Source organism: Blastopirellula sediminis (genome assembly GCF_020966755.1).
Classification (GTDB): domain Bacteria; phylum Planctomycetota; class Planctomycetia; order Pirellulales; family Pirellulaceae; genus Blastopirellula; species Blastopirellula sediminis.
Window position 1 is genome coordinate 3,973,192 of sequence record NZ_JAJKFT010000010.1, and the last position, 57,671, is coordinate 4,030,862.

Here is a 57,671-nt window from a genome sequence, read left to right on the forward strand (position 1 = left end):
ATCGTCTTTGGGGGGTCGAGGACGAAGCGCGTCCGTTGGCCGTGCAGATGTGGGACAACGATCCTGACACGATGGCCCGCGTCGGCGAGCGTTTGGTCAGCGAGTTCCAGGTCAGCGTCGTCGACATCAACTTCGGCTGCCCGGTCAAGCAAGTGACGCAGTCGGCCCACAGCGGATCGTATCTGCTCCGCTGGCCCGAGAAGATGTTCTCGATCATCCAACGCGTCGTACAGGCGTGCGCTCCGACGCCGGTCACCGCCAAGATCCGGCTCGGCTGTAGCCGCGAATGCATCAACGCGATCGAGATCGCCCAGGTGGTCGAATCGGCCGGCGCCGCCGCACTGACCGTACATGGCCGGACCGCCGCCGACTTCTTTAAGGGAAGCGCCGACTGGGAAAAGATCTCCGAGATCAAACCGTATCTGAAGAAGATCCCGCTGATCGGTAACGGCGATCTCGACTCGGCCGCCAAGGTGGTCGAAGCGTTTCGTCGTTATAACGTCGACGGGGTGATGATCGCCCGGGCTTGTCTGGGGCGACCATGGCTCTTTGCGCAGGCGGCCGCCGCGCTGAAGGGAGAGCCGGTTCCGGCCGATCCGACCCTGACCGAGCAGCGGGCTTGTCTGCTGCGGCACTACGACCTGGTGGTGAAGCGGTTTGGCGTCGAAAAGGGAACGATGCTGATGCGGAAGTTCGCCTGCTGCTACGCGCAGGGAATGTACGGCGCTCGGGCGTTTCGTACCGCCGCGGCGAAAGTATCGTCGCAGGCCGAGTTCTATGACATCGTCGAGAATCTCTTCCCCCGCGATCCGGAAACGGACGCGAATGATTCCGCGGCGGTTGAATCGGCCAGCGCTACGTAAAACATCCTGGTGCCATGCTTTTGCGGCGTCTTCGCGGCATAAGCATGTCTTCAATGCGTCCCACCAGGGCAAAGACATGCTCATCCGGCGAAGACGCCGCAAGAGCATGGCACCAGGTATTCTGCGTTTATTCCGCTTCGACCAACTCTTCCTCCGCCGCCGCTTCTGGCGAGAGAATCTGGCAGAAGGCGAAGAAGCCGGGGAAGAAGTTCTTGTTCGACACTGGTTCGTGGATGACCGATTTGTCGCTTCCGCGCTGCCAGAGGTGGAACGTCCCTTCCTGGATGTCGAAGTTCACGATTTGATTCCACGGGACCTGGACCGGCGTCTTTTTGCCGCCGAAGAACGAGGTCGGCACGAACTCAAGGTGGTCGTTATGAAAGGTGATCGCCGGCGTCCAGGCGACCGGACGTCCGTCAGCGATCTCACGCAACATTCGTGATCCGATGACCTGGGAGACATGGTTGCGCAGCACGTCGAGGTCGTCGTCGGCGCCGCGGATGTTGGCGCTGTAGTTGATCCTTGAAGCGCCGGAGCCGGGAAGTGGATCAAACGTCATCTGCGTTTGCGTGCCGGTATAGGCGCCGTTGTAGTACATACGAGTCGCCGAATAGGTGAACGACTCGACATCTTCGTACCGGATTTTCTGGTGCCCGGTCATTCCTGATTGGAAGACGCCCTGGTCATGGCAGCGGAACGAGGTGCGTTCGCAATAGAAGTAGATCAAAACGCTGAAGGCGATCACCACCAGCGGCGCCGCGAGTCCGAGCAGCGGGTGAACGACGAACAGCAGTAACGAGAGGATCGTCACGATAATCGCCAGAACCCAGCCGACCGCATTGAAACGGGTAGCGCGTTCAAACAGGACGCGTCCCAAGCCATTGGCCGGCGCGGCGTTGGCGTTTTGTTCCGGAATCATTTTGCCGAGCAAGCGGATCAGCAGGTAAGAGTTGCGTCCCTTGATGGGGAATTTGATCGACGCATGTTCGTCATCGACGCGCCAGATGCAGACCTGGTCGCCATAGACGTCGACCGCTTGGAGCTTATCGAACGGGATCAGGCTGTCTTGGGAAGTGCCTACTGCGAGTGCGCTCTTACTGATCGCCCACCCTTCGCCGGCGGCATGTTCGCCCCGGTCGAGCGCCTCGGTCGCGCGATGTTCCAGCATGTCGAGCAAGCGATTGTGAAGACTCACCACTCCGTCCGGACGATCATCCTTAATTCGGTAGTTCATCACGATCGGCTTGTCCCGATCGATCACCCAGTAGCGGACGTCGCGTTGGATGCCGGCCGCGTTGCCGTTGTTGAAGATCTTTTTGTCCCACAGCGACATCGCCAGGACGTCGGCATCGGCGAAGGTGTGATCTTCGCCCAGCTCGGTGATGGCGAATCCATGGCCCAGGTCGGTGCACCAGACCCGCGAACGGCGTTTAAAAAAGGCGATCGTTTCCATGATGCCGGTAACGATAAGGCCGCCGTAGAAGAAAAAGTCGTCGAGCCCGTCGTTGACTTGAAAGCCGAGGATAATCCCGACCACGACCAAGATCGGGCCGATGGCTCGCAACAGGTGGAAGACCCAGGAGATTTCTCCACGAACGAGGACGCGCTCGGATTGTGCGTCTTGCATGACTTGCCTTTCATGCGTGAGAAGAGATGTTGCATGACGAGGTAATGAGTGTTCGATTTTTATAGCCGACGCCGGAGGGGATTGCAATTTTTCCCGAAACGGAACACTAGCCCGCAGCGCAAGCGAGGGAATTCGTTTCGCCCGTCGATACGAGCGTGCCCGAATTCTCCCCTGCTAATGCTCCGAGATGATCGCGACTTCATTACCGCGATCAACTTGCGACCGCATTCCCTCGCTTGCGCTGCGGGCTAGTGTTTGGCGTGGTGGGCGCAAAAAAAGAGGCCGATCCGTTTGGATCGGCCTCGGGTGACCTCGTGATTTTGGCGCTGACTAGCGGGTCGTCTTTTTGCCGCCGGCGATTTTCGCTTCCGGGGCGGCGCCCAGGAAGGTCATCAGGTCGGCGATTTCTTCCGCAGTCAGTTGATCGAGCAGGCCTTCCGGCATCACGCTGGTTGGGCTGCTGGCGATCTCGTCGATTTCGTTGGCGAGGATCGTTCGCTTCTGGCCGTCTTGGCCGGTCAGGATGACGTCCCCTTCGGTCGTGCGAGTCACGAGCCCGACGAAGATCTGGCCGTCCATCGTCAGAACCTTGCGAGCGGCGTACTGATCCGAAATCACATGCGACGGGAACAGGACCGACTCCAGGATCTGTCGCTTCTGGAAGCGACGCGCGACTTCGGTCAAGTCCGGACCGACCGCTTCGCCGAGCGAGCCGACGCGATGGCACGCGGCGCACTGGGCTTTCTTGAAGACCGCCTTGCCGTTGGCGTGATTGCCGCCGACGAACTCGTCGCCGGTCAGGTAATCGAGCAACTCGTCCAGGTTCCAGTTTCCTTTCGCCACGTCGAGCGGTTTGGCGGCCGGCATTTCGGGATGGTTCTCGGCGAACCAATCTTGCCACGCGACGACCCGTTCGGCCATCGGCGCGGTGTTGCTGGCCGGAAATTCGCCGGTCCATTTTTCGAGCAAGCGAATCGCGTTGATCCCCCCTTCATCCTGCAGTTGGTCGGCGAGGATGATCAGTTGGCGGATATGTTCCGGGTTGGTCGAGGTCGCCGGAGCGTTTCGCAGCTTGGCGAGGACCGCACTGGCGAACTCACCCTTCAAAATCGACAGGCTGTCGAGCAGCAAGGCGAAGTTTTCGCCGGTCGGCTGTTGGGCCAGGCCCATCGCGACCGAAGCGCGGCGTTCCGGATAGTCGCGATAGACTTCTCGCAGGTAGGACATCATCTGTTCGTCGTCGCTTTCGGCGAGGATCGCAACGATCCCCATCTGCAGGCGTTCGATCACGGCCCCTTCGCGGCCTTGCAACTTCTTGTCGACGCCGCAGAGGGTTTCGACGATGTAGGCCGGGCGCTGTTCCGGCAATTCAAACAAAGCCGCCAGGGTGGCGTTCGGCCAAACGTCGCCGACCGTCAACAAGAGGAGCTTTTCTTCCGGATCGAGATGTTTGACGAACTGCTTGGTCGACATTTCGACATAGCCTCGCAGCCCTTCCCCGCCATCGATCTCCAGACCTCGTTCGAGATGGCCGATCAGCTTCAGCTTCTCTTCGCGGCTCCAGCCGGTCGGAATGAAGGTCATCTGCATCGCCAGGAACAAGCGTTCGCTGTTGGGGATGTCGCTGTCGAGGTGAGCGATATAGCGATCGGTGATCGAACCTTCCTGGAGGAAGGCGAGCGTCTGGATTAGCTCGCGGTTCATCACGTGGTCGCCGGCCGGGAACTCGCGGGCGATCTGTTCGCCCAAGCGACCCAGTTCCGAATTTTGCATTTCGCCACGGAAGATGGCCACCTGAATGACGCGCATCGTGTCTTTAAAGTCCTGGTCGGACAAGTAGCTGTCGAGCAGCTCGCTCGCCCGGTTGCAGATCGCGACGGCACGTTCATGCGTCGGGTCGGCGATCATCGCCGCGACGGCGCCCATGTTGAACAGGTGAGCGTCTTTGGTCGCCAGGATTTCCGAGAACCACTCGTCAACCGGCTGGCGTTCGAGCAGCCGGCGGGCCGACCACGCTTCGCGGCGATCGCTGGAGGTCAGGATCGGTTGGATCAGGCTGAGCGGTACGCGAGTATCTTTGTAGGCGAGCGCTTCGCAGGCCGCGCGACGAATTTTCGGGCTCGCGTCCGAGAGCATGTCGGTGATCCGGTCGAGCGCTTCCGGTTCGCTGCGAAGGCTCAGCAGCTTCATCGTTTTCATCCGGACGTCGGCGTCCGGATCGTTCGACAGCTTCAGCAGGAATTCGATGCTGGGAGTCGGACCGTAGAGTTGCATCAGTTCCAAAGCGCGAACGCGGAACTGCGACGGATTCTTTTCGGCGATGGCGACCCCTTGGACTTGGGCGTCCCAGGTCGATCCCATCTCCTGTTGGATTTCGGCAATGTGCTGGCGGCCCCAGGCGCTGTGCGGCTGCGGTTGGCGAACCGCGGCGGCGATGCCGGTTTCGTCATCCTTCAGCTGGCCCGCCGGTTCGTCGCCTTTCCAGACGATGCGGTACAAGCCGCCGTCGGTTCCACGACCGCCGGTGCAGATGTAGAGCCAACCGTCCGGGCCGACGTCAATGTCGGTGGCGTTGAACTGCTTTCCTTCCAGGAAGGTTTCCTGTTGGGCGCGGTATCCGGCTCGATCGGTGATGAACTGCAGCGTGGTGATCCGGCCGTTCGACCAATCGCACGCGAACAGGCGATCTTGGAAGCGAGTCGGGAATTTCTGGTGATCGTAGAAGACCATGCCGGTCGGCGAAGCCGCTTTGGTTTCGAGCGTCGCCGGCAAGGCGTCGAGATAAAACGAAGGCCACTTCGCCCAGCCGCTGCGCCAACCGAATTCGGCGCCCGGGATGACTTGCATCACGCGAGGCGGCAAGTGCCAGACGAGACCTTCGTCCCATTCCATGTCAGAGTCGTAGGTGAAGAGTTCGCCGTCGCGGTTGAACGACAGGTCATAGGAGTTACGCAGACCGCCGGCGACCACTTCGACGAAGCTGCCGTCGACGTCGGTACGCAGGATCATGCCGCCCGGGGCTTTCACGCCGACCGCATGTCCGCCCGGATCTTCAAAACGTTTGACCAGGTCCCCTTCGTAGTAGTTGCGATGGGGGCTGGTTTCGGAGATCTTGCCGGCCAACTGGGTGTGGTTGCCGACCGTCAGGTAGATCAGGCCATCCGGGCCGAGCGCCATCTGGTGGGCGCCATGTTCGCCGAGCGGGCCGGTGAACTTGATCAGCGTTTCGGCGATCGACAGCGTACCATCCTGGTCTTCGTCCTTCAGGTGATACATCGCGGTTCCCTGCGGGCCCTCGCCGACGACATAGACGTCGCCATTGAGCGGCAGGATCCCTTGGACGTTTTTCACTTCGTCGCAGTAGACGCGGGCGCTGTCGACGACGCCATCTTTGTTCTCGTCGGTGAAGAGCATCAACGGGCCACCCTCTTGCGAGGCGACGATGCCGCCGAACTCGTTGAAGGCCATCGCGATCAGCGAACCGGTTTTGTCGGCCGAGATCACTTCCTGGATCGCGAAGCCCGGCATGATCTGGAAACGGGGCTCTTCTTGCGGCTGGACCGGAGTCGAGACGGTGGTCGCCGGAGTTTCCGGCGGAGGAGTCGGAATCGCTCCGTCGGCGAGCCAAGGAGCGGTGCTCCCTTGCGGGCCGAAGACCTGGACGGCCGACCATTGCGAATCGTTGTATTGCAGCGATTGCCACTGCGGAATAATGCGCGTGCTGGCGAGCCAGGTCGCGTCGGAGACGACGTCTTGGATGCGGCCGTTCTGGTCGGTGAATTCAATTCGAACCGCCAGGCCGGCGGTCGAGCCGGTCGTATTGGTGACCTGAACGCCGACGACGTTGCGCCCGGCGACGATGTGACGCGTGACGTCAATCGTGCGCATCTGCTGCCAGGAGTGTCCACTTACGACGCGAGCCCCGTTGATCCAGAGTTCGTAGGCGTCGTCAGCGGCGACCTGCAGAATAACGCGCTGCGACCCGCGGACGTTGATCGTCTTACGGAAGAAGCAGCTCGTTCGCGGAACGGCGTCCTTGGAATGCTGTGGGGCCCAGATCCAGTTAGCGGTCTCGGCCTCAGCGGCGCCTGCGGCAATCAGCAGGAGTCCGCAAGTTAGGAGCTGAGTCAGTCTTTTGGCGTTCATGGCTGGTTCGAGCATTCGGCTAATTTGCTTCGTTACGTTCTCTGCCCTGGGGGGTATGCCGGGATCCCACGACGCTGCGTCAAAGGAAGGGTAATGCGGCATCATTTCAAGAATCGGGCCTGACGATTCACAAAATCAGCAAAACTGTCACGTCCGGCATAATTATGAAAAATTGCCACGGTCAGCCGCGAAAAGGCGCCAGCAGTCTGGCGCATCCATTGCGAGAAAAGTAAGGGAAAAAAGTTACGCATTTACTTGTTATTGACCGTTACTGGGCGAACAGAATAGGATGCAAACACCCTGTCTATAGCGGGTGCAGTGTTTGTGAAAATTGCCTGCCTTGCCCTGCTTGACTCTATTCCTTGTTTTCCCACCGCGCGCGGCCTCGCTCCCTTCCGGCGACGCCGTGGAAAGGATAAGTGCTGATGAATTGGCGTCCTCTCCCAGGGTTTTTCATCTTTGCATTTCTGTTGCTAGCTGGGCTATCTGGATGCGGCGGATCTGGAGGCGAGACGACGACCACCGAGGAGCCGACCACCTCGGAGAGTGGATCAGCAGAAGAGAAGAAGGAAGAGCCGGCCGAAGAGGAAGTGCTGCTGGAGCCATTTGACGCTCCGCCGCTGGAAGAGATCGACGCGAAGGTGAAATGGGTCGATCAGCGGGTGGTCGATCCAATCGAACTGCTTCGCGAGCAACTTGCAAAAGAGCCGCCGCTGACCGATGCGAAGACCGCTCTCACGCTTCGCAACGACTACCCGAAAGACAAAGTTAATAACGAAAAGATCTTGTCGGCTCTCGGCCGTTTGCCGGCGTCGGAAGACGAAGTCGATTACGACTCGACCGTGGTTCGTCATGTTGGCGGCGACGCCAAGAGCACCAACCCGCTGATGGTCAGCTCGGTGACCGAGTTCGACGTGGTCGGGCTGATGGGGATCGAGGTGTTCGGTTTCGACTGGAACATGGATCCGCTGGCGAGCTCCGACTACGTCAAGAGCTGGCAGACGAGCGAAGACGGACTGTACGACAAGGTCGTCCTGCGTGACGACATCTATTGGTCGGATGGAAAGAAGGTGACCGCCCAGGACGTGATGTTCTCGTTCCAGGTGATCATGGATCCGGAGTCGCGCGTGCCGGCGGTGAAGCAAGGCACCGATCGGATTCGCTGGGTGCAAGCCTACGGCGACAACACGATCGTCTACTTCCACCGCGAATCGACGCCGGTCAACGTCTGGAACATCAACTTCCCGACGATTCCGAAGCACGTCTACGAAGAGACGATCAAAGAAGACCCGACGATGCGTTTCAGCAAGGCCCACTCCGACCTGGAAAAGAACCCGGTTTGCGGCGGACCTTACAAGCTGGTCAAGCATGATCGCGGTCAGGAAATCGTGCTGGAACGCCGTGACGATTTCTACATGGTCGACGGCAAGCAAGTTCGCCGTAAGCCGTACATCAAGACGATCCGCTTCCGCGTGATCGAAGATCCGAACACCGCCATGTTGGCGCTGAAGACCGGCTCGATCGACGAGATGGCGATCTCCGCCGATCTCTGGAAGACGCAAGCGAACGACGACAAGTTCTACGAGCACAATACGAAGGCGACCGATACCGAATGGGTCAGCTTCCATATTTGCTGGAACGTGAAGTCGCCGTTCTTCGAGGACAAGCGAGTCCGTCAGGCGATGTCGTACACCCTCGATCATGAGGAAATGCTCGACAAGGTGTTTGAGGGGTTGTACGAACCGGCCGCCGGTCCGTTTCACCCGACCGCTTGGATGGCGCCTAAGCCGTTCCCCGAATCTTACAAGCAAGATTTGGACAAAGCGGAAGAACTGCTCGACGAAGCCGGCTGGAGCGATACCGATCTGGACGGCATCCGCGATAAGAAAATCAAGGGCAAGACGGTCCGTTTTGAGTTTGCGATCATCTGCCCGCCGAACCCGCTGTCGGAACGCGTTTGTAAGCTGCTGAAGCGCGACCTGAGCAAGATCGGCGTCGCGTGCAACATCAAGATGGTCGAGTTCACCGCGCTGCAGCAGTTGAACCTGGACCATAACTTTGAAGCGTCGGTCAGCGGCTGGGGAACGAGCACCGACCCCTACTCGGTCGAAAACATCTTCGGCACCGGCGAGGGGCGTAACTACGGCCAGTACTCGAATGCGGAACTCGACAAGCTGTTTGAAGAAGGCTTGCGTGAGTTCGACAAGGAAAAGCGAGCCAAGATCTACGGCAAGGTGCACGAGATTTTGTATGACGATCAGGTCTATACCTGGCTCTTCTACCGCAACTCGTTCTACGGTTTCAACAAGAAGCTCCGCGGTTATCGCTTTAGCCCCCGCGGACCTTACAACTACAGCCCCGGCTTCAGCAGCATTTGGGTTGCCAAGCCGTAAGTTGTTTCCGGCCAGCGAAACCGAAGAAAACTAGCTTATGCTCACTTATATCGTTCGACGATTGATGATCAGCGTGTTGACGCTGATCATCATTACCGCCTTTGTCTACGGCCTCGTGCGTGCGATGCCGGGCTCGCCGCTAACGGCGATTATCGCTGGGGCCAACGAAAAGACCGACAAGTCGATCAGCGCCCAGCAGTATGACCGGATGAAGGAGCAGTTTGGTCTGAACAAGCATTGGACGCTTGGCTATGTCGATTGGTTGAGCGGCGTGGTTCGGGGAGACCTGCAGAACTCACTGACGCAGCCCAATACGGTCTCTTATCTGATCCGAGAACGCTTCAAAGCGACGCTATTGCTAACGACCACGTCGCTGGTTCTGGCCTATTTGCTGTCGATCCCGCTGGGGCTCTATTCGTCGGCGAGAAATGGGACGGTCGTGGAACGTGGAACGTCGATAACGCTCTACATGCTCTATTCCGTTCCGGTCTTCGTCGCGGCGCTCTATCTGCAGATTTTTCTGCACGTCAAAATGGGGTGGTTGCCGCTCGATCGGATCGTTAGTTCGGACTACAGCGAGCTGTCGACGTTTGGCAAGACGTGGGATCTGTTTCGGCATTCGCTGATGCCGGTGCTCTGTTTCACCTACACGTCGCTCGCTTATTACACGCGCTTTATCAAAGCGAACATGCAGGAAGTGGTGCAGCAAGACTACATTCGCACCGCGAAAGCGAAAGGGGTTGGCCCCTTTAAAATTCTGACGGTTCACGCGTTCCGCAACACGATGATTCCGTTCGTAACGCTGATCGGAATGACGTTGCCGGCGCTGCTCGGCGGCGCGATCATTATTGAGAAAATCTATAGTTGGCCTGGAATGGGCGCGCTCTTCCTGGAGGCGATCAGCCAACGCGACTATCCGCTCGTGATGGGGCTGGTCCTGATGTTTTCCAGCCTGACGTTGCTGGGGCAGTTGCTCGCCGACGTGTTGTACGGCGTGGTCGATCCGCGTATTTCTTATTCCTAAGCGTTACGAAAACATGACGAGCGATAAGCCCACTCCTGCAGCCAGCAAGCCGCGCGAATCTCGCGGATTCTGGGCCGAATCATGGCGCAATTTTCGGCGTCGGCCGCAAGCGATGATTGCTCTGACGTACGTCGTCTTCCTGTCGATCATCGCCTTGACGGCCCCGATGATCGTCGGCGTGCGACCGATCGTTTGCGAGTACAAGGGAGAGATTCACTTCCCCTGCACCTATTACTACTATCGGATTCTCGGCTTCAACAAGCAGGCGTATAAGACCGAGGCGGTCTTCATCAACGACAAGTTCCGCGGCGTCTACCCCGAGAACCTAAAGAAGAACGATCCCGACAGCTGGGCGATCTGGCCGCTGGTCTACCAAGATCCGTATCGGCCGATCGAAGGAGAGGAATGGCCGAATCAGCCGGCGAATCCTTACGGCGATGACGGTAAGCCGAATAAGTTTAACTTGTTGGGGACCGACAAAGACGGCGTCGACGTCTTCGCCCAGATGGTGCACGGAACGCAGATCTCGTTGTTGGTCGGTTTCGTGTCGATGGGGATCGCAGCGTCAATCGGCATCGTCGTCGGCGCACTGGCCGGCTATTACGGCGGTTGGATCGATACGATTCTTAGCCGCCTGATTGAAGTGATGATGTGTCTGCCGACGCTCGTGTTGATCCTGGCGGTGCGCTCGATTCTGGACGACATCACGATCTGGCACTTGATGGTGCTGATTGGAGTGACCGGCTGGACCGGCGTCGCCCGTTTGACTCGGGCCGAGTTCCTGAAGATCCGCGAAATCGAATATGTGTCGGCCGCTCGTTCGCTTGGCGCCGGGCAATTGCGACTGATGTTCGTCCACATTCTCCGCAACGCGCTGGCTCCGATCCTGGTGCCGATTTCGTTCGGCATCGCGTCGGCGATCTTGACCGAAGGGGCGCTTAGCTTCCTCGGTTTCGGCGCTCCTCCCCCAAATCCGAGTTGGGGAACGCTGCTCAGCGTCGGCCGCACGAAGATCGATTCGATGTGGTGGCTGGTCGTTTATCCCGGCTTGGCGATTTTCTCGACGGTGCTCGCCTACAACTTGATTGGCGAAGGGGTCCAGGAAGCGACCGATCCGCGGACGCGTGAAGGATAATAGGCAAATCAGCGAAGCGAATTGAAACATGACTGAAGCGCTCGTTAGGATTGACAATCTCAAGACCTATTTCCGGACCGAAGAGGGCCTGGTCAAGGCGGTCGACGACGTCTCGTTGCACATCGATCCCGGTACGACGATGGGGATCGTCGGCGAGTCGGGCTCGGGCAAAAGCGTGACGTCGCTGACGATCATGCAGCTGCTCGCCAAGTCGGCGCATATCGAGGGAGGTTCGATCTCGTTTCTAGGACGTGATCTGGTACAGCTGCCCGAACCCGAAATGCGCAAGGTTCGCGGCAAAGACATCGGCATGATCTTTCAAGAGCCGATGACCTCGCTCAACCCGGTCTTCACCGTCGGTTCGCAGGTGATGGAAGCGATCCTGCTGCATCAAAAGGTGACCAAAGAGCAAGCCCGGCAGCGGACGATCGAACTGTTCGAGGAAGTCGGCATCCCGAATCCAGAGCAGCGGGTCAATTCGTATCCGCATCAGATGTCGGGCGGGCAGAAGCAACGCGTGATGATCGCGATGGCCCTTTCCTGCAATCCGAAGTTGCTGATCGCCGACGAACCGACCACCGCACTCGACGTGACGATCCAGGCGCAGATCCTCGATATTCTCCGCCGCCTCCGCGATCAGCGCGGCATGGCGGTCTTGTTCATCACGCACGATCTCGGCGTGATCGCCGACATTGCCGACTATGTTACGGTGATGTACCGCGGCAAGATCGTCGAGCAAGGGGACGTCGTCTCGATCTTCGAGAACCCGCAGCATCCTTACACCAAAGGTTTGCTCGCGTGCCGTCCGCGACTTGATACGAAGTACAAACTGTTGCCGACGGTCGACGACTTCATGGAAGCGACGACCGAAGATGGCGAAGTGAAGATCACCGAGAAGTTTGTCGACGAAAAACGTCTCGGCGAATTGATGACGACCGGACGAGGACGCTTGCTCCATCCGAAGTCGGAACTTGCCGCGATGGGGCATCCGTGGGAAGAAGGTCATCACGCCGCTGATGCGAAGTCGGTCGCCGAAGGGGAAAAGCCGCTGCTTCAGGTTCGCGATCTCCATGTTCACTTTCCGATTCGCAAAGGGATCTTTCGGAGCGTCGCTGGTCATGTGAAGGCGGTCGACGGAGTCAGCTTCAACGTCTATCGCGGGCAAACGCTTGGCCTGGTGGGCGAGTCGGGCTGCGGCAAAACGACGACCGGGCGCGCGATTATCCAGCTGATTCGTCCGACCTCCGGCGAGATGTCGTTTGACGGGGTCGAACTCTCTGCGCTCAATCCTCCGCCGTCGATGGCGGATGTCCTCCCCTGGGCCGCTTACGATCACTGGGAACGAGCACGGCGACTACGCCAGATGCGCCGCCGGTTTCAGATCATCTTTCAAGATCCGTACGGCAGCTTGAATCCGCGCATGACGGTCGAAGCGGCGATCTGCGAGCCGATGGTGATCCAGAAAATCGGCAACAAGAAGGAACGCCGCGAACGGGCCGCCGCCCTGTTGGAAGAAGTCGGCCTGAACGCGTCGCATTTGCGACGTTATCCGCATGAGTTTTCCGGCGGCCAGCGACAGCGCATTTGCATCGCGCGCGCCCTGACGGTCGAGCCAGAGTTCCTGATCTGCGACGAGTCGGTCTCGGCCCTCGACGTTTCGGTTCAGGCCCAAGTGTTAAACCTGCTGAAAGATTTGCAGCTTCGTCGCGGGCTTACCTATTTGTTCATCAGTCACGACTTGAGCGTGGTCAAATTCATGTCGGACATGATCGCCGTCATGAATCAAGGAAAGATTGTCGAGTTTGGCCCGGCCGACAACATTTACGCCAATCCGCAGCAGGACTACACCAAGCGGCTGATCAGTGCGACGCCGCAGGACGACCTGGACCATATTCGGCAGCGACAGGCGGAGCGAAAAACTGCCCTAGCAGCCCGGATGGCAGGAGTTTAGAACGGCGATTCTTCATCGCAGCCAGCGGGGCTCAGGGCTGATATGGCGCCCGCTTTGTACGAATTATCCGAAATGGCGACGAATTTTCTGACCCCGTGAACCCACTGGGGACGATATCGCTCCTTTGGTAGTTCGGACGCGAATTATCTCCCCCCCTACCCTCATTCAGGTTGTCGCTATAATGTCGCTTTCCATTTCAACCGCCGCCCCCAGTGGCGCACTTTCAACCCCGGCAGATGGCATGTCGTCGCAGCAAATTTACATCAACGGTAAGTTCTACAGCAAAGAAGAAGCGGTCGTCAGCGTCTTCGATCACGGCTTGCTCTATGGCGACGGGGTGTTTGAAGGCTTGCGCGTCTACGAGGGGAAGGTGTTCCGGATGGAGCAGCACCTGAAACGCCTCTACGATTCGGCCAAGGCGATCTTGCTCGATATCCCGATGCCGATCGAAGCGATGGCCGAAGCGGTGGAAGAATCGGTCGAAAAGAACGGCCTGGCCAACTGCTATATCCGCCTGGTCATCACCCGCGGCGCCGGGACGTTGGGCTTGGGCCCGGAACGGACCTCGAATCCGCAAGTGATCATCATCGTCGACAAGATCTCGCTCTATCCGGAAGAGTTCTACCAGAACGGGCTCGAGATCGTCACCGCCAGCACGATTCGCAATCATCCGGGCGCCCTGAGCCCGCGAATCAAGTCGCTGAACTACCTGAACAACATCATGGCGAAGTGCGAAGCTTCGAAGGCGGGCTGCCTGGAAGCTTTGATGCTGAACCACAAAGGGGAAGTGTCGGAGTGCACCGCCGATAATATCTTCATCGTGAAGAACGGCCAGCTGATGACGCCGCCGACGGACGCCGGCATCCTGGAAGGGGTGACTCGCGAAGCGGTGCTTGAGATCGCCGTCAAAGCCGGCATCCCGACCGCCGAAAAGACGCTGACCCGTCACGACGTCTACGTCGCCGACGAATGCTTCATGACCGGAACCGCCGCCGAAGTGATCGCGGTCGTTCGGATCGACAGCCGCCCGATCGGCGACGGCCGCCCCGGCCCGATCACGGTGAAGCTGCAGGAGCTGTTCCACAAGCTGGCCCGTTCGTAAGCCGGATTCTTGGGTGCCATGCTTTCACGGCGTCTTCGCCGGGTAAGCATGTCTTCAATGCGTTTTATCCAGGGCGAAGACATGCTCATCCGGCGAAGACGCCGCAAGAGCATGGCGCCAACAGGTCGCAAGTCAAACAAGTAAGCCCGCAGGAAGAATGACTTTCGCGAAGTCACTCGTCCTGCGGGCTTCTTTCGTTCTTGCGTTTGTGGATGGGCGCCGCATTCCCTTGCTTGCGCTGCGGGCTAGTGGAAGAGCCTTACGCGCGGATGATCTTTTCGCGGCCTTTCGTCACGTTCTTCGTGGCGTTGCGCGTGTCGATCAATAGCTGCGAATGGTCGACGATTTGCTGGTAATCGTAGTCGTCGTGATCGGTGACGATCATCACCGCGTCGAACGACGCCAGGTTTTCCGGCGTCAGCGGAACGCTCTCCAGCGGCGGCAGATCGTAGTGCCGCATCGCGGGGAGTTTCGGGATGAAGGGATCGTTGTACGAGAGGACGGCGCCCCGCTCGGTCAGCAACTCCATGATCTTAAAGGTCGGGCTTTCGCGCGGATCGTCGACGTTCTTCTTGTACGCAGCGCCTAGGATCAGCACTTTGCTGCCGTTGGTCGGCTTGCGAACGTCGTTGAGCGCGTCGGACAGCTTCTGCACCACGTACTGCGGCATCGACGTGTTGATCTCGCCGGCCAATTCGATGAACCGCGTCGGCATCTCGTTCGCCCGCGCGAGCCAGCTGAGATAGAACGGGTCGATCGGGATGCAGTGTCCGCCGAGACCGGGGCCTGGATAAAACGCCTGAAAACCGAACGGCTTCGTCTTGGCCGCTTCGATCACTTCCCAGACGTCGATGTCGAGCCGATCGAAGAGGAGCTTCAGTTCGTTCACCAGCGCGATGTTCACCGCGCGGTAAGTGTTCTCCAAAATCTTGCAGGCTTCGGCCACTTCGCAGCTGCTGACCGGAATCGTTTTCACGACTGCCTGGGCGTAAAACGCGTCGGCCAGTTTCAGGCTGACCGGATCGTATCCGCCGACCACCTTCGGAATGCCACTGGCGGTGAAGTTCGGGTTGCCGGGATCTTCCCGCTCGGGACTGTAGGCCAGAAAGAAATCGACCCCCGGGGTCAGGCCCGACTTGGTCAGGATCGGAGCGACCACATCGCGGGTCGTGCCGGGATAGGTGGTGCTTTCGAGGACGACCAGCTGACCGGGGCGCAGGTTCTCGGCAATCATCTGCGCCGTCGACTCGACGTAGGTCAGGTCAGGATCGCGCGACGTATTGAGCGGAGTCGGCACGCAAATCAGCAGGACGTCCGCTTCGGACAGGCGCTGCGGATCGCTGGTCGCGGCGAAACGTCCGCTTTTGACCCAGTCGGCGATCCACTTCGAGTCGACATGCTTGATGTAGCTTTCGCCGCGCGAGAGAGCGTCGACCTTCTTTTGATCGACGTCAAAGCCAAGGGCCGAGAAGTCGCTGCCAATAAAGGCCTGGACCAGCGGCAGTCCGACATAGCCGAGGCCGATCACCCCCACTTTGGCCTCTTTGCCGAGGATCGCTTGGTGGAGCTGGGTCGCCAATTGGTCGGTGCTAGCGGGTTTGCTCATAATTTCCGTCGTCGAAAGCTACGCAGATGTTCCATCTTGAAATCGTAATTCTAGCACAGTCCTCTTCATCCTTATTTTGCGAACGTTTTTCCAGAATCTTTCGTCCTAGGACCTAAGGTGTCGGGCCGACTGCGATAAGTAACTGCGGGCGGGGAAGACCCGCTGGTCACAAATGCCTGTTGAGAAATGCCATCGTGGCATTTCTCAACCTCGCCAGGTTCAGAGCGGAGCTCTTTACGGCTCGCAAAATATCGACTTGCGTCGCTATTTTGGGATCGCATCCATGCGATCCAGCAGCCTGCCGAGAGAAATAACAGGCTGCAAACGCAGGAAGCAAAGGAATCGAGTCATGGCTAAGTATTACGTTGAATCGGGTTCGGTCCGTTTGGTCATTCAAGCTGCGGACGCTCGCCGCGCCGCTCTCTGGTCGGTCCATCGCGTGATGGAACAAGTCCTCCCGCTGGTCGATGAAGTTCCGGACGAAGCTGATCAGGAACCGGTCGGCGGCATGGTGCTGGGTGACGCGATCACGCTGAACGAACAAGGTTTCGACCGCCTTCCCGACACCCAATACGACACCCTGGAAGTGGTCGCCGAGTGGAGCCAACTGATGCTGGCCCTCGACAAGATCGAAAGTCTGGCCCGGGGCGTCTGCTAGGAAATATGACAACCTTGGTGCCATGCTCTTGCGGCGTCTTCGCCGGATGAGCATGTCTTAATCCTGTGGCGAAGCATCGAAGACATGCTCATCCGGCTATCGCCGCAAGAGCATGGCACCAGGAGGAGAGAAGATTTCCCGAAAACCATTTTGCCTAGTTTCTCGTACTAAGGGGCATCGAGCCATTGAGGTTGTCCGTTTAGCCTTGTTCGACTAAACTCCGCCTCAACAATTCGCACGCGTAGCGATTGCGGCATGGAAGCTAGCAAAAGAGGATCGCACAGCATGGGCGTTTCGGTCGTCGTTCCGATTTATAACGAACTCGAAAATATCCCGCACCTTTACCAGCAGATTCATGACGTCGTCTCCAACTTGGACCGACCTTATGAAATCATCTTCGTCGACGATGGTTCGACCGACGGGACTTTGGCTCGCGTGCAAGAGATCGCCGCCGCTGATCACAATGTGAAGGTGGTCGAGTTCCGCCGCAATTACGGTCAAACCGCCGCGATGCATGCCGGCATTCAATACGCTTCGCTCGACGTCGTCATCACGATGGACGGCGACCTGCAAAACGATCCGACCGACATCCCGATGATGCTGGCCAAGATCGACGAAGGTTACGACCTGGTTCACGGCTGGCGGAAGAATCGCCAAGACGCGCTGGTCAATCGGAAGCTGCCGTCGAAGATCGCCAACTGGTTGATCTCGAAGGTGACCAAGTTCCCGATTCACGACCTTGGCTGCACCTTGAAAGCGATCCGTCGCGAAATCGCCCAAGAGTTGGAACTGTACGGCGAAATGCATCGGTTTATCCCGATCCTTGCGCATCAACGCGGCGCTCGTTGCATCGAAGTGGTGACCAAGCATCATGCTCGCCGCTTCGGCACCACCAAATATGGCATCGGTCGCACGACTCGCGTGGTGCTCGACCTGCTCACGATTACCTACATGCTCAACTTCTTCTCGAGCCCGATGAAGCTGTTCGGTCGCTTGGGACTTGGCTGTTTGGCGATTTCGGCCGCTTCGGCGCTTGGCGTCGTCGCGATGAAGTTGATCGGCGGAGTCGACATGACCGGCAATCCGCTCCTGCTGTTGTGCGTCCTCTCGACGATCATGGGTGGGCAGTTCTTCAGCCTTGGCATGATCGGCGAAGTCAACGCGCGAATCTACTACTCGGACGCTCGCAAGCAGCCGTACGCCGTTCGTACGCTGACCAACTTTGACCACGATTTCGATCATGCGGTTCCGCTTGATCGACGTGCGGCGTAAGCTCGGCTTGTCGTCAGGCCCCAGCGGCTCGGATATGATACGTAACGACGTTGCTCGTTACGTATCTTCGCCCCGCCAGGTCGACGCACCATGAAAGCCGCTTACTTTACCGAGCCCGGTCTTCCTTCCGTCATTCAGTATGGCGATCTGCCGATGCCGCAGATCGGCCCGCGTCAGGCGCTGGTCAAAATGACGGCGGTCTCGGTCAATCCGATCGACACCTACATCCGCGGCGGCGCGAACTATTGGGAGCTGCCGCAGCCCTACATCATCGGCGCAGATTTGGCCGGCGTTGTCGAGGAAGTGGGCGCCGAGGTCGAAGGGCTCGAAGTTGGCGATCGGGTCTGGTGCACCAATCAAGGCTTTCGCGGCGAGCAAGGCGTCTTCGCCGAGTACAGTGCCGTCGATGCGAAGTGGCTTTACAAGTTGCCGGACGGAGCCAGCGACAAGTGCGCCGCTGCGTGTGCGCTGGTCGGCGTTACCGCCCATCTGGGGCTCTTCAAAGAGAACGCGGATCTTCAGCCCGGCGAGACGCTCTACATTCAGGGCGGTTCCGGCGGCGTCGGTTCGATGGTCCTGCAAATGGCGAAGCTCGCCGGAGCGCGCGTGATTGCCGCCGCCGGCAGCGAAGAGAAAGCGGCGATTTGCCGCCAGTTGGGCGCCGACGAAGTGGTCTGCTACAAGACCGAGAACGTCGCCGAGCGGATCAAAGAACTGGCGCCTGACGGCGTGAACGTCTTCTGGGAAACGCAGCGCGAGCCGGACTTTGACCTGATCGTCGGTTCGCTGGCCGAAAAAGGTCGCATCGTCCTGATGGCGGGGCGGACCGCCCGGCCGGAGTTTCCGGTCGGCCCGTTCTACGTCAAGCAAGGACGGATGTTCGGCTTCGTGATGTTCAAGGCTTCCCCGGCCGAAATGCGCGTCTGCGGCGAAGCGATCAGCTCGCTGCTCGGCGCCGGGAAGCTGAAGAGCCAGATCGGCGCCGAATTCCCGCTCAGCGAAGCGGCGCAAGCGCACGAGCTGCAGGAAGGAAACACCCTCCACAAGCAGCAAACCCTGGCCGGCAAAATCGTCCTCCACCCGTGATCGGCGCATCCGGTTGAACTATACTTCTTGCGTAGGGTCCGCTGTGCGGACCTTGCCAAATAGTAGCCCGAAGCGCCCACCGTTCTTGTTAGGACTATCCCGCCATGCGTATGCTCGCCTTCGCTGTTTGTCTGCTGGTCGCCGTTCCGTTACTGGCTGATTCGCCCAAAATCGTCACGATCGCAGGGACCGGCAAGCCGAAACCGAATGGCGTCGGCGCCGCGCTCGAAACCAACGTCGGTCAGCCGTTCGGCGTCGAGGTCGGTCCTGATGGCGCTCTCTACATCGCCGAGGTCGAAAACCATCGCGTGCTGCGGCTCGACCCGAAGTCGAAGCAGATCACCGTGGTCGCGGGAACCGGCGAACCGGGCATCGCCGGCGACGGTGGACTGGCGACCGAAGCGCAACTGATCGAACCGTACGAACTCCGCTTCGACGCTGACGACAATCTCTACATCGTCGACATGAAGGGAAACAACGTCCGTCGCGTCTCGAGCAAAACGAAGAAGATCGAAACGCTCGCCGGGACCGGCAAGGCTGGCTTCTCGGGCGACGGCGGTCCGGCGACCAAGGCGCAGCTGAGTCAACCGCATAGCATCGTGGTCGATCCGGCCGGCGAAAACCTTTACATCGCCGATATCGCCAACCATCGCATTCGCCACGTCAATTTGAAGACCGGCATCATCGACACGCTGGCCGGCAACGGTCAGAAGTCGCTGCCGAGCGAAGGTCTACTCGACGCGACCAAGCCGCTGATCGGCCCGCGGGCGTTGTTCCTCGATGGCGACACCTTGTGGATCGCGCTGCGTGAAGGACATAGCGTCTGGCGTCTGGATCTGCCGACGAAGCAGCTGACTCACGTCGCCGGCGACGGCAAGGCTGGCTTCGCGGGAGATGGCGGTCCGGCGAAAACGGCTCGCTTCAACGGTCCGAAGGGAATCGCCCTCGGCCCGAACCATGATCTGTTCGTCGTCGACACCGAGAACCAAACGATTCGCCGCATCGATCTCGACAATGCCACCGTCTCGACGGTCGCCGGCCAAGGCCCGAAAGCTCGCGGCGGCGCCGGAGATGGCGGCTCGGCCACCGAAGCCGAAATGGATCGCCCCCACGGCGTCTGCGTCGGCGCTGACGGCACGGTCTACATTGGCGACACGAACAACCACCGCGTGCGGATTGTGGAGCCGAAGAAGTAAGAGCGGGTTCTTCAGACGCCGGATGACATCGACACTAACCCGAGGCGCGAGCCGAGGGAATGCGTTAGGCCAATGACGAATGTCGAAACCAGAATGACGAATGGGAGAGTTTGTTCGTCATTCGAGCTTCGACATTCGTCATTTCATGCAGACCGCGTTCCCTCGGCTCGCGCCTCGGGTTAGTGTGGGGAGAGTGCTCTCTTAGAACTCCGGCACCATTCGGTCGAGCGCTTGCAGGGCCACCGGCCAGGGCGGTTTGCTTTGCTGGTAGGTGTTCCACCAGGTGAGCGCCGTCCCGGCAAGATCGAGGCCTACCCCTTGCGGGAATCGCCACGTTTCGCAGGCCAGCTTCACGTTCGCCTCATTGAACTGCGTCAGCTCGACATATTCGGCCGACGCGAGAATCGGCGGCAGCACGGCCAGGCCGGCGATCGTCGGCAGCCGATCCTGCGAGATCAGATCGCTATAGATCGGCAGGTCTAGATTCAACTGCGCCAGCCCCCAGGCCAAGCGGACCACTTCGGGCAATTTTGGCTCCCCGTCGTAGAGCATCGCCTCCAAGCGGACGCTGTTGTACGGCAGATGGGCCCGCAGTCCTCCCCCCCGACATGGCAGAACGAGGATCACGGTGGCGGTCTCGGTCAGGAGATCTTCGCTCGTCAGGAACCCAAAATACCGCAAAAGTCCCGGACCGCGGGCTTCCCAATGTTCGCGGATCGGGCCGCCGCGCTGGGTCAGTTCGTCGGTCAGATTCGGTTTGGCGGTACGCATCGCCAGCTTCAGATCGCGGATTCGGCCGGAGACGCGGGAGCTGTCTTCGGGGCCTCCGCCGCCCCCAATTTTCCGAATAACGACCTCGACCAGCTCCTTTTCGTTCTCAATTCCGGCCGCCAAAGGGACCACGTGACGCCAAAAACGGCGAACATCCATTCCCGAGGTTTCCAGGTCGGCGGTGAGCAGTGCGAGCGGCTCAGCGGCCGCTTGGGCGAGGGCTGGGTCGTTGATCGTCTCGCCCCGGCGGAGAAGTTCGGCCACATGCAGAAAACTGGCGGAACTGCTGGCCAGCCAGGTTAACTCCGGTTTCATCGGGGATGCTTCCTTTCGCAACTGGCGCCAAATGCCGTAGAATACACGGCATTGGCTTTTTCCCACCCGTAACGCCTGGAGGCAGGCGTTCCGCCTTTGACATTTCCAATCTAAGGTTAGCGATGCTCACAGAGGCAGGCAATCGATGGACCGTGTCCGACTCACGCGAACTGTACGAAGTTGCGCGCTGGGGCAAGGGATTCTTCTCCATCACCGAAAACGGCAAGTTGGCCGTCCACCCCAACCGCGATCCCGAGGTCTCGGTCGAGTTGGAATCGATCGTGAGTCGCCTGGAACAGCGCGGGCTCGATCTGCCGATCCTGGTTCGCTTTAGCGGGATCCTGGAAAACCGCCTGAAAGAGATCCGCGACGTCTTTGACGTGGCGATCCGCGAGTACGGCTATCAAAACAAGTACGCCTGCGTTTACCCGATCAAGGTGAACCAGCAGCGTCAGGTGGTGGAAGAAGTTCTGCAGTTCGGCCGCAAGCATGGGTTTGGCCTGGAAGCCGGCAGCAAGCCGGAACTGCTGGCCGTGATCGCGCTGACCGACAACGACACCCCGATCATCTGCAACGGCTTCAAAGACGCCGAGTACATCGAAATCGCGATGTACGCGACGAAGATCGGCCGCAACATCATCCCGGTGGTCGAGAAGTACAGCGAACTGATGCTGATTCTCGAATACGCCGAAAAGATCGGCGTTCGCCCGCAGATCGGGATGCGGGTAAAGCTCGCTTCCCGCGGCGCCGGCAAGTGGTCCGCCTCAGGCGGTTACCGCAGCAAGTTCGGCCTGACCGTGACCGAAGTGCTGAAAGGCCTGGAAGAGCTGAAATCGCGCGGCATGGAAGATTGCTTCAAGCTGCTCCACTACCATCAGGGGAGCCAGGTCAGCAACATTCGCCACGTGAAGTCGGCGCTGGTCGAATCGGCCCGCATTTACGTCGACCTGGTCCGTCGCGGCGCCGGTTTGTGCTACTTGGACGTCGGCGGCGGTTTGGGGGTCGACTACGACGGTTCGCAGACCGACTTCGAGTCGAGCATGAACTACTCGATCGAAGAATACGCTCGCGACGTCGTTTCGCACGTCCAGGGGATTTGCGATGCGGCCGGGGTGGCCCATCCGCATTTGCTGTCGGAAAGCGGTCGTGCGATCGTCGCGTTCCACAGCATGCTGATTTTTGAGGTCCTCGGCGTCGCTGAGCAAGTGAGCGGCGATCAGATTGATCCGCTGCCGGATGACGCTCCGGCGCCCCTCCGCGATCTGTACGAAGCGCATCAAAACGTTTCGCAGCGGACGGTGCTGGAAAGCTTCCACGACGCCCAAATGGCGCTCGACACGTCGTTGAACATGTTCAGCAACGGCAATATGACGCTCGAACAGCGGAGCATCGCCGAAACGATCTACTGGAGCTTGTGCGCCAAGATCCGTACGTTGACCAAGAGCTTGTCGAACGTGCCGGAAGATCTGGACGGCTTGGATCGGCTGCTCAGCGACACCTACTTCGGCAACTTCTCCCTTTTCCAGTCGATGCCTGACAGCTGGGCGATCGGCCAATTGTTCCCGGTGATGCCGATTCATCGCTTGGACGAAGAGCCGCAGCGTTTGGGAGTGATCGGCGATATTACCTGCGACTCGGACGGCAAGATCGACTCGTTCATCGATTTGCGGAACGTTAAGCGGGCGTTGCCGCTGCACAAGCTGAACGGCGGGCAGTACATCCTGGGAGCGTTCCTGGTTGGCGCCTATCAGGAAATCCTCGGCGACTTGCATAACCTGTTTGGCGACACGAACACCGTGCACGTCGAACTGGGCGAAAATGGGCAGCCTCATTTCTCGCACATCATCAAAGGGGATACCGTCACCGAAGTGCTGAAGTACGTCCAGTTCACCGAACGCGAGCTGGTCGACAAGATGCAGTCTTCGGTGGAAGAGATGACCCGCAAGGGAGACCTGGAGCACAAGGAAGCGGGCGCGATCATGCAGTACTACGAGCAAGGTCTCCGCGGCTATACCTATCTGGAAAAGTCGCCTTAGTCCGACGGTCGAACGCCGCCGACTAGCGGCGTTTGACGCTCTGAGTGGAGCCGGGAATTGTCGACGCATCTTGTTCGCGCCAGCGGCGAATTTCGCCCGATGTTGCGACTTGCGGTGCCGGTGTTGGCGGAGCAGTCGCTTGAGTTTCTAGTTGGGATGGTCGACACCTACCTGGCCGGGCATGCGCTGCCGGACGACTTGAAGACGCCCGGTCTGGCGGCGGTCGGGCTGATGGCCTACGCGATGTGGATGACCTTCACGATTTTCGCGTCGGTCGGCGTCGGTGCGACGGCGGTGATCGCACGGCTGATCGGCGCCGGAGAAACGGAAGACGCAGCGCTGGCCGCCAATCAAGCGCTGGTCGCGGGCGCATTTGCGGCGGTGATCGGCACGGCGGCTCTCTACTTCGGCGCGAGCGGCTTCGTCTCGATTATGCAATTGGAAGCGGACGCGGCTCGCTTGGCGGTCCAGTACCTGCAGATTATCGCCCCTTCCCTCCCCTTTCTAATGATCATCGCGATCGGCACCGCGTGTCTGCATGGTGCCGGAGATACGGTGAGCGGGCTCGGCGTGATGACGATCGTCAACCTGATCAACGTCGCGGTCAGCACGACGCTGGCGTTTGGTTGGGGACCAGCGCCGCAGCTGGGCTGGGCCGGCATTGCGATCGGAACCGCCGCGGCCCATATCGTCGGCGGGTGTTTGATCCTGCTGCTGCTGATCGGCGGTCGTGCCGGAATGAAGATGCATCTGCGCTGGCTGCGTCCCGATTGGAAGATGATCTGGCGGCTGATCCGCGTTGGACTGCCGAGCGGCGCCAACGACGCCCTGACGCTCAGTTGCCATCTCTGGTACCTGGGAATCATCAACAGCATGGGAACGCTGACTGCCGCGGCGCATGGACTGGGGGTGCGGTGCGAAGGTCCGAGCTATCTCGGCGCCGGCGCGTTCGCGGTCGCCGCGTCGACCATGACGGGGCAGTTTCTCGGCGCCAAAGATCCCGCGCGAGCGTTTCGCGCCACGATGCATTCATTGGCGGCCGGCGCGGCGCTAGTAACCGCTTACGGCGTCTTCCTCTATTTCGGCGGCGATATACTAACGTGGCTCTATCTGGGGAAGGTTGAGCCTGGGAGTACGAATGCGGAGACCGCCGAGCTGACGGTGCGGCTGCTGAAGATCGTCGCCTTTTCGACGCCGTTCATGGCGGTGTTGGCGATTTTGGCTGGCGCTTTGCGTGGCGCGGGAGATACCCGGTTCCCGTTTATGATCACGATGATCGGGCAATTGGGGATCCGCATCCCCGGCGTTTACATCGTTGCGCTTGACGTCATCCCGCTACCGATCATCGGCGACGTTCCTGGCCTGGGTTACGGAATCGTCGGCGCGTGGTGGGTGATGGTCTTCGACGTCGTCGTCCGGGCGCTGCTGATGACCGTGCGTTATCTCCATGGCGGTTGGCGCGAGATTGAAGTGTAGAACAACGCGAAAAGCCATCGTAGCCCGAGGCGCGAGCCGAGGGAATTCGGTCATCCCAGAAATGATGAATGCCGAAGCTCGAATGACGAAATCACATTCGTTCGTCATTCTGGTTTCGACATTCGTTATTTAGCCAAACGCATTCCCTCGGCTCGCGCCTCGGGTTAGTGTTGCGTCTTTAGTGAGCGGTCGGAACCATCCGCAGGTCGTCCGCGGTGTCGAACTTCATGTCGGGCCCGGCGCTGCGGACGGCGTAGTCGATGCCGGAGTCTTCCGGTTCGTAGCGGACCGATTGTTGCCACGCGTCGGTGATCGGCAGGACCAGCTTGTTGCCGTCGACCCCTTCGGGGAGCTCCCCTTTTTCGCGACGATCGGTTTCAATCACGACGATCGCGTCGTCGAGTCGAGCCAGCGTTTGCTCGATCTGCGGCACTTCGTGGGCGTAGTGATGATACGTTTCGGTCGCCACCGCCGCCGTACCGACAATGGCCGCGATCAATGCGGTTCCCACCATGCCGACTACGAAGCCGGCGACCGCAAAGCCGCGGCGCGGATGAAACATCGCCAGGAGGCTGAGGATCAATCCGATCGGACTCAGCAGCCCGAGGGTGAAGACCAACCCAAACAGCGAAACGAAAAAGCCCCAGATCCCCAGCGCGTTGACCGGGGGACGCAACGGTTTGGCTGAATTGGAGTTACGACAGCACATGGACGATCCCTCTGGAAAAAATGGTTCTCATTCCTAGAGGGTGTTCGCTGGCTATTTGAATTTCTTGAACTCTCCGGCCTTATATTTTCGCCAATACTCAAAAAGATGTCGGCGAACTTTCGGCGAGAGGAGAATGACCCCCACAATGTTGGGAAACGCCATCGACAACAGCATCATGTCGGAGAAGTCGATCACCGCTCCCAGATTGGCGACGGCCCCGATAAAGACGAAGCCGACGTAAAGCACCTTGTAAACCATCGTGCTGCCGGCGCCAAACAAGCGTTCCCAGCAACGTTCGCCGTAGTAGCTCCACGAGATGATCGTCGAGTAGGCGAAGAGGAGAATCGAAATCGAGAGGATGTAGGAGAACCACCAGACTTCCTTCTCAAAGGCTTGGGAGGTCAGCGCGGCGCCTTTCAGTCCCTGGTCGACGACCCAGTCTTTGTTATCCCACGCGTTGGTAATCAGAATCACCATCGCGGTCATCGAGCAGACGACGATCGTATCGATGAACGGTCCGAGCAGTGCGACCAGACCTTCGCGAATCGGCTGATCGGTCTTGGCGGCGCTATGGGCGATCGCGGCGCTGCCGACGCCGGCCTCGTTGCTGAACGCGGCCCGTTGGATGCCGATGATCGCAACGCCGATGATCCCGCCCAGGGCCGCCTTCGGTGTGAACGCTTCGGTGAAGATGCTCTGGAACAAGTGCGGCACTTCCCCGATGTGCATCAGGATCACGTAGATGCACATCAAGACGTACGAGATGCACATGATCGGCACGATCTTGCTGGAGACCGCGGCGATGCGCTTGATGCCGCCGATGATCACTAGCGCGACCAGGATCGCAAAGACGACGCCGAAGCCCATCTTGAAGTTTTGGGCGAAGAGATTGAGTTCGGTTTGCAAGGCGGCCTTTTGTTCCTGCAGTTCCGCCAATTTCGTCCAATCTTCGGCCTTTTCGGCGGCGCTGATTTCAATCGCCAGGTCCGAAATTTTGTCCTGCTTGGCGCCTTGGATCAATTGCACCGCGGCGTCGGCCGACTGGTTCGACTGGAACATGTTGCCGCCGCCGAAACTGGCCATAATGCAGAGGACCGCGAAGACGACTGAGAAGACGATGCCGACCGGTTTCAGGCCGATTTCTTCGAAGCCTCGCAGCAAATACTGCATCGGACCGCCGAGGATCGTGCCGTCCGGCTTCACTTCGCGGTACATCTGGCCGAGCGTACATTCGGCGAACTTACTGGCCATCCCCAGGAAGCCGCAGAGCATCATCCAGAAGAAAGCGCCAGGGCCGCCGGTCGTCATCGCGATCGTCACGCCGGCGATGTTACCGAGACCGACCGTCGCGGAGAGCGCCGATGCGAGCGCCTGGAAGTGGGTCACTTCGCCCGGCTCATCAGGATCGTCGTAAGCGCCGCTGACGACTTCGATCGAATGGCGGAAGCCCCAGAAGTTGACGAAGCCGAAGTAGATGGTGAAGAACAACGCGCCCCCGGCCAGCCAAACGACCACCAGCGGAGCATTGCCGACTTTTTCGGTCAGAATATACGGGGGCTCCCCCGCTTCGCCGCCAAGTTTCAGCAGATGACGATCGGCCATCTCCTGAATCTGCTCCGGCGTTTTCCAGTCGGCCACGTCCTGACTCAGCAAGCCGCGGATGTCGCCTGCTTCTTTGTAGACGACCTTGCCGTCGGCGAGCGTTTGCTGCACGTACTTGGTCGTGGTATCGACTTTGATGGCGACCACTTCGACGCTCTTACCGCCAAGCTTGCCCAGGCTGAACGGCTGTTTCGAGTTGCCCGAGAGGAGCTTGCCGCGGGCTTTCCAGGTGTCGGCTTCGGCGAGCGTCAGCGAGTCCGGGAAGTTGACCGGTTTCTCGGCGACGTCCGGTTGGTAGATCGTAAACGGCAGTTCCGGCTCTTCGATCGGTCGCGTGTAGTGGACGACGTGATCGAACTGCACGTACTTCTGCGTGGTCCAGTAGACCGGCCGCATCAGCACGCTGGCCGCCATCTCGACCCCCGGTTCGAAGACCGAGTTGATCTGGCCGTTCACGCGCTCGGCGGTCGTCTGCTCTTCCGGAACGTCAGCGTAGGAGAGTTCCGGTGCCGAGTCGGGGATCTTCTCCGCGATCTTCTCTTCGGCGGCCGGCTTTTTTGGTTGGTCTTGAGCGAAGCTAGCGATCGTCGAGAAAGCGATTGCAGCGCAAGCGATTACGCACAGGGAGAGTGGCGCGCGAAACATGCCCGAAGAGTCCTTCGTGATTGGCGGCGAATTGGCCGTTAGTGATAGGGGGATTCAGCGCATGAGGGGTGTGGGCGTCGTGGTTCTACCATTTTAACTAATTGTCTGTCAACCGGTTACGTCGTTGGGTGGGGCTCCCCGCGAATTTTCAAACATATGGTTGTCAAAAATGCGATAATCAATAAGATAGCCTACAGAGGAATCAAGTTAATGACAGATCAAGAGTACACCCCGACGCACTCCGAGCAGGGAAAACACCCTGCCAGCGATCCGTATTGGACGCAGGAAGTCGTTCCGTCGGACATCGTCCTCTTGGATCTGCTTCGTCAGGCCCCCCATATGACGATCGCGGAGTTGGCCAGCGAGCTGGAAGTGACCGCGACCGCCGTGCGTCAACGCCTAAATCGTTTGATGGCACAGGGTTATATTGAGCGTTTTGCCGAAAAGTCCGGTCGCGGCCGGCCGATCCACCACTACCGTTTGACCGAAAAGGGAAAGCGTAAGGGGGGCGGCAATTTCGCCGATCTGGCAGTTGCTCTTTGGCAGGAAGTTCGGTCCATCAAGGATCCGGACGTTCGCCGCGGGCTGTTGCAGCGGATTTCGGAACGCCTGGTCGCCCAATATGCGGAAGAGCTGGAAGGGGTCGAGCTGGAAGAAAAGCTGCAAAAGATCGCCGCGATCTTCGGCGAGCGGCGCATCCCCATACAAGTAGAAACGCACGAGGGAGAACTCCCCGTGCTGAACGTCCTGGCCTGTCCCTACCCCGGTTTGGCCGAAATCGATCAGTCCGTCTGTGCGATGGAGAGGATCATGTTCGGTGAGCTCTTGGGCAACGACGTCCGGCTGGGTGAATGTCGTCTGAACGGCGACCCATGTTGCAAATTTGAGTTGTCGTAAGCGTGGCCCGGAACTGCAGTTAAGCCCTGACGATTATGGGCGGTACGGTGTAGGATGTTGGGCGTGTCCGCTAGCTGCGGATAAAGCCTGATCCTGCAGACGGAGCGTGGTGATGACAAAGCCTTGGATTGAAGGTCGCTTTGAAGAAAACGTCGTCTTTACGACGCTGGAGCAAGCGATCAACTGGGCGCAGCAATCGAGCATTTGGCCGATGACGTTCGGCCTGGCTTGTTGTGCGATTGAGATGATGGCGGCCGGCGCCAGTCGTTACGACATGGATCGGTTTGGCGCCGGGGCGTTTCGTGCGACCCCGCGACAAGCGGACCTGATGATCGTCGCCGGAACCGTGACTTACAAAATGGCGAGTCGCGTCCGTCGCCTTTACAACATGATGCCGGATCCGAAGTACGTCATCGCGATGGGCGCTTGCACCGTCGGCGGCGGACCTTACTTCAAGTACGGCTACCACGTCGTCAAAGGCGTGGACCTGGTCGTTCCGGTCGACGTGTACGTGCCGGGCTGTCCGCCGCGGCCCGAAGCGCTGCTCGAAGGGCTGATGCGGATCCAGGACAAGATCAAAGGAAAACGAATCAACAAGCGAAACGGCGTACGCGTCGAAGACGAGTTGCCGATTCCGCACCACAGCGGATGGGTCGACGCCCCGGGCGCCGAAACTCCCCTGACCGATCACCAGAAGATTACGAAAGCCTAACCGCAAAGGTTGGCGGAAAAGAAGTTTCGCTGCTTCGCCACCCCCGGTAGAAGCGTTATTGGGATTGATTGAGACGAGCATGACCGACGTTTTAAAGATTGAAAACCTGCATGTCGCCGTGGAAGGCAAGCCGATTCTCACCGGCGTCAACCTCACGATTCGTCGTGGAGAGACGCACGCTCTGATGGGACCGAACGGGTCCGGCAAGAGCACCCTCGGCTACGCGATCATGGGACACCCCAAGTACGAAGTGACCGAAGGCGCGATCTGGCTCAACGACGAGAACGTGCTCGAAATGGAAGCGGACGAACGGGCCCGCGCCGGGCTGTTCATGGCCTTCCAACGCCCGATGTCGATCCCCGGCGTCAAGCTGGCCGACTTCCTCCGTCATGCGACCACCAACGTTCGCAATCCCGAACGTAAAGAAGGCGAAGAGCTGATTCCGATGCGGGAATTCCGCCAGGAAATGAAGACCAAGATGCAGCAGTTGCACATGGATCTCGACTTCGCTCGCCGCTACGTCAACGACGGTTTTTCCGGCGGCGAAATGAAGCGGGCCGAGATTCTGCAGCTCGCGATGCTGCAGCCGAAGTTCGCCATCCTGGACGAAACCGACAGCGGTCTGGACGCCGACGCCGTCCGCCTGGCCAGCCAGAGCATCGCCGAAATCGGCGGCGCCGAAATGGGCCTGTTGATCATCACCCACCATGACAAGCTGCTGGAACACAATCCGCCGGACTTCGCCCACGTGATGCTGGGCGGACGCATCGTCGAAACCGGCGGCGTTGAGCTGGCGAAGGAACTCCACTCCCACGGTTACGATCGGATTCGCAATGCGTATCCGGACGCCGCCGCGATGGAACAAACGATGAATGAAGAAGAAACGCAAGTCGCCGGCTAACGAGGCCGTCTTCGTTTCCCCCTAGGCATTTGCGACTTCCAGAAAAGAAATAGAGCAAGCTAATGGCGACTGATATTACGTCTGACGCGATTGAATCTCCGGTCGGCGAGATCAACAAGTACGACTTCCGCACCGAAACCGCCGGCGTCTTCAAGGCCCGCAAAGGTATCGACGCCGAAGTGGTCAATCAGATCTCGGACATCAAGAACGAGCCTGATTGGATGCGAAAGTTCCGCTTGGATTCGCTGGAGATCTTCAATTCGAAGCCGATGCCCAAATGGGGCGGCGACATCAATATCAACTTCCAGGACATCTACTACTACCTGAAGCCGACCGATCACCAGGGTCGCACTTGGGATGACGTTCCGGAAGAAATCAAAGACACGTTCGAGCGTCTCGGCATTCCGGAAGCGGAACGGAAGTTCCTGGCCGGCGTCAAGGCGCAGTTCGAGAGCGAAGTGGTTTACGGTTCGCTGCAGGAAGACCTCGCCAAAAAGGGCGTGCTCTTCACCGACACCGACACCGCCGTTCGCGAACATCCTGAACTCCTTCGCGAATACTTCGGCAAGATCATCCCGCCGGACGACAACAAGTTCGCCGCTCTCAACTCGGCCGTCTGGTCGGGCGGTTCGTTCATCTACATTCCAAAAGGAGTGAAGATCGACTTCCCGCTGCAGGCCTACTTCCGCATCAACGCCGAAAGCATGGGCCAGTTTGAGCGGACGTTGATCATCGTCGACGAAGGCGCCCAGGTTCACTACGTCGAAGGGTGCACCGCCCCGATGTACTCGACCGAAAGCCTCCACTCGGCCGTGGTCGAAGTGATCTGCAAGAAGGGTTCGCGTTGTCGTTATTCGACGATCCAGAACTGGGCCAACAACATCTACAACCTGGTGACCAAGCGAGCTCTCGCTTATCAGGACGCGACCATGGAATGGGTCGACGGCAACCTGGGAAGTCACCTGACGATGAAGTACCCGGCCGTCTACATGATGGAGCCGGGGGCTCGCGGCGAGATCCTGTCGATCGCGTTCGCCGGCAAGGGCCAGCACCAAGACACCGGCGCCAAGCTGGTTCACTGCGCACCGAACACCACCGGACAGATCGTCTCGAAGTCGATCTCGAAGGATGGGGGCCGCGGCAGCTATCGCGGTCTGGTGAAGGTCGAAGAAGGCGCCAAGAACTCGAAGTGCAGCGTCGTCTGCGACGCGCTGATCCTCGATCCCGAAAGCCGCACCGACACCTATCCCTACATCGAGATCGCCGAACCGGACGTCTCGATCGGCCACGAAGCGAGCGTTTCCCGCATCGGCGAAGAGCAGCTCTTCTACCTGATGAGCCGCGGTCTGACCGAATCGGAAGCGAGCACCATGATCGTCAATGGTTTCATCGAACCGCTCGTCAAAGAGCTGCCGATGGAATACGCCGTCGAACTGAACCGCCTGATCGAATTGCAGATGGAAGGTTCGGTCGGCTAGTCCGCATCGATCTTTGCAAATAATCGCAGTTCGGCCGGGTCCGCTGCCCTGGGTCCGGCCGAAACTGTTTTCTAACTGAGACATTACCGCAATAGAGTTATGACGATGGGCGTCACTGCCGTGACTGATTCCGCCAAGTTTAGCGCCGCCGCGCTGGACGAATTGATCGCCAAACGACAAGAGCCGGAGTGGTTGGTCGATCTCCGCCGCGCCGCCTTTGAAACCTTCTGCGAAAAAGCGTTGCCGTCGCGGAAAGAAGAAGAATGGATGCGGACCGATATCCGCACGTTCCATCTCGACAACTTCGAGCCGCCGGCCGAACTGACCGAAGTTCCGGCCAATCTGCCGGAAGGTCTGCTGACCGAAGGGGTCGATCTTGGCGGTCGCATCGTTTCGTACAACAGCCGCACGATCGTCTCGGAATTGAGCGACGAGCTGAAAGCGCAAGGAGTCGTCTTCGGCAGCTTCGCCGAAGTCTTGGCCTCACATGGCGAAGTGATCCGCGAACATTTCGCAAACGCGGTTGATCCTCATTTCGACAAGTTCTCGGCCTTGCACGCCGCCTTCTTCACGACCGGGCAAGTCCTGTACGTGCCGCGCGGCGTGGTGGTGAAGAAGCCGCTGCACGCGTTGTCGCTGCTGGGCGCCGGCGGCGTCGATCTGGGACACACGCTGGTGATCCTGGAAGAAGGCGCCGAAGCGACCATGCTGAACGAGACGGCCAGCGTTGATCACAACGCCCCTGGCCTCCACTGCGGCGCCATCGAGCTGTTCGTCCATCCGCGGGCTCGCCTCCGCTACGTAAACCTGCAGAACTGGGGAAGCGGCGTCTGGCACTTCGCTCACCAAAAGGGCTGCGTCGATCGCGACGCCCACATCCAGTGGACGATTGGCGCCCTCGGCAGCAAGCTCTCGAAGGTCAATCAGCACGTCGGCCTGGTCGGCGAAGGCGCCGAGTGCGAAGTGAACGGCGTGATGTTCACCGAAGGTCGTCAGCACCTCTCGTATCACACGCTGCAGCATCACGAAGCTCCCCACTGCCGCAGCAACTTCCTGTACAAGGCGGCCCTGCAAGATCGCTCCCGCACCGTTTGGCGCGGGATGATCAAAGTCGACGAAGGCGCTCAGAAGACCGACGGTTATCAGCGCAACGATAACCTGCTGCTGACCGAACATTGCCGCGCCGACTCGATCCCTGGTTTGGAAATCGAAGCGGACGACGTTCGCTGCACGCACGGCGCCACGACTGGTCGCGTTGACGAAGAGCAGATCTTCTACGCCCAGTGCCGCGGCTTCACGCGGAACGAAGCGATTCGCGCCATCGTGATCGGCTTCTTCCAGCAGGTCTTCGATCGCATTCCGGTCGAAAGCGTGCGAGAAGCGCTCGGCAAAGCGATCGCGGTCCGCGTTCGCGAATACGAATAAAGAAAGGCGCGGAACCAAGATGGCCGATTTTGTCCGCGTCGCATCGGTTGATGCGATTCCTGACCCTGGCAAACAGATCTTCGAGGTTGAAGGTCAGGTCGTCGTCGTGTTTCATGTCGAAGGGCAATTCTCTTGCCTCGACGACGTCTGCACGCATGATGATGGTCCGCTGGGCGAAGGACGTTTAGAAGGTTGTACGATCGCCTGCCCGCGGCATGGCGCCAAGTTTGACATTCGGACCGGGGCCGCCCTGTCGATGCCGGCGACCCGTCCTACCGTTTGCCATGAAGTGAAAGTCGAAGACGGCGCCGTTTGGGTTCGGCTTCGCAGTTAACGAGGGAGAACGAAGCATGGCGATTAGCGAAGATTCCGTTCGCGAAGAAATCCGCAAAGTGATCGACCCCGAGTTGTTCGTCAACATCGTCGATCTCGGTCTGGTCTATGTGATCGACGTCCAGCCGGCCGACGAACCGGACCAGTCGAACGTCTTCATCGAAATGACGATGACCAGCCCCGCTTGCCCGGCCGGCCCGCAATTGATCGGTCAAACCAAGCAATTCGTCAGCCAGATGGAAGGGGTCAAAGAGGTCGAAGTGAAGATCGTCATGGAACCGCCGTGGACCCCGGATCGCATGACAGAAGATGCCCGCGATCAGTTGGGGATCTTTTAGTCATTGGCGACGCCGTTCGTTTCGTAAACGGTTCGCCGCGATTTCAAGATTAGAAACCCAGAAAGCCCAGCCGTGACTCGCGTCTTCGTGTACGAGTTCATCACCGCCGGCGGGCTCTATGCGATGCCAGGGGCTCCCGAGCCGAGCGGCTCGCTGCTGGAAGAGGGAACTCTGATGCGGTCGGCGGTGGTCGACGATTTCTTAAAGGCCGGCGTAAGCGTTTCTCTGTTCCGCGATCATCGACTCCCGGCGTTTGAGCACGTGGGCTGCGATGAGACGGTCATCGACTCCAGCGAAGCGGAGAAAGCGGCGTTCGCGACCGCCTGCAATGAAGCGAACGCGGTGTTGGTGATCGCGCCGGAGTTTGGCGCGCTGCTCTTGGAACGGGTCCTGTGGGCCGAAGCGGGACGAGCACGCCTGATCAGCCCCGGTTCCGACTTCACGGCGATCGCCGGCGACAAATGGAACACCTATCGCCGGTGGACTCGCGCCGGAGTTCCGACGCCGGATACCTGGCTGGAGGGTCGCTTTTCCTCCGCTTCGGTGGACAAATCTCGACGTTTTGTTCGAAAACCTCGGGATGGAGCCGGCTCTCAGGAAATTGATTTCTACGAATCTCCAGAAAAATTTGGCGGGTCTTCCGAGGCTATTATTCAAACCTTCTGTGAAGGTTTGCATGCGAGCTGCGCGCTACTTGGGGACGGAAAACGGATCATTTGCCTCCCTCCGGGGACCCAAAAAATTGATCCGGGCAACGGATTTCAATATCGTGGAGGATGTTGGCCGCTTGCAGGCGATCTAGCGGAGCGCGCTCAGACGCTCGCTCGACGCGCAGCGACGGCCCTACCGCCTTTTCGGGGTTATATCGGCGTTGATATGATTCTGGGCGCGAAAGATGGCGATGATTTCGCCATTGAGATTAATCCTCGTCTGACGACCTCGTACTTTGGACTGCGTCATCTCTGCCGCGGCAACTTGTCGGCCGCGATGTTGGCCTTCGCCTCGGGAGACGCGATTCGACTTGAGTTTTCCGGCGAGGAGTACGAATTAGACCTTTGACGACGTCTACGGTGAACGACGAATGCCGGTACTCGCTCTCGACATTGGCGGCGCTAATATCAAACTCGCCAACGCCTCTGGCTACGCCGATTCGATGGAGTTTCCTCTGTGGAAGCGCCGCGACGACTTGCCTGAGATCCTGAAAGAGATTCGGGAGCACGCTCCGGTCTTTCAGCGGGTCGCGCTGACGATGACCGGCGAGTTGGCCGACTGCTTTGGGACGAAGCAAGAAGGCGTGCGCTTCATCCTCTCGGCGGTGCAAAGCGTCTTTGACGACAGCGAGATTAAGGTCTATCTGACGACCGGCGAACTGGCGAGCGTCGCCGGCGCCGCCGAACGTCCGCTCGATGCGGCCGCTTCCAACTGGCATGCGCTAGGACGCTACGCTTGCCGCCACTTCCCGCTCAAAGGGGATGGCGCTGTGGTCGACGTTGGCTCGACGACGATCGACTTCGTGCCGATTCGCGACGGCAAACTGGTCAACGTCGGTCGTACCGACCCGGAGCGGCTCCTCTCCGGCGAGCTCGTCTATTCCGGCGTCGAACGGACTCCAATCTGCGCCATGGCCCAGACGGTCAAGCTGCGCGGCGCCGATTGCCCGCTGGCGGCCGAGTTGTTCGCCACGTCGCTCGATATCTTCCTGGTGATGGGACAGATCGACGAAGCGACCGAGAATCATGAGACGGCCGACGGTCGCCCCGCGACGCGTGAGTTCGCCAAGTCGCGTCTGGCTCGCATGGTTTGCGCTGACGCCGAAGAGCTGACCTGGACCGAAGTGAACGAGATGGCCCGCGAGCTCTTTCGCAAGCAGGTGAAGTTCGCCGCCGCACGCTGGGAACATGCGATGAGCGCGAAGTCCCTCGCTCCGGAACTGGTCGTCATCTCCGGGCACGGCGACTTCCTGGCCGAAGCGATCCTCGACGCGGCCGGCGTCACGTCGCAGCGGATTTACCTGTCGGACCTGATCAACGATCGGGCGGCTCGCTGCGGCCCGGCGTTCGCCTTGGCGGTCTTCGCCGAAGAGAACTGGTAACGCCGCTATGAACCTCCGCGTCGTCAAGCTCGGCGGCAGCCTCTTCGACTTGCCTGACTTGGGGCGACGGGTGGAAGCGTGGCTCGCTCAGCAGGCGCCGCAGCCGACCGCATTGCTCGCCGGAGGCGGGATGTTCGCCGATGCGGTTCGCCAGTTCGACGCGGTGCATCAGCTCCCTTCCCTCTTCTCGCATCATCTCGCGCTGCAGAGCATGCGGCAGTCCGCGCGAGCCCTCTCCTGCTTGCTGCCGGCGCACGACTATATCGGGCAATTGGATCAACTCCGCTTTTGCCTGGCGTCGGCGTCCGAGGGGAACTTGCCGCCGCGGTACGTCGGCGTCTGGGACGTGGTCGACTATTGGCTGCAAGAGATCGAACCGACGCTCCGAGCGAAGACGCTCGACTGGACGCTGACCAGCGATTCGATCGCGGCGAAACTGGCTGTCAGCTGGAATGCGAAATCGCTGGTGATGTTGAAGTCGTGCGATCCGCCGGGAGAGACGCCGCACGCGTGGAGCGCAGCCGGCGCCGTCGATCCGCAGTTCGCGGAGATCGCCGCAGGGCTCACCGTCTCCTGGGTAAATCTACGCGACGCAAAGTTTGACGACCGCGCATGAAAAAAGGCCGCGTGGTTAACGCGGCCTTTTTTGAATCGATTCGCTGCGGCGAACGTTAGTTCCACCACCAGGTGGCGCCGCCGGTCTTGGCGTTTTGTTCACGCAGCGGCTCCATGGTCGGGACCGCTTCGTTGTTGTCGGCGACCGCCCACGAGTTGATGTCGACGCCGCCCGAGACGGTGAGAACCCAGTTGTTCCCCTTCTTCAGGGCGCTGACGATGCTGGGGACGTTCTTCGGAGCGTAGTACTCTTGCTGCGTCATCGAGTTGGTCGCTTCGCCGAGCATCGGCAGTTCGATGTTCGCCTTCTTCAGCATGTTCTCTTTCGAGATCAACGCGGCGACGACGCACATGTCCATGATGTTGCGGAGTTCGCCGAAGATCTTGTCTTCGCCCGACAGCTCTTCGTACTGAGCGGTCATCAGGTCGGCCCACTTCTTGGCGAGGGCGCCTTCCTTACCGGTCTGCACGACCTTGCCGTCTTCGGTGATGATTTCGTCTTCGGTCATCGCTTTGACGCCCGGACCACGCAGTTGCCAGGCCAGACCATCTTCGCTTTTGGCGAGCGGTTCGTAGTTGCAGGCCAACCACCAACGCGGAGCGGCGTTCGCTTGCAGAGCGCGAACCGACGCGATGTCGACGAAGCTCGGCAGGCCGCGAACGCCCGACTTGTCATGACCCATGGCGATTCGCTTCATGCGGTAGTCGGCGCCGACCAGCACGCGAGCGAAGTGGCTCGTCTGCGGAACGCCGTGAACGGTGACGTCCTGCATGCCCATCGCAGCTTCGATCCCCTTCACCGCAGCCGGCGAGAACTGGCGGACCGATTTCATGTATTGGTGGAAGTTAACGCGTCCCTGTTCGGTCGGATCGATCGAGCAGGTGATGCCGCCGTTGCGAGCGTTTTCGACCGTTTGCAGCGCGACGACCAGGTCTTCCAGCAGCAACACCGGACGACCGGTGGTGACGCCGACGACGGTGCCGTATTCGTCAACTGTCCAGCCTTCGCCCGGTCCGGCCAGAACAATATCGTTCTGTTCCGGATAAACGAAGACATATTCGATACGCTGTAATCCGGCGAGGTATTTCACTTCGTCAGGCAAAACGCCTAAATTATTCTCTTGAGCGTCTTTGATTGCCGCATTCAGTCCGCGGAGCGAAACTTTCCGCATCGGGACCGGAGCGTTCAATTCGCCGGGAGCCTTCTCCAGAGCTTTCAACATCTCGGCTCGCAGCATCCGCTGCGAATCGACGCTGGCAAGACTCACGACCCCTTGGGCGTCAATCGAGATACCACCGACCGAGTTGGATCGGAAGTTCTGATGCCCAGCCATGGCCGACGTCGGCAAGGCTAACGCCGCAACAACGAGCAGTAGCAGGGATTTTGTGGAAAGGTGGCTCACAGTCCGAATCATTGCGAAACTCCTGAGGGATGCTGGCGAAAATGACGCGCACCCTAAGCGTCTGACTTGCGTATTGGTTCCGGGAGAAACCCCAGATAGGCAGCTGAAGAGCGTGGAGCCCGCCGCGCCGTAAACCGGCTTGAGGGCAAGAAACTACACAAACTTACGATAGTTCCGGTCTACAGAGTTTGCAAGAAAACGTCCGCTAAGTTACCCAAGTTCTACGGATTTGAATTATTCGAACCGTAATTGCCGCCTCGTCCTTGGACGAGAGCGTTACCTATAATTTAATATTCTTACGCTCCCAGTGCCGCCGAGGACCTCGTCAGAGGACTTAAGTTCAATACTGATAGCGATTTACCACAAAAAACGACAAGGGATGCCGTTTTAATACCTGATGGTTGCCTTTCTCATTATCCGTGAAGGTTCGAACTGGACCGACGTTTTTCGGCTCGTACCGGGGCACACGGTAACGATTGGGCGTGCGCCGACCAACCAGATTGTGATCAAGGATGATCGTTGCAGCCGTTACCATGCCGAAATTTTCCTCTCTGAGGGGGAATGGATCCTGCGGGATCTCGACTCCCGCAACGGGACGGTCGTCGGCGAAAACCCCATTAGGGGGGACTGGAAGCTCGACTTCGGCCAGGTCATTCGGATCGCCAGCATGCAGTTGGCCTTCGTCGAGGACCTGAATACCGCCTTCCCTGACCACTCCGGCAGCAGTTCGCACCTTTTCAACGACGTACCCGAGAACGATCCGTCGATCTTCCAGACGATCGACGAAGAGCATGTCCTCGACATCGTCGAACCGACCACGATCACCCACCGCCGCGGCGAAACGAAGTTTCTGAAAGCCGAGTCGAACAAAGGGGACGCGTCGACGATTCCCAAGGTCGGCAAAGCGGCGACCCTGCTCTGCAAGTTGGCGTTCGATCTCGCCAACCAGACCGATACCACCGCGGTCGCGAATTTGGCGCTCGAAGGTCTCTTTGAGTGCACCAGCATCGACGCCGGCGCCGTCTTGCTCTTGCCGCGCAGCCATCGCGGAGTTGCAACCGAAAAAGATCTCGAACTGATCGCTTCGCGCGCCGACAAGGGTCCGTCATATCACCGCGTCTCCCGCTTCCTCGCCAACACCGTGTTGCGCGAAGGGGAAGCGGTGCTGGCTCGCAACGTGATGGACGATAGCCGGTTTGGCATCCGCGACAGCAAAGGGGATATCCACGCGACCAGCGTGTTGTGCGCCCCGATCCGACAAGATGGCCGCACCATCGGTGTGATCCATCTCTATTCGACCGACGCGGGACGAATTCCGGATCCGGACGATCTCGAATTCACCTTGGCGGTCGCCGACAACGTCGCGCTCGCCCTGAAGAATCTCGGCCGCCAGCTCGAGCTGACCGAGACGATCTCGCAAACGCAGGTCGAAATCGACGAGCTGCGCAAGAAGCTGGGCGCCGAAAGTCAGATCGTCGGCCGCAGTCCTTTGATCATGGCGCTGCAGCAACAGATCGCGCGAGCCGCGCCGAGTCGCGCAACCGTGCTGATCTGCGGCGAAAGCGGCGTCGGCAAAGAACTGGTCGGACGCGCGGTGCACTTCGCCAGCCCCCGGAAAAAAGGGCCGTTCGTTTGCTTGAACTGCGCCGCTCTTTCGGAGTCGCTGCTCGAAAGCGAACTGTTCGGTCACGAGCGGGGCGCGTTTACCGGCGCGACCGATCGCAAGATGGGGAAATTTGAAGCGGCCCACATGGGAACGCTGATGCTCGACGAAGTGGGCGAGATGAGCGAGGCGATTCAGGCCAAGTTCCTCCGCGTCCTCGAAGGGCATCCGTTTGAACGGGTCGGTGGCAGCGAGCCGGTGCAAGTCGACGTCCGCGTGATCGCCGCGACCAACCGCGATCTGGAAAAAGAGGTAGAACGGGGACGCTTCCGCCGCGACCTTTATTTCCGTTTACGCGTGGTTGAGATTACCGCTCCTCCGCTGCGAAAACGACCGGAAGATATCGTCGAATTGGCGAGCCACTTCCTGGAAAAGTACAACGCCGAGACCGGCCGCAAATTGCTCGGATTCACGCAGGCCGCGTACGAGCATATGAAAAAGTATCGCTGGCCCGGTAACGTGCGCGAACTGAAGAACGTCATCGAACGTGCGGTCGTGCTCGCGCAAGGGGAGCGGATCGATGTCGAAGATCTGGCGCTCTCGAACCTCGCGACCTCCGGCGACACGGCCGATAACATCTCGCTCTCTGACGAATACGAACCCGCTTCGCTGGCGGAAGTCGAACGTCGTCACATCCAGTTGACGCTGGAGTCGACCGGCTGGAATAAGAGCCGTACGGCCGCCATTCTCGGCATCGAACGCTCGACGCTCGATCGCAAGATTCGCCGGTATCAACTCCGGCCGAACGCCGTCCAGCGTTAGCACGTCGCTCATTCGGTTGGCGCTTGCGGAAATTCGTATGTTCCGGTTGCGCCGAAGATGACGATTGGTCAGGCCAATAAGTCTCCATATGCGGTCCGCCTCGTTCCGATTGTTCCGGTTGAAAAGTTTCGTCCCGATTCGGGTGCGTCGGACGTTTTAGAAAACCGACGCTGGCAGCTATTTCTGGGCGTTCTCGCTAAATTGTGGCGAATAATTCCATCGGAATTGTGCGGCCAACGCTGGTCGCGACATGGCGACAATCCAAGCAACCACAATAGCGACGATCCATCATGGCGACAGCGGAAATCACCACCTCGGCCGGCTTTACCTGCACCGATCCCGTCCTGACTCAAGCGGTCGTCGAATCGGTCGCCGCCGCATTGACGATGTGCAATACCAGCGCCCGTTGCGTCGGCGTCGCCGGCGTGCCGATGGGAGAAAAGGGGCTGGTCACCGGCATCATCGGCGTCCATGGCAAGGTCTCCGGCTTTATCACCATCAACATGTCGGAACGGATGGTCATCAAAGCGGTCGAAGGTCTGCTGCAGGACGAGTTCGGCAAGTTGACGTCGCAAGTGGTCGACGGCGCCGGCGAAATCACGAACATCATTTGCGGCGGCATCAAGTCGAAGCTCGCCAAAACGCCGTGGGCCTTCCAGGGAATCACCGTTCCGTCGGTGATCATCGGCGAAGGCTATCGCATGGCGTTCGCCCGCGGACTGGAATTCGTCAGCGCGACGTTTGAACACAATGACCCTGACGCCGTCATGCTGGAAGATCGCTTGATGAGCGTCAGCATGTCGTTTTTGCGTCTGTAAGAGCGAACGGTGATCAGCTACTTCTGATCATGCCGTCGATATTGGGCTGCAAGCTCTTCAATCGGAACGCCGCGGTGATAGGCGGCGATCAGACGCCAGTTGAGCAGCGTCTGGCGAATCACTCCCCGCTTCTCCCAACGCCGAGCGGAAGCGTAAACGGGACCACGCAGCAGCGTCGGCCAATAGCGTTTGCGCAGCGTCTGCGACAGGAGATAGTCTTCCAGAAACGGAACTTCGGCGAAGCGACCTGCCGCTTCAAAAGCGTCGCGGCGGACGGCGATCGCTTGATCTCCGTAGGGCATGCCGAACCAGCGAATCCGCAGATCGTTCCCTCGTTCGACCAGACGATAGATGAGCGACGTCGCGTCGATCCTCTGCCGGAACGCGCCGAACGTGAAGTCGCGCTCGCGGTTGCGAATCTCCGAGATCGAATGCGGCGACAGGCGACAATCGGCATGTAAGAACAGCAAGACGTCGCCGGTGGATGCGGCGACGCCTGCGTTCTGTTGAATCGCGCGACCGGGGGGAGAATGAATGACGGTTGCGCCCGCATGGGTCGCCAGGCGAACCGTTTCGTCAGCGCTTCCGCCGTCGACGACGATGATCTCGTCGGCGCCGGCATCTTTGGCCGAACGGACCGCGGCTAGAATGTTGGCTTGTTCGTTCAAAGCCGCGGTGATGACCGAAACGCGAATCACGCGTTTCAACTCCGAAGGGCCGACTACTCGGCGGCCGCTTCTTCGACGTGCGAAGCGGTGACGACCGCTTGTTCGGCCGTTTCCTTCTTCAGGGCGGCTTGCTGTTCGACAGCGCGTTCGACCAGCGTTTCGATCGTCGTTTCCGACTGGGCGCCAACCAGCAGCGAGCGACGCCAGCCGGTGTTGGTCTTGCGGTAGAGAATCAACTGCGGGATCGAACCACCCTGCATCAGCTTGCCGGCCAGACCCGAGTCCGAGTCAGCGTCAACTTCGGCGTAGGCGACGCCGGTCAGTTTCCCTTTGCGAAGGAGCGACGGCATGACCGAACGCTTCATCGTCACGCAGCCAGGGCACCAGTTGGTTCCGACCAGCACTAGCAGCGGCTTGCCGGTTTCGTCCGCCGATTGAAAGGCAGTCTTGTAGTCATGTTCGCCACCAGCCATGGTAGCCTGCAGCAATACGGCGAGAACGACGCCATGCATGGGTAAGTCCTTTGTACGTAGTCGACATGACGCAGCGGTAATGAAGCTGTTTACCGGCGGGGCGAAAAAGACCTGACGAATCGCCTGGCGCCGCTCGATTCTGGTGCGATCCTTCAAAAAAACCGCGAACGAACGACTATCTTTCCCATGCCCAAGGTAGGGAAACCGTGCTGCGCTCCTGCGACAGAGGGTTTGGGTCTTCCAAAGTCACGATTAACGCCACAGTTTACCTGAGTCGTTACAACCTGCAAGGACTTCCCTATCGCTCTCTTTAGAAAAAATTGCGTATTTGCCGTATTCCCACTTCCGGGGTGCATCCAACGCCGAACCATTGCTTGACTGCGTGAAATCGCTATCCTTAAGCAGCGGAACATTTTAGTTTTATTCTAAACGGCCGATACATGCGTCTGCGAGTGGGTGTTATCGGGCTAGGGCCAGAATGGGATTCTCGCCATCGCCCTGCTCTCCTAGCTCTTGGCGATCGCTTTCACGTCGAATCGATCTGCGACGAAGTGTCTCTTCGCGCGGAGAACGCTGCGCGGCAAATCGGCGCGCGAGCGGTCAACGGGTTTCGTAAGCTGGTCGCTGCGCCAGAGATTGAAGCGGTCCTGATGCTCGGACCGCAATGGCACGGCGTTGAGCCGCTGATCGCCGCCTGCGAAGAAGGAAAAGCCTTCTACTGCACGTCGATCTTGGAAATCGCCGGCGCCAACTCGGCGACGTTGCGTGATTCGGTCGATCGCGCCGGCATCGCGTTCATGGCCGAGTTTCCGCGGCGTCATTCGCCGGCGACGATTCGCCTGAAAGAGCTGATCGCCACGCGATTAGGAGCTCCGCAGCTTCTTTTTTGCCACGAACGGATCCGCAAACCCGAAAATGGCCAAGCCGATCGTTTTGGCCAACGTCCCGTCAAACGCCATGTCGCTGAACTCGTCGACTGGTGTCGCTACGTGGTGGGAACCGAGCCGGAAACGGTCTTCGGCGTGCAGCACCGCAAAGATGCGGACAACAATCTCGACTATGAGATGCTCAGCGTCGAATTTGAATCTCCCACCGGCGGCGCACCCGTGATCGCTCAGATCAGCGCTGGTAGTTATTTGCAGCATCGCTGGCCCGAAGCTTCGTCGTTCCGACCTCCGGCCGCACTGCAGGTTTGCTGCGCCAACGGCGTCGCGTTCGTCGATCTTCCTTCGACCCTCATCTGGTTCGACGAAGCGGGCCGTCACATGGAATCGCTCGATCACGAGCGCCCGGTCGGCGAGCAAATGCTCAGTCTGTTCCACCGAAGCGTCACTAGCTTGCTCCGCAATACCAGCTGTCTCAATGACGTCGACTGCGCTTTGCGAGTGATGCGCGCTGCCGACGAAAGCTACGACCAGCGGACTCGAGTCGCCATCAGCGCTGTCTAATTCGTCCCTTCAGATCCGCCGTTGGAAGTAGTGACTTCCCTTCTTCGCCACTTAATGGGGCGGCGATTCTCCGAGGTGTCGAGGGAATTTTCTCGGGAAAAATTTTGCTAGCGAGCGAGCTTTACTTTTCTTTGGCTCGTATATGCTATGGGAAAGATCGGCGATAGTCGCACTGGGAATTCTTGGCCAATCCCAGCGACCAATCGGGCAAGTTGCCGAACTTCTCGGAAACTGCCATCGCCGATTTCTAGCCAGCTCGACCTTCCCACACCAACCTTCCGCCTTGTACGGATCCCTTGCAAATGCATCGCCGCGAATTGTTGAAAGGCGCCGCCGCCGCGCTCGCCTCCACCGCTTTTCCATGGGCCTCGCTGCTAAGCGTCAGTGCCGCCCAGGCGGGACTCAAACCGCTGGGAGAGCCGCATAAGTTCAGCTTTGAAGTCCTAAAGAACCAGGCTCGCGAGTTGGCGAGCAACGAATACATACCGCCGCGCGATACGCTTCCCGAACCGATCGCCAAGCTCGATTGGGATCATTGGCAAGCGATCCGTTTTGACGATGAGCAATCGCTCTGGCGCGACAACGATCTCTGGTTCCAGGCACGCTTCTTTCATCTCGGCTTTACGATCAAAACGCCGGTCCGGATGTTTGAAGTCGCCGACGGCCAGGCACAAGAGTTGGCGTACGACTTGGAGATGTTCGACTATGGCAAGAGCGGCGTGAAGCCGGAGACGTTGCCGGCCGATCTCGGCTTCGCCGGCTTTCGTTTGAACTTTCATACCGACTGGATGCGGGACGTCGCCGCGTTCCAAGGCGCCAGTTACTTCCGCGCGGTCGGCGGCGAAAAGCAGTATGGCCAATCGGCGCGCGGATTGGCGGTCGACTGCGGCATGGGATACCCGGAAGAGTTCCCGAACTTCATCGCTTATTACCTGGAGCGGCCGAGCAAAGACTCGTCGACGGTGACCGTCTACGGCTTGCTCGATTCGCCCAGCGTCAGCGGCGCCTATCGCTTTCTGCTCACGCCAGGCGATACGTTCGTGATGGACATCGACGCCGCCCTCTATCCGCGGAAAGAGATTGCGCGGCTCGGCATCGCACCGCTGACCAGCATGTATCAGTACGGTGAGAACGATCAGCGGATGGCCAACGATTGGCGGCCCGAGATTCACGACACCGACGGTCTGCAAATGTGGACTGGCGGCGGCGAATGGATCTGGCGACCGCTGGTCAATCCGCAAGGCGTTCGCGTCAATTCGTACTTCGACGACAACCCGCGCGGCTTTGGTCTCTTGCAGCGCGATCATGACTTCGACCACTACCAGGATGACGGCGTCTTCTACGATCGCCGCCCGAGCGTCTGGGTTGAACCGAAGCACGACGCTGACGGCCAGGGTTGGGGGAAAGGCTCGGTGATGCTGGTCGAGATTCCGACGGTCGACGAAACGTTCGACAACATCGTCGCCTTCTGGAATCCGGTCGAGAAGCCGCAGCGCGGCGAAGAAGTGTCGCTCGGTTACAAACTCTATTGGGGCGCTCGGCCGCCGGTCACGCCGCAAGGAGCGACCGTTCGCGCCACGCGAACCGGAATCGGCGGCGTTGTGGGACAGCCGCGGAAGTATTTCTCGTGGCGGTTCGCGGTTGATTTCGCCGGCGGCGACTTCGGCCACTTAGGAACGGACGCGCAGGTCGAACCGGTGATCGAAGCGTCACGCGGTCTGGTCGAGATTACGTCGGCCCGGCCGTTAATTGAAGTGAACGGCGAAGGCGTCAGCGGCTACCGAGCGATGTTCGACTTGAAGCCGACCGACAACAGCTTGGAGCCGATCAACATCCGAATGTATCTGCGCTGCAACGGTCAGGCGCTGACCGAGACGTGGCTCTATCAGTGGACCCCGCCGAGCGATGTGCAGTTGGTCGAGCCGGCGGCAGAGAAAGCATCGCCGAAAGCGAAGACGTAAACCAACTTGGTTAGCCCTGGTAGCTCCGCTACCAGGGCGGCGCAGCCGCAGGAAGCTCAATCCCCGGCAAATAAAAAAGGGGCGGCATGCACGCTCCAACGAAAATCATTTCGCCGTTGTTCGATACGCCGCGGAGTGTTGCTTCTTGCCGACGATGTCGGCCCCGGTAGCGGAGCTGCCGCGGCTAACCGGAAATGACGTGAGACGAGACCGCGAAGCGAACCCTTAGTCCACTTCCGGTTCCTGCATTTCTTCGTCGAGGCTGCGCAGCTCTTCGACCCAGAGGCGGATTTCGTTTTCGTATTCGCTCGCCAGGTCCCCTTTGACCAGTTGGCGATGGAACGCGGCGGCGCCCCCTTTGCGATGTTCGGCGTCTTCGGCCGTGGGGAAGCGACGCATCGGATCGGGGGCGATCAGCCCGCGGCAGAAGGTCATCAGCAATTCATTGCAGGCGACTTCTTCCGGCAGGATGTCGGTCAGACGCTGCGCGAGGAACCGCTTCGCTTCGAGCAAATCGCGATAGTTGTTCAGCCCGGCGAAGAGGGAACGCCCGGCTAACATTTCGATCAGCACGTAACCGAGGCTCGCCAGGTCGCTGCGCGGCGACGCTTCGTTACCTTCCAGCACTTCCGGCGCGGCGTACGACGGCGTGCAGGTCCGTTCTTTCGGCGGCGCGTCGATCATGAAGGCCGAACCGATATCGATCAGCTTGGCCGTTCCGGTCCGCTTCAGCATCAAGTTCGACGGCTTTACGTCGCCATGGACGATCCCTTCGCGATGCAGCGCGGCGAGCGCCGCCAGACAATCCCGAACGATCGCCACGGCCACGCCCGGCTTGAAGCGCGGTTGATCGGGCCCCTTGGTGACGATCACCTGGTTGATGTATTCCCACCGCTTTTGCGTAACGCGATCACGGATCCGCTCGACCATGCCGGGGGTGAGCAACTCTTGCAAGTCGTAGCCGTCGACCCATTCCATCACCATCACGCGAATGCGGCGGCGATCGAGGAAGTTATGGACTTCCAGCAGGTTGTGCTGCTGAATCTGGGCGACGCGCGACGCGATCTGCGCGATGCGGTTCATCGCGATTTCGTAGGTATGAATCCCCTCGTAGCGTTCGGGGGAGAAGACCTTCACGGCGAGCGGGATCGTAAAATCGTCCGCTCCGCGGCGTTCGGTCAAAAAGACCATTCCCTGGCCGCCGCAGCCCAACAGGCGGCGCAGTTTATAGTGTTCCGTCCAGCTCGATCGCTTGGCGTGAACGAGCTCGTCGTAGCGCCGCAGCAGATCCTCAGGACATTTGAAGGTCTTCCCCTCGCTGAAGGTCAGCGTGGGATGCAGGTCATGGCGCGTCGTGGTGAGCATCGGCTGGGCCTTATCATCACCGAGGGGGTATTCGAAGTCTGCCATTACTAGGACCGAGTCATCTTAAGAAGCATGATGGGAAAGCGTCTAGATGAATATCCTGCGGCCTGATGGGGGGGCAAGCCGTAGGGATCATCCCTATCAAGGGCAATCTCAGCGGGGAGCGGGACGCAGTGGGAACCCAAGGCGTTTGTCGACCACGTTGATCAGCGGCTCGCCGGCGCGAAAACGACGGAGGTTTTCGCAGAACAAGTCGGTGACGTCATCGTTTCGAGTGCGGCCTTGGGCGCCGACATGCGGCGTAATAATCACATTGTCAAAATCCCAGAGCGGACTATCGGGGGGCAAGGGCTCGACTTCGGCGACGTCGACTCCTGCCGCGGATAGATGTTTCGACTCCAGAGCGTGGATCAATGCGGACTCGCGAACAACTTGTCCGCGGGCCACATTAATAAAGATAGCGCCCGTTTTCATCGCTGCAAATTGATCTGTATCAAATAGATACCGAGTTTCGTCGTTGAGCGGCAAGGCGAGGATTACGACGTCCGACTGGGCCAACAGGTCATTCAGGCGGTCGGCCGGCCACAACTCATCAACGCACTCTGGTTTGTCGTACGGACAGTAGTCGGTCGCGATGATGCGATTTTGAAACGGGACCAGGATTTCGGCCAATCGCCGCCCATTTCCGCCGAGACCGACAATGCCGACCGTTTTGCCGTGCAGGTCCCCCGTCGGTCGGCGGATGTATTCTTTTTTCAACTGGGCTCGGAAAAAGGTTGGAAGCGAACGAACCACTCCCAAGAGCAGCGCCATCGTCTGCTCGGCCACCTGGTTGGCGAACAACCCCGAGGCGCTCGTAACCGGAATTTCCGATGCAATCACTTCCGGAACCAGACAGTGATCCATCCCGGCGGCCGACGACTGAATCCACTGCAGACGCCCCTGCGCAACCGTTTCAGCCCAGGGAACCGGAACCTTGGCGTGACCGCAGTAAATGTCGGCCTGCGGCAGCGCTTCGGCGATCCCCTCTTGGCCGGCGTCAATCACGTTCCAATCGCCGGCGGCTTCCCGAATCTGCTCTAGATGAGCCGGGACGGTTTGATAACAAAGAACGATATTCATGGGGCTAGTTCACAAAAACTTCTTCGTAATTTTTCTATCGTACCCGGCGGTGCGAATCTGCGTGAGACCGGTTTTCCTTCGCTTGCGATATAATTCAACCGATTGGCGAACCTATCGGCGACCGCGATGTCCTGGGGGAACCGATTAGAACCAATCCTTCTAAAGACCCCGCAATGGACGCAACGCCTCACCTGCTCTCGGAAAACGCCTCTTGGTGGCGTCGGCGCTGCGGAATTCGCGAAGTATTGATCGTCGCGCTGCCGCTGGTGATCTCGACCGCTTCCTGGTCGCTGACCAACTTCATCGACCGGATGTTTCTCTTCTGGCATTCGAAGGAAGCGATGGCCGCGTCATTGCCGGCGGGGATGCTCCACTTCTCGATACTCTGCTTTCCGATCGGCGTGGCGTCGTATGTTAATACCTTCGTCTCCCAATACAATGGCGCCGGCGAACATCGGCGAATCGGGCCGATCGTCGTCCAGGGAATCCTTTGGGGCTGCTTCGTCGCTCCCTTCTTCTTTTTGGCCGCAATTCCCGCGAATTACGCCTTTCACGTCAGTACGGTCGATCCGGAAGTCGCCCGTCTGGAAGGAGTCTATTTCTGGGTGTTGGCCTTTGGCGGCGGCGCATCGATCGTCGCCAACGCGATGTCGGCGTTTTTCTCCGGGCGGCAGAAGAACGGAATCGTGATGGCGGTCGACAGTAGTTCCTGCCTGGTCAACATGGTCCTCGACTACTTTTTCATCTTCGGGTACGTCTCGTTCGTGCCGGACGGAATCGCCGGCGCGGCGTGGGCGACCGTCATCAGTCAGTGGGCGAAGGTCGTACTCTACGGCGGGCTGATCGTGCTGCCGGCCAATTGGCGCGAGTATGGTTTTGGCGAAGCGCGGCTTTGGGACTGGAGCGTGATGCGGCGGTTGCTGCGGTACGGTTCGGCGAGCGGCGTGCAACTGGCGCTGGAAGTTTCGGCCCTTACCTTCTTCCTGTTGATGATGGGGCGTTTGGGTTCGGAAGCGATGACCGCGACGAATCTCGCCTTCTCGATCAACGGCTTTGCGTTCGTCCCGCTGGTGGGCTTGGGAATCGCCGTCTCGACCTTGGTCGGAAGAGAAATCGGCGCCGGCCAGCCAAGTATCGCGAGCAACGCCACCTGGTCGGGCTTCATGATCGCGCTGGTCTACGGCGGGACGATGGGGATCATCTTTTTGACCCTGCCCGATCTGTTTCTGACGTTTCATAAAGGGACCGACCACAGCGTCGTCGCTCAGCCGGAAGGGGTCTTGGCGACCGTGACCATTCTGCTGCAGTTCGTCGCGGTCTTCTGTTTGCTCGACGCGACGAACGTCGTCTTTGTCAGCGCGCTGAAAGGCGCCGGCGACGTAAGGTTTGTGATGGTAGCGACTTGCGTGATTTCGATCCTGCTCGTCGGCGGCGGAGCGGCCGTTTTGCTAACCGGCGGCGGACTGTATGGCTGTTGGGTCGTGCTGACCCTTTGGGTCTTTACCATGGGAGCGACCCATTTTGTCCGGTTTTTGATCGGTCGCTGGCGCAGCATGAAGGTGATCGAGCCGGAATTGGTTTCGGCGTAAGTCCTTTTGAGTAGAGGGCTTGTGGTGTCTGTGTAGGGTGCGTCTAGACGCACCGGGATCAAGACGGTTCCCATTTCGGTGCGTCCAGACGCACCCTACCCTTCTCTCCTCCGGGCGTTAAATCTCGGCCGGCTTCTCGGTTGAAATCAGGGGTGCGCTTCCCACTTCTTATAACGCTGAAAATGGAGAAATACGCGCAATTAGACGCCTGTTCTTGGCGAATAGTCGACTTCTGGTCATAATGAGTAGCTATCGCATCGCTCTGAATTCTTGGCGACCGCCCACGACGCACCTCTAACGTGGCGCCGCAGACTGATCGCGACCTTCCTCCACTTAGCCCATCCCGCCAATAAGCTTCCTAGGGGAGTACGAGCAATAACTACGTCAAAGACCCAAATTGGCATGCTGACGATTGTAATTATCGTCGCGCTTCGCTTGGTTATCGGTTGGCACTTCTTCATGGAAGGGTCGAAGAAGATCAAATCGGGCGAGTTCTCCTCGGCTGGTTTTCTGCGAAACGCCAAGGGACCATTCGCCGACTACTTCCGTAACCTCAGTGACGACCCCAACGGCCGGAAGCGACTGGATCGCGATTATGTGCTTGGCTGGTGGGATTACTACGGCAAACAGGCCAACGCTCAGTTTGGCTTTGACGCCGCAGGCCAAGAAAAAGTCGGAAATCTGTACAAGATTTACGCCCAGCGGCTCACTTCCTATATGAACGATATCGCCGAAGACAGAAAGGAATACTTCCTGGAAGTCGAACGGTTGGCGAAGGCTCGCGCCCGGGCCGATAGCGACGACCTGCAGTACGAGCTCGACCGTCTGGATAAGAAAGACAAAGAGCTGTTCGGCAAGCTCCAGAAGTGGACCAAGGACATTAAGCAATTGCAGGACGAGTATGTCGAAGACCTGAATCGACTCGGCCGCGCCGCCGGCGCGACGTCGACCTTTTCGGCGCCCGATCCGAACCAATCAAGGATCGACGTCGTAGTAACTTATGTCACATTCGGTAGCGGCGTTCTGCTCATCCTCGGCCTATTTACCCGGATTGCGGCGTTAGCTGCCGCTGGCTTCCTGTTGCAAGTGATGGCCGCTCAGTTCCCGGGCTCCTACGGCGCCGAACCGGTCTACTACCAATCGGTGGAATTCACCGCCCTGCTGCTGTTGGCCGCTATCGGCGCAGGAAAATTCGCCGGACTCGATTTTATTCTCGGCGCGATGTGCCGCCGGTGTTGCGCGCAAGCCACATCTCCAAACGAAGGGGAGTAAATATGAACCTGAAGCCTGACGCCAAAAAGGCGGGTAAAGAGAATTTCGCAGAAGCGGTCGGCGTGAATCGCCGTGACTTCCTGAAGGGTGTGATCGCCGCCGGCGCCGTTTCAGGCGGTGGTTTGGGCGCTATGTACTTCGGCTATAGCAAGGTCGAAAACCCGGTTCGCATCGGCGTGATCGGCACCGGCGACGAAGGAAGCGTGCTGATCGGCGCGCTGAACCCGGACTACGTCCAGGTCGTCGCGATCTCCGACATTCGCCCCTACAACGTGCACCGCGCCTTCCACGGCGACCACTCGAGCGATGCGGCCTACTCGGCTCGTCGCGGCTTGATGAACGTCTACGGTTGGAAGACCGAAGACGAAGCTCGTCAGCACGTGAAGGTCTACGAAAACTACCAAGATCTGCTCGCCGACGATTCGATCGAAGGGGTCATCTGCGCCACGCCGCTGTTCATGCACCATCCGGTCGTGATGGACGCGCTGAAGGCGAAGAAGCACGTCCTGACCGAAAAGCTGATGGCCCACAACATCGCGCAGTGCAAAGAGATGGGCCGCGCCGCCAATAGCGCCGGCTTGCATCTGGCGACCGGTCACCAACGTCACTACAGCGTGCTGTACGACAACGCCGTCAATCTGCTGCAGTGGGGCCTCTTGGGCGAAGTTCACCACATTCGCGCTCAGTGGCACCGCGGCAACTTGCCCGGCGGCGACAGCTGGTGCCAACCCCTTCCCGGCGGCGAAGTCGACGCCCAAGGGAAGTTGGTCGACACGATTCTCAGCAACATGAACAAGTTCAAGGCCGCCGCTGAGAAAGGCAAAGGGGGCGACCCGGCTGAACTGGCCAAGAACTGGGCGATGTACGAACAGTACAAGGCCTGGAACGAAGACGCCAAGATCAAGCCCGAAAACTACGGCTATAAAGAATTCGAATTGGCAGACGGTCGCAAGATCTCGGCGATGGAAGAGCTGTGCCGTTGGCGGTTGTGGGATCGTACCGGCGGCGGTCTGATGGCCGAGCTCGGCAGCCACCAGTTGGACGCCGCGTCGATCTTCATCAGCTCGCTGCGTAAGGAAAAGGACGGCAAGAAGGTTCACCCGCTGACGGTCCACGCCACCGGCGGTCGCCATACCTTCCCGTACGATCGCGACGCTGACGATCACGTCTATTGCATGTTCGAGTTCCCTGGACCGGGCTACGACGCCAAGGAAGTCGGCTACTACGACAAGTTCCGCGACTTCCCGAACAAGGAAGCGGGCGTTCCGTCGTATGAGCAGGATCCGAACAAAAAGGTCGTCGTCACCTACTCTTCGATCAACGGCAACGGCTTCGGCGGTTACGGCGAAGTGGTGATGGGCACCAAGGGGACCCTGGTTCTCGAGACCGAAAAGGAAGTGATGCTGTACAAGAACGGCGGCACGTCGAACGTCAAAGTCGCCAAGGATAAAGAAGGCGGTCCGACGATGGATACCCAGGCCAGCGGCGCTCCGACGCAAGCGGCCAACATCGCCAACGCGGCGACTTCGGGCCCGGTCAGCCGCGGTTACACCGAAGAGATCGAGCACTGGGCATACTGCATCCGCAATCCTGCTCCGGAAAACAAGCCGAAGTGCCATCCGGAAGTGGCGATGGGGGACGCGGTAATCGCGCTGACCGCTCGCTTGGCGATTCAACGTTCGATCGCCGGCAAGGGTGGTTTCGTCCAGTTCAAGGAAGAATGGTTCGACCTGAACAGCGACGCGACTCCCGAAGCCGATCTGGCCTAGCAGCCCGTTGGCTTACTCGACGGGCTGCTGGAACGCAGGGATGCGATCCCAAAATGGCGACGTTAGTCGTTATTTTGCGAGCCGCGAAGAGCCCCGCTCTGAGCCTGGCGAGGTTGAAAAATGCCACGACGGCATTTTTCAACAGAATGCCAGTTTCGCGCTTCATTGCCGAAAATGCTGACTCATTGACCGCAGCTTCACAGCTGCGGTCATTTTTTTGCGCCGTGCGGGGGTTGCTCGTTGCGAAAGTGCTATCAGAGGCGTAAATTGCGTACATCTATCACCTTAGGCGTCGGGCCAAAGAATGACCGGCGTCTCCTACCTGTCGATTTCATCTTGAAGGAGTTGCAACGTGGCAAAATGGCCCTTGGGCGTCTTCGCCAGCATTGATGCGGGACTAGGCGTACAGTTGTCGGTCGTCGAAGAACTTGGCGTGCCGACGATTCAGTTGCATGCTCCGGCCAAAGAATCGCGTACCGCCGACAACGCCGCCAAGTTTCTGGCGAAGCTCGAATCGATCGGCGTGACGCTGACCTGCGTCTTCGGCGGCTTTGAAGGAGAAAGCTACGCCGACATTCCGACCACCAAAGAAACGGTCGGTCTCGTTCCCCCGGCGACCCGCGCCGAACGTCTGGCCGAGATGAAAGAGATCGCCGACTTCGCTCGCGTTCTCGACTGCGATGTGGTCGGTTTGCACGTCGGCTTCATTCCGCACGACAAAACCGATCCGATGTTCGGCGAAGTGGTCGCGGTCACCCAAGAGCTGTGCGATCACTGCCAAGGGAACGAACAGTACCTCCACTTGGAAACGGGCCAGGAATCAGCCGAAGGTCTGCTTGGCTTTATCGCCGCCGTCGATCGCCCGAACCTGCGGGTCAACTTCGACCCGGCCAACATGATCCTGTACGGGACCGGCAACCCGATCGAAGCGCTGAAGGCGATCGGCAAGCATGTCGGCAGCGTTCACTGCAAAGACGCCAAGTGGTCGGATCAGCCGGGCGTCACCTGGGGAACCGAAATGCCGCTGGGCCAAGGGGACGTCGGCATGGAAGAGTTCCTCCGGACGGTCAAAGAGATCGGCTACACGGGTCCGCTCACGATCGAACGCGAGATTCCGCAAGAGCCGGAACGTCAGAAGGCCGAGATCGGCGCCGCGCTCGAACTGCTTACCGCGCTTCGGACGAAGATCGGCTAACTTCTTTTTTCTTTGGCGGCGAACTGGGTGCTGGGCGAGGTCTCAGCATCCAGAGGACGATCAGAATCGGGATCGCGACCAGCGCCGCTTTCTTCCAAACCGACGAAGCGACCGCCGTCGTGATCGCGACCAACACGATCGCCAGCGACAGCCAGACCGGCAGCTTCGTAATCTGCGGATAGGCGAGCCAGAGCACGGCAAAGACGCCGCCAACTTTGATCATCGCCCCCTGGAAATGCTCCAGCGACGTCGTCGGAGCGTCGACCAGAAAGAGCGCCGCGCCAATCACGCAACAAACGATGGCGACAATGCCGATTTTGGTTCGAGAATTCACAAGTAGCGTGCGTTGCGGCTGGATTCGAAAACGAAGGAGTGAGTGGGACGTCAGTCTTCCGGCGCCATGCTCTTATCGCGTCTTCGCGAGAAGAGCATGTCTTCCAAGCGTCTTCCAGGTTCTAAGACATGCTCATCCGGCGAAGACGCCGCAAGAGCATGGCACCAAGGGTTAGAAGACGGTTACGTCGCTGAACAATTAGATCCGATCGAGCGAGTCGAGCCAACGGAGGATCGCCTCGCGATCGTCGGCGGTCAGCTTCTCCGCTCCGCTGGCGGTACCGCGATGGGTGACCGGGAACTTCATCTTGGCGAGCGCCGCGTCCAGCTTCCCGAGCTGAGCCGCGTGCGGCGCCTTGTCGTCGTACAGCGTGAAGATCGCCAGGCGATGCAGCGGGTCGTTGTCGGGCGGTTGCACGCCGCGCGGCACCGGAGCGGTCAGCGTCACGACGCCGGCGATCGCTTCCCGGTTTTCAAACGCCACCATATAGGCCATGGCGCCGCCGCTCTTCGAGCCGACCAGCGTCGTCCGGAGCGGAGCGATGCTGTATTTGCCGGCCAACTGTTCGATGCATTTCCGCACGACGCCGGTTTCGGACGGGGTCCAGCGATCTTTCGACGCCGGCGAGACCGACAGCAGAATCGTGCCGCTCTTCTGGCAGACTTCTTTCCAGTCGTCGATCGTCGCTTGCTTGTCGACTTCGCCCGGCTCTTGAACCAGGACCACCAGGTTGTAATCGCGGTCGGCGTTGTAATCGTCCGGAACCCAAGCGAAGGCCGCGTTCGGCTCTTCGGCCAGGCGAACTTCGATTTCGCCGGTCTTCGGCGGCTGAGCCGGTTGCTCCAGCTCTTTCGTCCACGCGGCCGGCAAGTCGCCAGGAACGGCGGTCGGGAGCGTGGCGAGGGTAATCTCCGCTTCCTTTTCTTCTTCGCCGCGGCGATAGACCAGTTTGATCGACGCGTCCGGCTCTTGCGTCGAGATTTGCGTCCGCAGTTCATCGGCCGAGGTCGCCGGTTTGTCGTTCACTTTCACGATCACGTCGCCAGCGGCGAGGCCCGCTTTGGCGGCGGGGCTGTCGGCGAGGACATCGCGAACGACGACTCCTTCCGCGTCACGAATCGGCAAGATGCCGAGGAACGGATGGGCGTACGGAATCAGCACGTCGATCAGAGTCGCTTTGACGTCGACCGTCTCTTCGCCACGCTTCAGCGTCAGCGCGACGACGTCTCCGGCGTACATCGGTTCGAGCAGGTGTTTTAGTTGCGCCTGGTTCACCACCGCTTTCCCTTGAATCGCGGTGATGATATCGCCGGCTTCGATGCCGGCCTCTTGAGCGGGCGAGTTGTAGCGAACGGCGCCGATCGCCGGCACGTCGGCCATCACGTCGTTCCCCTTCAGGCTGATGCCGAGCAAACCTTGTCGCAGGTCTTCTCCCTTTTGCAGCTTTTCGAGCCGCGGCATGATTTCACTCACCGGAACGGCGAAGCCGATGCCGGAGTCATACCAGTCGGCGCCGGCCTGGGGACCGGTCGCTTGCGGCGAGAGAGACGTGATCACGCCGATGACGCGACCTTGGATGTCGATTAGGGCCCCGCCGTAGTTGTTGGGCGAGATTTTGGCGTCCGATTGGATCGCTTTCCCCCAGACGCGGTTCATGGCGCTGACGACGCCGATCGAAGCGTTCGGCTGGGTCGACGAGAACGACTTGCCGACCGCGATCGCCCATTGGCCGACCCGCAGCTCGTCACGCGGGACGAACGTCGGCACCGGCAGCGGCTCTTCCGCGTTGACCTTCAGCAGGACCAGGTTGCGGCTATGGTCGCGAGCGACAATCTTGGCCGCGGTTCGCTTGCCGCTGGGAAGGGAAGCCAGGATCGAAGTTGGCTCATGGACGAAGTTGTAGCTGCTCGAGAGGAGGTAGCCGTCTTCGGTGATGACCAAGCCGCTGCACGGTCCACCGCCGGCAAGTTGATCGCCAACTTTCTCAAGGCCGCCGACCGTTTCGATCTGCAGGACCGACGGAGCGACCGCTTCGACCGCATCGCGCAGCGCTTTCTGTTCGAGCGTATTCAGGTCGTCCGCCGCGTAAGCGAACGTCGAGAGAGACGCACAAAGGCCAACGGCCAACAGGAGCGATGCGAGCGAGAATTTCTTATTCATTGAGCGTGACTTCAATCAGTTCGTCGCCGCGAAGCAGCGTCAGGCGGACCGGATCGTCCCGGTCGATAAAGGTTAGCTCTTCCCGCAGATCTTTCTGCGAAGAAATGAGCCGCCGCTCTGCAAACATCACCAGGTCGTTCGGCTGCAGACCGGCCGTCGCGGCCGGCGAATCAGGCGCCACGCGTTCGACGAACGGCGGCGTCTTCGGCAGCACGTCCGGCAGCAGGATCAGACCGAGCTGAGCCAGCGTGACCGGCTCCATCGGACGATTCTGGTTCTCGTCGCGGGAACGAGGACGGAAGCGACCGCTCAGGATGTCTTCGACCGAGGTTTGCAGTTCGCGAATCGGAATCGAGTAGTTGAGCCAAACGTTGTTCGACGCGTTGCGGATTTCTTTGCCGAGCACGCCGGCGATGTGGCCTTGCTGATCGGTCAGGGCTCCGCCGGCGGCGCCAGGGTTGTTGGTCATCGCGTCGACGACGTAGACCTTCCCCTTGTAGCGAACTTCCGACGCGCTGCGGCGACCTTGCAGATCGGTAATCGCGGTGATGTAGCCATGCAGCACGCTGGCCGGTTCGTCGCCGGTGGCGATGCCGTACAAGTTGCTGAAAGTCAGCACCCGTTGTCCGGCGGAAAGCTCCACCGACTCATCGAGATTGAAATAAGGCAAGTCGTCGGCGTCGACCTTCAGCACCGCGACTTCCAGCTCCGGATCGGCGCCGATCAGTTCGGCGGTGAAGCGGCGGCCGTCGTTGGCGACGATCGTGATGACGCTCGAGTCGAGGACGTAGCTCCAAACGGTCAGGATGTGCCCTTCCGGCGAAATGACGAAGCCGCTTTGGTACGACTCCAAGCCGCGCAGGCCGCCGGCACCAAAGATCTTGACGATCCGCGGCTGCACGCCGCGAATCGTTTGGGCGAGCGACGACTCGGCACGCGCTTCCGAAGCGGTGAAGCCGGACGAGAGCCAACCGAGCGCTACGACGAGCGCGAGTACCAGCGCTTTACGGATCATGCGGCATCCTTCGGTTCGGTCGACGACAAGGTCCATTTCAGACCATGCAGAATGTTGTAGATCTGATCGCCGCGACGAATGATGATCTTCGTCGGCAGGCGAACTCCTTCGAAGACGTCATAGTCCTGGAAACGCAGCTCGCACGGATCGGAGTCGGCTTCCGGGAACATTTCCATGGCGATCAGGTCGCCCGACTTCGGTTCAAAGTAAAAACGGGTTTCGATCGCATCGTACAGCCCGACCAGCACGT

General features: G+C 59.5%; 45 protein-coding genes (2 of these 45 only partly in view). 30 read left to right on the forward strand and 15 right to left on the reverse strand.

From position 1 onward, the window contains the following. Positions 1–863, forward strand: the 3' portion of a protein-coding gene (dusB, locus tag LOC68_RS27740; RefSeq protein ID WP_230225061.1) for a tRNA dihydrouridine synthase DusB. Its footprint begins 223 nt before the window's first position; 863 of the gene's 1,086 nt are visible here — the last part of the coding sequence; its start codon lies beyond the left edge, outside the window; the stop codon is at positions 861–863. Positions 864–990: 127 nt separating this feature from the next. Here the strand turns inward: dusB and LOC68_RS27745 are convergent, their stop codons facing one another. Then, on the reverse strand, positions 991–2,490 hold the full coding sequence (locus LOC68_RS27745) for a hypothetical protein (protein ID WP_230225062.1): 1,500 nt from the start codon (positions 2,488–2,490) through the stop codon (positions 991–993). Between the two features lie 330 nt (positions 2,491–2,820). Further along, on the reverse strand, positions 2,821–6,636 hold the full coding sequence (locus LOC68_RS27750; RefSeq protein WP_230225063.1) for a DUF7133 domain-containing protein: 3,816 nt from the start codon (positions 6,634–6,636) through the stop codon (positions 2,821–2,823). Positions 6,637–7,061: 425 nt separating this feature from the next. On the opposite strand from LOC68_RS27750, the gene LOC68_RS27755 reads away from it, so the two are divergent. From LOC68_RS27755 to ilvE, 5 genes are all read left to right on the forward strand, one after another. Beyond that, positions 7,062–9,029, forward strand: a complete 1,968-nt coding sequence (locus LOC68_RS27755; protein WP_230225064.1) for a peptide-binding protein — start codon at positions 7,062–7,064, stop codon at positions 9,027–9,029. A 37-nt stretch (positions 9,030–9,066) separates the two neighbouring features. Beyond that, positions 9,067–10,053, forward strand: coding sequence for an ABC transporter permease (locus LOC68_RS27760; RefSeq protein ID WP_230225065.1), 987 nt, complete (start codon positions 9,067–9,069; stop codon positions 10,051–10,053). 13 nt (positions 10,054–10,066) lie between these two features. Next, positions 10,067–11,188: an ABC transporter permease gene (locus LOC68_RS27765; RefSeq protein ID WP_255670691.1), complete on the forward strand. Its 1,122-nt coding sequence runs from the start codon at positions 10,067–10,069 to the stop codon at positions 11,186–11,188. A 28-nt stretch (positions 11,189–11,216) separates the two neighbouring features. Beyond that, on the forward strand, positions 11,217–13,139 hold the full coding sequence (locus LOC68_RS28685) for an ABC transporter ATP-binding protein (RefSeq protein ID WP_315858766.1): 1,923 nt from the start codon (positions 11,217–11,219) through the stop codon (positions 13,137–13,139). A gap of 241 nt (positions 13,140–13,380) precedes the next feature. Further along, positions 13,381–14,241, forward strand: coding sequence for a branched-chain-amino-acid transaminase (gene ilvE / locus LOC68_RS27780; RefSeq protein WP_230225067.1), 861 nt, complete (start codon positions 13,381–13,383; stop codon positions 14,239–14,241). A gap of 259 nt (positions 14,242–14,500) precedes the next feature. Here the strand turns inward: ilvE and LOC68_RS27785 are convergent, their stop codons facing one another. After that, positions 14,501–15,847 (reverse strand): nucleotide sugar dehydrogenase, encoded by a 1,347-nt coding sequence (locus tag LOC68_RS27785; protein WP_230225068.1) that lies wholly within the window; start codon positions 15,845–15,847, stop codon positions 14,501–14,503. Between the two features lie 349 nt (positions 15,848–16,196). Here LOC68_RS27785 and LOC68_RS27790 point away from each other — a divergent pair, with 349 nt between their 5' ends. The 4 genes from LOC68_RS27790 (at position 16,197) to LOC68_RS27805 (ending at position 20,059) form a co-directional block, all read left to right on the forward strand. Next, positions 16,197–16,505, forward strand: a complete 309-nt coding sequence (locus tag LOC68_RS27790; RefSeq protein ID WP_230225069.1) for a hypothetical protein — start codon at positions 16,197–16,199, stop codon at positions 16,503–16,505. A gap of 285 nt (positions 16,506–16,790) precedes the next feature. After that, on the forward strand, positions 16,791–17,777 hold the full coding sequence (locus LOC68_RS27795; RefSeq protein ID WP_230225070.1) for a glycosyltransferase family 2 protein: 987 nt from the start codon (positions 16,791–16,793) through the stop codon (positions 17,775–17,777). A gap of 90 nt (positions 17,778–17,867) precedes the next feature. Continuing rightward, on the forward strand, positions 17,868–18,863 hold the full coding sequence (locus LOC68_RS27800) for an NADPH:quinone reductase (protein ID WP_230225071.1): 996 nt from the start codon (positions 17,868–17,870) through the stop codon (positions 18,861–18,863). Positions 18,864–18,967: 104 nt separating this feature from the next. Then, the gene (locus LOC68_RS27805) at positions 18,968–20,059 is read left to right on the forward strand and encodes a hypothetical protein (RefSeq protein WP_230225072.1); all 1,092 of its coding nucleotides are present in this window, start codon (positions 18,968–18,970) and stop codon (positions 20,057–20,059) included. Positions 20,060–20,260: 201 nt separating this feature from the next. Here the strand turns inward: LOC68_RS27805 and LOC68_RS27810 are convergent, their stop codons facing one another. Further along, the gene (locus tag LOC68_RS27810) at positions 20,261–21,145 is read right to left on the reverse strand and encodes a hypothetical protein (protein ID WP_230225073.1); all 885 of its coding nucleotides are present in this window, start codon (positions 21,143–21,145) and stop codon (positions 20,261–20,263) included. 122 nt (positions 21,146–21,267) lie between these two features. Here LOC68_RS27810 and speA point away from each other — a divergent pair, with 122 nt between their 5' ends. Then, positions 21,268–23,181: a biosynthetic arginine decarboxylase gene (speA, locus tag LOC68_RS27815; protein ID WP_255670690.1), complete on the forward strand. Its 1,914-nt coding sequence runs from the start codon at positions 21,268–21,270 to the stop codon at positions 23,179–23,181. Positions 23,182–23,238: 57 nt separating this feature from the next. Then, positions 23,239–24,657, forward strand: a complete 1,419-nt coding sequence (locus LOC68_RS27820) for an MATE family efflux transporter (RefSeq protein ID WP_230225075.1) — start codon at positions 23,239–23,241, stop codon at positions 24,655–24,657. A gap of 178 nt (positions 24,658–24,835) precedes the next feature. On the opposite strand, the gene LOC68_RS27825 is transcribed toward LOC68_RS27820, so the two are convergent. Both LOC68_RS27825 and LOC68_RS27830 read right to left on the reverse strand, forming a co-directional pair. After that, the gene (locus LOC68_RS27825; RefSeq protein WP_230225076.1) at positions 24,836–25,366 is read right to left on the reverse strand and encodes a DUF4190 domain-containing protein; all 531 of its coding nucleotides are present in this window, start codon (positions 25,364–25,366) and stop codon (positions 24,836–24,838) included. A 51-nt stretch (positions 25,367–25,417) separates the two neighbouring features. Continuing rightward, complete coding sequence (locus LOC68_RS27830) at positions 25,418–27,613, reverse strand: alanine/glycine:cation symporter family protein (protein WP_230225077.1); 2,196 nt, start codon at positions 27,611–27,613, stop codon at positions 25,418–25,420. Between the two features lie 210 nt (positions 27,614–27,823). Here LOC68_RS27830 and LOC68_RS27835 point away from each other — a divergent pair, with 210 nt between their 5' ends. From LOC68_RS27835 to LOC68_RS27880, 10 genes are all read left to right on the forward strand, one after another. Continuing rightward, positions 27,824–28,510, forward strand: coding sequence for a helix-turn-helix transcriptional regulator (locus LOC68_RS27835; RefSeq protein WP_230225078.1), 687 nt, complete (start codon positions 27,824–27,826; stop codon positions 28,508–28,510). A gap of 112 nt (positions 28,511–28,622) precedes the next feature. Next, positions 28,623–29,222, forward strand: a complete 600-nt coding sequence (locus LOC68_RS27840; RefSeq protein WP_230225079.1) for a NuoB/complex I 20 kDa subunit family protein — start codon at positions 28,623–28,625, stop codon at positions 29,220–29,222. A gap of 79 nt (positions 29,223–29,301) precedes the next feature. Then, the gene (gene sufC / locus LOC68_RS27845) at positions 29,302–30,123 is read left to right on the forward strand and encodes a Fe-S cluster assembly ATPase SufC (protein WP_230225080.1); all 822 of its coding nucleotides are present in this window, start codon (positions 29,302–29,304) and stop codon (positions 30,121–30,123) included. Between the two features lie 62 nt (positions 30,124–30,185). Beyond that, positions 30,186–31,601 carry a Fe-S cluster assembly protein SufB gene (sufB, locus tag LOC68_RS27850; protein WP_230225081.1) on the forward strand — a complete coding sequence of 472 codons (1,416 nt, stop codon included), beginning with the start codon at positions 30,186–30,188 and terminating at the stop codon, positions 31,599–31,601. 105 nt (positions 31,602–31,706) lie between these two features. Continuing rightward, complete coding sequence (sufD, locus tag LOC68_RS27855) at positions 31,707–33,026, forward strand: Fe-S cluster assembly protein SufD (RefSeq protein WP_230225082.1); 1,320 nt, start codon at positions 31,707–31,709, stop codon at positions 33,024–33,026. Positions 33,027–33,045: 19 nt separating this feature from the next. Further along, entirely contained in the window at positions 33,046–33,360 is a 315-nt protein-coding gene (locus LOC68_RS27860; protein WP_230225083.1) for a non-heme iron oxygenase ferredoxin subunit, read from the forward strand. Positions 33,361–33,376: 16 nt separating this feature from the next. Then, positions 33,377–33,697 carry a metal-sulfur cluster assembly factor gene (locus LOC68_RS27865; protein WP_230225084.1) on the forward strand — a complete coding sequence of 107 codons (321 nt, stop codon included), beginning with the start codon at positions 33,377–33,379 and terminating at the stop codon, positions 33,695–33,697. A gap of 72 nt (positions 33,698–33,769) precedes the next feature. Continuing rightward, entirely contained in the window at positions 33,770–34,756 is a 987-nt protein-coding gene (locus LOC68_RS27870) for an ATP-grasp domain-containing protein (RefSeq protein WP_230225085.1), read from the forward strand. Positions 34,757–34,778: 22 nt separating this feature from the next. Then, positions 34,779–35,789: a hydantoinase/oxoprolinase family protein gene (locus tag LOC68_RS27875; protein ID WP_230225086.1), complete on the forward strand. Its 1,011-nt coding sequence runs from the start codon at positions 34,779–34,781 to the stop codon at positions 35,787–35,789. Between the two features lie 7 nt (positions 35,790–35,796). Continuing rightward, positions 35,797–36,405: a hypothetical protein gene (locus tag LOC68_RS27880; RefSeq protein WP_230225087.1), complete on the forward strand. Its 609-nt coding sequence runs from the start codon at positions 35,797–35,799 to the stop codon at positions 36,403–36,405. Between the two features lie 55 nt (positions 36,406–36,460). Here LOC68_RS27880 and LOC68_RS27885 read toward each other — a convergent pair whose 3' ends face one another. Beyond that, complete coding sequence (locus LOC68_RS27885; protein ID WP_230225088.1) at positions 36,461–37,819, reverse strand: DUF1598 domain-containing protein; 1,359 nt, start codon at positions 37,817–37,819, stop codon at positions 36,461–36,463. Between the two features lie 385 nt (positions 37,820–38,204). On the opposite strand from LOC68_RS27885, the gene LOC68_RS27890 reads away from it, so the two are divergent. Both LOC68_RS27890 and LOC68_RS27895 read left to right on the forward strand, forming a co-directional pair. Then, positions 38,205–40,232 (forward strand): sigma 54-interacting transcriptional regulator, encoded by a 2,028-nt coding sequence (locus LOC68_RS27890; protein WP_230225089.1) that lies wholly within the window; start codon positions 38,205–38,207, stop codon positions 40,230–40,232. Between the two features lie 290 nt (positions 40,233–40,522). Beyond that, positions 40,523–41,050 carry a chemotaxis protein CheX gene (locus LOC68_RS27895; protein ID WP_230225090.1) on the forward strand — a complete coding sequence of 176 codons (528 nt, stop codon included), beginning with the start codon at positions 40,523–40,525 and terminating at the stop codon, positions 41,048–41,050. A 17-nt stretch (positions 41,051–41,067) separates the two neighbouring features. Here LOC68_RS27895 and LOC68_RS27900 read toward each other — a convergent pair whose 3' ends face one another. Further along, positions 41,068–41,748 (reverse strand): TIGR04283 family arsenosugar biosynthesis glycosyltransferase, encoded by a 681-nt coding sequence (locus tag LOC68_RS27900; protein WP_230225091.1) that lies wholly within the window; start codon positions 41,746–41,748, stop codon positions 41,068–41,070. Between the two features lie 23 nt (positions 41,749–41,771). Continuing rightward, on the reverse strand, positions 41,772–42,230 hold the full coding sequence (locus LOC68_RS27905) for a thioredoxin family protein (RefSeq protein ID WP_230225092.1): 459 nt from the start codon (positions 42,228–42,230) through the stop codon (positions 41,772–41,774). A 401-nt stretch (positions 42,231–42,631) separates the two neighbouring features. Between LOC68_RS27905 and LOC68_RS27910 the strand changes: the two genes are divergently transcribed. Both LOC68_RS27910 and LOC68_RS27915 read left to right on the forward strand, forming a co-directional pair. Continuing rightward, a complete protein-coding gene (locus LOC68_RS27910; RefSeq protein WP_230225093.1) occupies positions 42,632–43,639 on the forward strand; it encodes a Gfo/Idh/MocA family protein in 1,008 nt (335 codons plus the stop codon). Between the two features lie 302 nt (positions 43,640–43,941). Then, on the forward strand, positions 43,942–45,600 hold the full coding sequence (locus tag LOC68_RS27915; protein WP_230225094.1) for a glucan biosynthesis protein: 1,659 nt from the start codon (positions 43,942–43,944) through the stop codon (positions 45,598–45,600). A gap of 225 nt (positions 45,601–45,825) precedes the next feature. Here the strand turns inward: LOC68_RS27915 and LOC68_RS27920 are convergent, their stop codons facing one another. Both LOC68_RS27920 and LOC68_RS27925 read right to left on the reverse strand, forming a co-directional pair. After that, on the reverse strand, positions 45,826–46,965 hold the full coding sequence (locus LOC68_RS27920; protein WP_230225095.1) for a serine/threonine protein kinase: 1,140 nt from the start codon (positions 46,963–46,965) through the stop codon (positions 45,826–45,828). 153 nt (positions 46,966–47,118) lie between these two features. Then, positions 47,119–48,087, reverse strand: a complete 969-nt coding sequence (locus tag LOC68_RS27925; RefSeq protein WP_230225096.1) for a D-2-hydroxyacid dehydrogenase — start codon at positions 48,085–48,087, stop codon at positions 47,119–47,121. Between the two features lie 173 nt (positions 48,088–48,260). Here LOC68_RS27925 and LOC68_RS27930 point away from each other — a divergent pair, with 173 nt between their 5' ends. The 4 genes from LOC68_RS27930 to LOC68_RS27945 all read left to right on the forward strand — a co-directional run bounded on the left by LOC68_RS27930 (position 48,261) and on the right by LOC68_RS27945 (position 53,912). Further along, positions 48,261–49,676: an MATE family efflux transporter gene (locus LOC68_RS27930; protein WP_230225097.1), complete on the forward strand. Its 1,416-nt coding sequence runs from the start codon at positions 48,261–48,263 to the stop codon at positions 49,674–49,676. A gap of 402 nt (positions 49,677–50,078) precedes the next feature. Continuing rightward, positions 50,079–50,948: a DoxX family membrane protein gene (locus LOC68_RS27935; RefSeq protein ID WP_230225098.1), complete on the forward strand. Its 870-nt coding sequence runs from the start codon at positions 50,079–50,081 to the stop codon at positions 50,946–50,948. 2 nt (positions 50,949–50,950) lie between these two features. After that, positions 50,951–52,717, forward strand: a complete 1,767-nt coding sequence (locus tag LOC68_RS27940) for a Gfo/Idh/MocA family protein (RefSeq protein WP_230225099.1) — start codon at positions 50,951–50,953, stop codon at positions 52,715–52,717. Positions 52,718–53,069: 352 nt separating this feature from the next. After that, the gene (locus LOC68_RS27945) at positions 53,070–53,912 is read left to right on the forward strand and encodes a sugar phosphate isomerase/epimerase family protein (RefSeq protein ID WP_230225100.1); all 843 of its coding nucleotides are present in this window, start codon (positions 53,070–53,072) and stop codon (positions 53,910–53,912) included. On the opposite strand, the gene LOC68_RS27950 is transcribed toward LOC68_RS27945, so the two are convergent. The 4 genes from LOC68_RS27950 to LOC68_RS27965 all read right to left on the reverse strand — a co-directional run. Beyond that, positions 53,884–54,246 carry a hypothetical protein gene (locus tag LOC68_RS27950; protein WP_230225101.1) on the reverse strand — a complete coding sequence of 121 codons (363 nt, stop codon included), beginning with the start codon at positions 54,244–54,246 and terminating at the stop codon, positions 53,884–53,886. The two genes, LOC68_RS27945 and LOC68_RS27950, sit on opposite strands and share 29 nt — an antisense overlap. A 198-nt stretch (positions 54,247–54,444) precedes the next feature. Then, on the reverse strand, positions 54,445–56,406 hold the full coding sequence (locus LOC68_RS27955) for a PDZ domain-containing protein (protein ID WP_230225102.1): 1,962 nt from the start codon (positions 56,404–56,406) through the stop codon (positions 54,445–54,447). Further along, entirely contained in the window at positions 56,399–57,421 is a 1,023-nt protein-coding gene (locus tag LOC68_RS27960) for a S1C family serine protease (protein ID WP_230225103.1), read from the reverse strand. Before LOC68_RS27960 ends, LOC68_RS27955 begins: the two co-directional genes overlap by 8 nt. Further along, positions 57,418–57,671, reverse strand: the final stretch of a protein-coding gene (locus LOC68_RS27965; protein WP_230225104.1) for a S1C family serine protease. Its footprint extends 1,468 nt past the window's final position; 254 of the gene's 1,722 nt are visible here — the last part of the coding sequence; the start codon falls outside the window, past its right edge; it ends in the stop codon at positions 57,418–57,420. The genes LOC68_RS27960 and LOC68_RS27965 overlap by 4 nt, the downstream gene beginning before the upstream one ends.

Bases quoted from the DNA above. Each gene is read 5' to 3' on its own strand.
- LOC68_RS27745 (WP_230225062.1), bottom strand. From the start codon at position 2,490: ATGCAAGACGCACAATCCGAGCGCGTCCTCGTTCGTGGAGAAATCTCC.
- LOC68_RS27750 (WP_230225063.1), bottom strand. From the start codon at position 6,636: ATGAACGCCAAAAGACTGACTCAGCTCCTAACTTGCGGACTCCTGCTG.
- LOC68_RS27755 (WP_230225064.1), top strand. From the start codon at position 7,062: ATGAATTGGCGTCCTCTCCCAGGGTTTTTCATCTTTGCATTTCTGTTG.
- LOC68_RS27760 (WP_230225065.1), top strand. From the start codon at position 9,067: ATGCTCACTTATATCGTTCGACGATTGATGATCAGCGTGTTGACGCTG.
- LOC68_RS27765 (WP_255670691.1), top strand. From the start codon at position 10,067: ATGACGAGCGATAAGCCCACTCCTGCAGCCAGCAAGCCGCGCGAATCT.
- LOC68_RS28685 (WP_315858766.1), top strand. From the start codon at position 11,217: ATGACTGAAGCGCTCGTTAGGATTGACAATCTCAAGACCTATTTCCGG.
- ilvE (WP_230225067.1), top strand. From the start codon at position 13,381: ATGTCGTCGCAGCAAATTTACATCAACGGTAAGTTCTACAGCAAAGAA.
- LOC68_RS27785 (WP_230225068.1), bottom strand. From the start codon at position 15,847: ATGAGCAAACCCGCTAGCACCGACCAATTGGCGACCCAGCTCCACCAA.
- LOC68_RS27790 (WP_230225069.1), top strand. From the start codon at position 16,197: ATGGCTAAGTATTACGTTGAATCGGGTTCGGTCCGTTTGGTCATTCAA.
- LOC68_RS27795 (WP_230225070.1), top strand. From the start codon at position 16,791: ATGGGCGTTTCGGTCGTCGTTCCGATTTATAACGAACTCGAAAATATC.
- LOC68_RS27800 (WP_230225071.1), top strand. From the start codon at position 17,868: ATGAAAGCCGCTTACTTTACCGAGCCCGGTCTTCCTTCCGTCATTCAG.
- LOC68_RS27805 (WP_230225072.1), top strand. From the start codon at position 18,968: ATGCGTATGCTCGCCTTCGCTGTTTGTCTGCTGGTCGCCGTTCCGTTA.
- LOC68_RS27810 (WP_230225073.1), bottom strand. From the start codon at position 21,145: ATGAAACCGGAGTTAACCTGGCTGGCCAGCAGTTCCGCCAGTTTTCTG.
- speA (WP_255670690.1), top strand. From the start codon at position 21,268: ATGCTCACAGAGGCAGGCAATCGATGGACCGTGTCCGACTCACGCGAA.
- LOC68_RS27825 (WP_230225076.1), bottom strand. From the start codon at position 25,366: ATGTGCTGTCGTAACTCCAATTCAGCCAAACCGTTGCGTCCCCCGGTC.
- LOC68_RS27830 (WP_230225077.1), bottom strand. From the start codon at position 27,613: ATGTTTCGCGCGCCACTCTCCCTGTGCGTAATCGCTTGCGCTGCAATC.
- LOC68_RS27835 (WP_230225078.1), top strand. From the start codon at position 27,824: ATGACAGATCAAGAGTACACCCCGACGCACTCCGAGCAGGGAAAACAC.
- LOC68_RS27840 (WP_230225079.1), top strand. From the start codon at position 28,623: ATGACAAAGCCTTGGATTGAAGGTCGCTTTGAAGAAAACGTCGTCTTT.
- sufC (WP_230225080.1), top strand. From the start codon at position 29,302: ATGACCGACGTTTTAAAGATTGAAAACCTGCATGTCGCCGTGGAAGGC.
- sufB (WP_230225081.1), top strand. From the start codon at position 30,186: ATGGCGACTGATATTACGTCTGACGCGATTGAATCTCCGGTCGGCGAG.
- sufD (WP_230225082.1), top strand. From the start codon at position 31,707: ATGGGCGTCACTGCCGTGACTGATTCCGCCAAGTTTAGCGCCGCCGCG.
- LOC68_RS27860 (WP_230225083.1), top strand. From the start codon at position 33,046: ATGGCCGATTTTGTCCGCGTCGCATCGGTTGATGCGATTCCTGACCCT.
- LOC68_RS27865 (WP_230225084.1), top strand. From the start codon at position 33,377: ATGGCGATTAGCGAAGATTCCGTTCGCGAAGAAATCCGCAAAGTGATC.
- LOC68_RS27875 (WP_230225086.1), top strand. From the start codon at position 34,779: ATGCCGGTACTCGCTCTCGACATTGGCGGCGCTAATATCAAACTCGCC.
- LOC68_RS27880 (WP_230225087.1), top strand. From the start codon at position 35,797: ATGAACCTCCGCGTCGTCAAGCTCGGCGGCAGCCTCTTCGACTTGCCT.
- LOC68_RS27885 (WP_230225088.1), bottom strand. From the start codon at position 37,819: ATGATTCGGACTGTGAGCCACCTTTCCACAAAATCCCTGCTACTGCTC.
- LOC68_RS27890 (WP_230225089.1), top strand. From the start codon at position 38,205: ATGGTTGCCTTTCTCATTATCCGTGAAGGTTCGAACTGGACCGACGTT.
- LOC68_RS27895 (WP_230225090.1), top strand. From the start codon at position 40,523: ATGGCGACAGCGGAAATCACCACCTCGGCCGGCTTTACCTGCACCGAT.
- LOC68_RS27905 (WP_230225092.1), bottom strand. From the start codon at position 42,230: ATGCATGGCGTCGTTCTCGCCGTATTGCTGCAGGCTACCATGGCTGGT.
- LOC68_RS27910 (WP_230225093.1), top strand. From the start codon at position 42,632: ATGCGTCTGCGAGTGGGTGTTATCGGGCTAGGGCCAGAATGGGATTCT.
- LOC68_RS27915 (WP_230225094.1), top strand. From the start codon at position 43,942: ATGCATCGCCGCGAATTGTTGAAAGGCGCCGCCGCCGCGCTCGCCTCC.
- LOC68_RS27920 (WP_230225095.1), bottom strand. From the start codon at position 46,965: ATGCTCACCACGACGCGCCATGACCTGCATCCCACGCTGACCTTCAGC.
- LOC68_RS27925 (WP_230225096.1), bottom strand. From the start codon at position 48,087: ATGAATATCGTTCTTTGTTATCAAACCGTCCCGGCTCATCTAGAGCAG.
- LOC68_RS27930 (WP_230225097.1), top strand. From the start codon at position 48,261: ATGGACGCAACGCCTCACCTGCTCTCGGAAAACGCCTCTTGGTGGCGT.
- LOC68_RS27935 (WP_230225098.1), top strand. From the start codon at position 50,079: ATGCTGACGATTGTAATTATCGTCGCGCTTCGCTTGGTTATCGGTTGG.
- LOC68_RS27940 (WP_230225099.1), top strand. From the start codon at position 50,951: ATGAACCTGAAGCCTGACGCCAAAAAGGCGGGTAAAGAGAATTTCGCA.
- LOC68_RS27955 (WP_230225102.1), bottom strand. From the start codon at position 56,406: ATGAATAAGAAATTCTCGCTCGCATCGCTCCTGTTGGCCGTTGGCCTT.
- LOC68_RS27960 (WP_230225103.1), bottom strand. From the start codon at position 57,421: ATGATCCGTAAAGCGCTGGTACTCGCGCTCGTCGTAGCGCTCGGTTGG.